General features: G+C 74.9%; 31 protein-coding genes and 2 pseudogenes (2 of these 33 running past the window's edge). 12 read left to right on the top strand and 21 right to left on the bottom strand.

Annotation, left to right across the window (positions count from 1 at the left end; all coding sequences use genetic code 11):
* Positions 1 to 195 carry the 5' end (the start) of an AfsR/SARP family transcriptional regulator gene (locus tag ACIA8O_RS04720; protein ID WP_396292064.1) on the bottom strand. It extends 3003 nt beyond the left edge of the window, so 195 of the gene's 3198 nt are visible here — the first part of the coding sequence; its start codon is at positions 193 to 195; its stop codon lies off the left edge, out of view.
* Between the two features lie 312 nt (positions 196 to 507).
* On the opposite strand from ACIA8O_RS04720, the gene ACIA8O_RS04715 reads away from it, so the two are divergent.
* The 3 genes from ACIA8O_RS04715 to ACIA8O_RS04705 all read left to right on the top strand — a co-directional run bounded on the left by ACIA8O_RS04715 (position 508) and on the right by ACIA8O_RS04705 (position 2872).
* Entirely contained in the window at positions 508 to 1593 is a 1086-nt protein-coding gene (locus ACIA8O_RS04715; protein WP_396292063.1) for an S-(hydroxymethyl)mycothiol dehydrogenase, read from the top strand.
* Entirely contained in the window at positions 1593 to 2222 is a 630-nt protein-coding gene (locus ACIA8O_RS04710; RefSeq protein ID WP_396292062.1) for an MBL fold metallo-hydrolase, read from the top strand. The genes ACIA8O_RS04715 and ACIA8O_RS04710 overlap by 1 nt, the downstream gene beginning before the upstream one ends.
* 95 nt (positions 2223 to 2317) lie before the next feature.
* A complete protein-coding gene (locus tag ACIA8O_RS04705; protein WP_396292061.1) occupies positions 2318 to 2872 on the top strand; it encodes a hypothetical protein in 555 nt (184 codons plus the stop codon).
* Positions 2873 to 2977: 105 nt separating this feature from the next.
* Here the strand turns inward: ACIA8O_RS04705 and ACIA8O_RS04700 are convergent, their stop codons facing one another.
* Positions 2978 to 3307 carry a hypothetical protein gene (locus tag ACIA8O_RS04700; RefSeq protein ID WP_396292060.1) on the bottom strand — a complete coding sequence of 110 codons (330 nt, stop codon included), beginning with the start codon at positions 3305 to 3307 and terminating at the stop codon, positions 2978 to 2980.
* Positions 3308 to 3381: 74 nt separating this feature from the next.
* On the opposite strand from ACIA8O_RS04700, the gene ACIA8O_RS04695 reads away from it, so the two are divergent.
* From ACIA8O_RS04695 to ACIA8O_RS04685, 3 genes are all read left to right on the top strand, one after another.
* Entirely contained in the window at positions 3382 to 3879 is a 498-nt protein-coding gene (locus ACIA8O_RS04695; RefSeq protein WP_396292059.1) for a YfbM family protein, read from the top strand.
* A gap of 110 nt (positions 3880 to 3989) precedes the next feature.
* Positions 3990 to 4418, top strand: a complete 429-nt coding sequence (locus ACIA8O_RS04690) for a hypothetical protein (protein WP_396292058.1) — start codon at positions 3990 to 3992, stop codon at positions 4416 to 4418.
* A 122-nt stretch (positions 4419 to 4540) separates the two neighbouring features.
* Positions 4541 to 5824, top strand: a complete 1284-nt coding sequence (locus ACIA8O_RS04685; protein WP_396292057.1) for a WD40 repeat domain-containing protein — start codon at positions 4541 to 4543, stop codon at positions 5822 to 5824.
* Between the two features lie 40 nt (positions 5825 to 5864).
* Here the strand turns inward: ACIA8O_RS04685 and ACIA8O_RS04680 are convergent, their stop codons facing one another.
* The gene (locus tag ACIA8O_RS04680) at positions 5865 to 6779 is read right to left on the bottom strand and encodes an SDR family oxidoreductase (protein WP_396292056.1); all 915 of its coding nucleotides are present in this window, start codon (positions 6777 to 6779) and stop codon (positions 5865 to 5867) included.
* Positions 6776 to 7375 (bottom strand): TetR/AcrR family transcriptional regulator, encoded by a 600-nt coding sequence (locus ACIA8O_RS04675; protein ID WP_396292055.1) that lies wholly within the window; start codon positions 7373 to 7375, stop codon positions 6776 to 6778. Before ACIA8O_RS04675 ends, ACIA8O_RS04680 begins: the two co-directional genes overlap by 4 nt.
* A gap of 91 nt (positions 7376 to 7466) precedes the next feature.
* On the opposite strand from ACIA8O_RS04675, the gene ACIA8O_RS04670 reads away from it, so the two are divergent.
* The gene (locus ACIA8O_RS04670) at positions 7467 to 7781 is read left to right on the top strand and encodes a hypothetical protein (protein WP_396292054.1); all 315 of its coding nucleotides are present in this window, start codon (positions 7467 to 7469) and stop codon (positions 7779 to 7781) included.
* 20 nt (positions 7782 to 7801) lie between these two features.
* On the opposite strand, the gene ACIA8O_RS04665 is transcribed toward ACIA8O_RS04670, so the two are convergent.
* The 3 genes from ACIA8O_RS04665 to ACIA8O_RS04655 form a co-directional block, all read right to left on the bottom strand.
* On the bottom strand, positions 7802 to 11068 hold the full coding sequence (locus tag ACIA8O_RS04665; RefSeq protein WP_396292053.1) for a hypothetical protein: 3267 nt from the start codon (positions 11066 to 11068) through the stop codon (positions 7802 to 7804).
* A 155-nt stretch (positions 11069 to 11223) separates the two neighbouring features.
* Positions 11224 to 12135 (bottom strand): GlxA family transcriptional regulator, encoded by a 912-nt coding sequence (locus ACIA8O_RS04660; RefSeq protein WP_396292052.1) that lies wholly within the window; start codon positions 12133 to 12135, stop codon positions 11224 to 11226.
* The gene (locus tag ACIA8O_RS04655; RefSeq protein ID WP_396292051.1) at positions 12132 to 12716 is read right to left on the bottom strand and encodes a cysteine hydrolase family protein; all 585 of its coding nucleotides are present in this window, start codon (positions 12714 to 12716) and stop codon (positions 12132 to 12134) included. The genes ACIA8O_RS04660 and ACIA8O_RS04655 overlap by 4 nt, the downstream gene beginning before the upstream one ends.
* Before the next feature lie 238 nt (positions 12717 to 12954).
* Between ACIA8O_RS04655 and ACIA8O_RS04650 the strand changes: the two genes are divergently transcribed.
* Entirely contained in the window at positions 12955 to 14496 is a 1542-nt protein-coding gene (locus ACIA8O_RS04650) for a putative Ig domain-containing protein (protein WP_396292050.1), read from the top strand.
* Positions 14497 to 14558: 62 nt separating this feature from the next.
* Positions 14559 to 15134 carry a DUF6245 family protein gene (locus ACIA8O_RS04645; RefSeq protein ID WP_396292049.1) on the top strand — a complete coding sequence of 192 codons (576 nt, stop codon included), beginning with the start codon at positions 14559 to 14561 and terminating at the stop codon, positions 15132 to 15134.
* Between the two features lie 14 nt (positions 15135 to 15148).
* Here the strand turns inward: ACIA8O_RS04645 and ACIA8O_RS04640 are convergent, their stop codons facing one another.
* Genes ACIA8O_RS04640 through ACIA8O_RS04615 form a run of 6 tightly spaced genes read right to left on the bottom strand, consistent with a single transcriptional unit; the run spans position 15149 to position 22031 of the window.
* Complete coding sequence (locus ACIA8O_RS04640; RefSeq protein WP_396292048.1) at positions 15149 to 15796, bottom strand: 4'-phosphopantetheinyl transferase; 648 nt, start codon at positions 15794 to 15796, stop codon at positions 15149 to 15151.
* A complete protein-coding gene (locus tag ACIA8O_RS04635; protein ID WP_396292047.1) occupies positions 15793 to 16656 on the bottom strand; it encodes a metallophosphoesterase family protein in 864 nt (287 codons plus the stop codon). The genes ACIA8O_RS04640 and ACIA8O_RS04635 overlap by 4 nt, the downstream gene beginning before the upstream one ends.
* Complete coding sequence (locus ACIA8O_RS04630) at positions 16653 to 18548, bottom strand: dipeptide ABC transporter ATP-binding protein (RefSeq protein WP_396292046.1); 1896 nt, start codon at positions 18546 to 18548, stop codon at positions 16653 to 16655. Before ACIA8O_RS04630 ends, ACIA8O_RS04635 begins: the two co-directional genes overlap by 4 nt.
* Complete coding sequence (locus ACIA8O_RS04625; RefSeq protein ID WP_396292045.1) at positions 18545 to 19369, bottom strand: ABC transporter permease; 825 nt, start codon at positions 19367 to 19369, stop codon at positions 18545 to 18547. The genes ACIA8O_RS04630 and ACIA8O_RS04625 overlap by 4 nt, the downstream gene beginning before the upstream one ends.
* Before the next feature lie 3 nt (positions 19370 to 19372).
* A complete protein-coding gene (locus ACIA8O_RS04620) occupies positions 19373 to 20359 on the bottom strand; it encodes an ABC transporter permease (RefSeq protein ID WP_396292044.1) in 987 nt (328 codons plus the stop codon).
* A 1-nt stretch (position 20360) separates the two neighbouring features.
* A complete protein-coding gene (locus ACIA8O_RS04615) occupies positions 20361 to 22031 on the bottom strand; it encodes an ABC transporter substrate-binding protein (RefSeq protein ID WP_396292043.1) in 1671 nt (556 codons plus the stop codon).
* Positions 22032 to 22282: 251 nt separating this feature from the next.
* Between ACIA8O_RS04615 and ACIA8O_RS04610 the strand changes: the two genes are divergently transcribed.
* On the top strand, positions 22283 to 22873 hold the full coding sequence (locus ACIA8O_RS04610) for a DUF6232 family protein (protein WP_396292042.1): 591 nt from the start codon (positions 22283 to 22285) through the stop codon (positions 22871 to 22873).
* On the top strand, positions 22870 to 23202 hold the full coding sequence (locus tag ACIA8O_RS04605; RefSeq protein ID WP_396292041.1) for a hypothetical protein: 333 nt from the start codon (positions 22870 to 22872) through the stop codon (positions 23200 to 23202). The genes ACIA8O_RS04610 and ACIA8O_RS04605 overlap by 4 nt, the downstream gene beginning before the upstream one ends.
* Here the strand turns inward: ACIA8O_RS04605 and ACIA8O_RS04600 are convergent.
* From ACIA8O_RS04600 to ACIA8O_RS04575, 6 genes and pseudogenes are all read right to left on the bottom strand, one after another.
* Positions 23191 to 23592 (bottom strand): nuclear transport factor 2 family protein, encoded by a 402-nt coding sequence (locus tag ACIA8O_RS04600; protein ID WP_396292040.1) that lies wholly within the window; start codon positions 23590 to 23592, stop codon positions 23191 to 23193. The genes ACIA8O_RS04605 and ACIA8O_RS04600 overlap by 12 nt on opposite strands.
* 62 nt (positions 23593 to 23654) lie before the next feature.
* Complete coding sequence (locus tag ACIA8O_RS04595) at positions 23655 to 24077, bottom strand: ester cyclase (RefSeq protein ID WP_396292039.1); 423 nt, start codon at positions 24075 to 24077, stop codon at positions 23655 to 23657.
* Between the two features lie 39 nt (positions 24078 to 24116).
* Positions 24117 to 24884, bottom strand: a complete 768-nt coding sequence (locus tag ACIA8O_RS04590; RefSeq protein WP_396292038.1) for an SDR family NAD(P)-dependent oxidoreductase — start codon at positions 24882 to 24884, stop codon at positions 24117 to 24119.
* Positions 24866 to 26797 (bottom strand): annotated as a pseudogene (locus ACIA8O_RS04585) (type I polyketide synthase); the annotation flags it as partial. The pseudogene ACIA8O_RS04585 and the gene ACIA8O_RS04590, both read right to left, overlap by 19 nt.
* A 21-nt stretch (positions 26798 to 26818) precedes the next feature.
* Positions 26819 to 43727 (bottom strand): annotated as a pseudogene (locus ACIA8O_RS04580) (type I polyketide synthase); the annotation flags it as partial.
* 15 nt (positions 43728 to 43742) lie between these two features.
* Complete coding sequence (locus tag ACIA8O_RS04575; RefSeq protein ID WP_396292037.1) at positions 43743 to 53012, bottom strand: type I polyketide synthase; 9270 nt, start codon at positions 53010 to 53012, stop codon at positions 43743 to 43745.
* A gap of 247 nt (positions 53013 to 53259) precedes the next feature.
* Here ACIA8O_RS04575 and ACIA8O_RS04570 point away from each other — a divergent pair, with 247 nt between their 5' ends.
* Positions 53260 to 53763 carry a hypothetical protein gene (locus ACIA8O_RS04570; protein WP_396292036.1) on the top strand — a complete coding sequence of 168 codons (504 nt, stop codon included), beginning with the start codon at positions 53260 to 53262 and terminating at the stop codon, positions 53761 to 53763.
* 97 nt (positions 53764 to 53860) lie between these two features.
* On the opposite strand, the gene ACIA8O_RS04565 is transcribed toward ACIA8O_RS04570, so the two are convergent.
* A complete protein-coding gene (locus tag ACIA8O_RS04565) occupies positions 53861 to 56803 on the bottom strand; it encodes an AAA family ATPase (RefSeq protein WP_396292035.1) in 2943 nt (980 codons plus the stop codon).
* A 587-nt stretch (positions 56804 to 57390) separates the two neighbouring features.
* Positions 57391 to 57671 carry the end of a hypothetical protein gene (locus tag ACIA8O_RS04560; protein WP_396292034.1) on the bottom strand. The gene runs 3094 nt beyond the window's last position, so the window shows 281 of its 3375 coding nt (coding positions 3095–3375); the start codon falls outside the window, past its right edge; its stop codon occupies positions 57391 to 57393.

Genomic DNA, 57671 nt, shown 5'->3' with positions numbered 1-57671 from the left:
CTGGTGCGCGGCGGTCGCGGGCGGGGCCTCCTCCCAGGCGGCCGCGACCAGCCGGCTGACGGGGACCATCCGGCCCGGCGACAGCAGCAGCATCGTCAGCACCCGCGCCGGGATCGGCCCGCCGACCCGCAGCCCGGCACCGCCGAACCGGACCTCCAAGGGCCCCAGCACTCCGAAAGCCGGTCGCTCACCCATCGGGCTCCGTCCCTCCCGGTACGCTCCGCTCCGGTTCGCCCTGCCAAACCCGCATCGTGACACCCCGTCGGCGGACGGTGCGAACAGCCGGGCCGGACTTTCCGGAGTCGCGGCACGCCGCGGGCGCCGTCCGCCGACGGCACACCGCACCGGCCGGTGCGACCTTCCGGGGCACGGACGCGCTGGTGGCGCACCTCACGCCCCCGCGCCGCCCCCGGTGGCCGACGCGCCCTCGGATACGGGGCGCCGGGCGGCCGGAGCTGCGTAGGCTGACGGGTGTCGTCACTCGTCCGTCGTAAGGAGACACAGAGCATGCCGCAGCAGGTGCAGGGCGTCATCGCACGCGCCAAGGGTGAGCCGGTCCGGCTGGAGACCATCGTGGTGCCGGACCCGGGGCCGGGCGAGGCGGTGGTGAAGATCCAGGCCTGCGGGGTCTGCCACACCGACCTGCACTACCGGGAGGGCGGGATCGGCGACGAGTTCCCGTACCTGCTCGGCCACGAGGCGGCGGGCGTCGTCGAGTCGGTCGGCGAGGGCGTCACCGAGGTGGCCCCGGGGGACTTCGTGGTGCTCAACTGGCGTGCGGTCTGCGGCCAGTGTCGCGCCTGCAAGCGCGGCCGGCCGTGGTACTGCTTCGCCACCCACAACGCCAAGCAGCGGATGACCCTGCTGGACGGCACCGAGCTCTCCCCCGCCCTGGGCATCGGCGCCTTCGCCGAGAAGACCCTGGTCGCCGCCGGCCAGTGCACCAAGGTCGACCCGGCCGCTTCCCCGGCCGCCGCCGGCCTGCTCGGCTGCGGCGTGATGGCCGGGCTCGGCGCGGCGGTCAACACCGGCGCGGTCGGCCGCGGCGACACCGTCGCGGTGATCGGCTGCGGCGGGGTGGGCGGCGCGGCCGTCGCCGGCTCCCGGCTGGCCGGCGCGTCCCGGATCATCGCGGTGGACATCGACGACCACAAGCTGGAGCTGGCCAAGGGCCTGGGCGCCACCCACACCGTCAACTCCCGTTCGACGGACGCCGTGGAGGCGATCCGCGAGCTGACCGGCGGCTTCGGCGCGGACGTGGTGATCGACGCGGTCGGCCGCCCCGAGACCTACCAGCAGGCCTTCTACGCCCGTGACCTGGCGGGCACCGTGGTCCTGGTCGGCGTGCCGACGCCGGAGATGCGGCTCGAACTGCCGCTGCTCGACGTGTTCGGCCGGGGCGGCGCGCTCAAGTCCAGCTGGTACGGCGACTGCCTGCCGGAGCGGGACTTCCCGCTGCTGGTCGACCTCTACCTCCAGGGGCGCCTGGACCTGGACGCCTTCGTCAGCGAGACCATCCCGCTGGACGGCGTCGAGGGCGCCTTCGACCGGATGCACCGCGGTGAGGTGCTGCGTTCGGTGGTGGTCTTCTGATGACCGCGCGCATCGAACGCCTCGTCACCTCCGGCACCTTCTCCCTCGACGGCGGCACCTGGGAGGTCGACAACAACGTCTGGCTGGTCGGTGACGACCAGGAGGTGCTGGTCATCGACGCCGCCCACGACGCCGAGGCCATCGCCGCCGCGGTCGGCGACCGCCGCCTGGTGGCCATCGTCTGCACCCACGCCCACGACGACCACGTCGGCGCCGCCCCCGCCCTGGCCGACCGGACCGGCGCCCCGGTCCTCCTCCACCCGGCCGACCTCCCGCTCTGGCGGCTCACCCACCCCGACCGCACCCCCGACGGCGACCTCGCCGACGGCCAGGTCCTCTCCGTCGCGGGCACCGAACTGACGGTCCTTCACACCCCGGGCCACGCCCCGGGCGCGGTCTGCCTCCACGCGCCGGAGCTGGACACCGTCTTCACCGGCGACACCCTCTTCGCCGGCGGCCCCGGCGCCACCGGCCGGTCCTTCTCGGACTTCCCGACCATCATCGACTCCATCACGGACAACCTCCTCAAGCTGCCCCCGGAGACGGTGGTGCGCACCGGCCACGGCGACACCAGCACCATCGGCGCCGAGGCCCCGCACCGCGCGGAGTGGATCGCCCGGGGCCACTGACGACCCCCGACACATGGTCAGGAGGGCGGCCCGGCCGCCCTCCTGACCGGTCAGCGGGCTGAACGGCACCCGGCCCGGAAACTAGAGTGCGGGGCATGGACTACAGCGAGCTCGATGCGGAGATACGTCGGCTGGTCGGTGCGGCCACCGAGAGCGGCGTCCGTGCCTTCGGGGAGGAAACGGTCGTCCGCCTGGTGCGCCCCGAACGGTTCCGGGACGCCGATGAGGGTGAACTCACCGCTGACGCCTGGGCAGCACTCGCCAACGCCTGCGCGAACGTGCTGACGCTCGGCGCCGCCGGGCTGGGCCGCGAGCTCGCGACGATCGACGACGGCATCCTGGCCGACGACGACCTGGACACCGGAGTCCTGGCCGTCGTCCAGGCGTTGGAGCACTGGCAGGGCTACCTGGAGCAGAACGGGCGCGAGGAGGTCTACGAACTCGCCATCCGTTCGATCGAGGACGTGGACCACGAAGTCTCCGCCGCCCTCGGTGACTTCCTCGCCACACCCGAGATGGCCGCCGAGTACGAGCGCATCCGCCGGCTCCTGGACCCCGACCCGAACGGGAAGCATCACGGACCAACGAGGAGCGCACGAGCCTCGGTCCCTTCGGAGTGCGACGTACCTGACGATCACTCACCCGCATGACCTCACCGGCCTCTCACCGGTTCTTGCCCACCCCCGCCGACCTGCCCGTCCGGCAGCCGCGGAGGAACAGGGCGCATCCGACGGACCGCGCCGACCTGCCCGGACTCAGCAGTGGTCCTCGATGTAGAGCAGGCGGCGTCCCGGCTCTGCACGGAATTCGTGGGCCAGGTAGCGGCCGGTCGAGGGCGTTCCGCCGGGGCCCTTGTACGCGCCCTTCACCCGGCTCCAGAGCGTGGCGCGCTCGTCCTCGGCGACCTGCCGGGGACGGATGCCGCCCATCTCGCCCCACACGACGGGCGTCGCCGCGTCCTTGACCATCCGACGGACGACGCGGAAGTCCAGGCGCTTGCGGTGGAGCGCCCAGAGCTTGCCCTGCTCGTCGAGGAGCGTGACCGGGCCCTTCAGGGAGTCGGGGTTCGCGGGAAACGGCTGCATGTCCCCAGTCTTCCGAACCCGACAGGAATGACCAGCGGGTTTTCCTGTCGGACCTTTTCCATAGGCTGCCGTGCATGAGCATGAACGGCGCTTACCTGCGCGTGACCCCTGGGGAACTGGCCCAGGTCCTGGAGGACCCCGAGTGGGCCTGGGGCTTCGCCAACGACATCCAGGAGCACGAGGAGGAAGCGGTGTTGGAGCCGGACAGTGCGCGGTACTTCAGCACGGAGCGGGCCTGGGACCTGCTCGGTTTCCTGTTGCGGAGGTCGGGCTTCCCGGTCGACGTCGTGCAGGGCGAGGAGCCCGTGCCCGGGGCCGGGGACTGGGGCTACGGGCCGCCGCAGTACCTGACGGTCGAGCAGGTGCGGGAAGCCTCCGACGGGCTGGGCCGGCTGACCTACGACGAGCTGATCGCGGATGTCGCCCGGGTCGAGCTCGCCGCAGCCGAGATCTACCCGCAGATCACGGACACCGCGGCACTGGACTGGGCCCGCGAGGCGTTCGCCCCTCTGGTGGAGTTCTTCCGGTCCGCCGCCTACGCAGGCCACGCCGTCGTGGTCTGGATCGACTGACGGGCAGCCCACCAAGTGCCTTGACCAGCAAGGCCGTAGATCATATTTGAATTCGCGAGCACGCGGGTGATGATGGGCAAGTGACAATTCACAGCAGGGTGTTGGCCCGAGTGGCGGCGGTCGTCGGTGCGCTGGCGGCGACGGTCTTGTTGGTGGTCGCGGTCGCCGTGGACCTGGACACCGCCGACCGTGTGGCATCGGTGCTGGGAGCACTCGCAGGGGTCGCGGCGCTGGGTGCGTCGCTGTACGCCCTCCGGCAGCCGCCCGTGCCAACGGCATCGGCACCGCTGACGGTGACGATCACGAACGAACGGTCCGTCAGCGCGGGGGGAAACATCTCGGCCCGGGTGTCGACGGGTGACCGGCTGGTCGACCCGCCCGGGCGGGCTCCCACCACCTCGGCGGGCGAGAAGGCCTCCCCTGCGACCCCGTCCGCGCCCGGCTCGTTCACCATCAACACGTCGCGGTCCGTCTCGGCCGGCGGGGACATCACCGGAGTGGTGAGCACCGGCGACACCACCGTCGGCGGCACTGAGTGACGCGTCCGCCTGGAGACGACGGGGAGAAGCCCGGCGATCCGCCGCCCGCGTCCCCACCGCCGTCCGTCACGGTCGACATCGAGCGGACGGTCTCGGTCGGCGGGGGCGTCAGCGGGATCGTCATGACCGGGGATCACGCGCAGGTCGTCAACGAACAGCACTTCCACCTCCCGCCCGAGGCCTCCGCCGACCAGGCGAAGGACGCGAAGCTGCCGCCGCAGCGCTCGGCGCAACGGGCGGACGGCAACCGGAGCGCGACCGAGGAGAGCAACGAGGCGCCAGATGCCGGGCGCAAGAACTCGGGGACCGGTGCCGTCGTACTGGTGGTGCTGCTCATCATCGGCAGCATCGTCTACAACCTCGACCGGACCACGCCGGACGGCGCGGTGCCGGCCTCCACGGCCGTTCTCGACGACCTCGAATCGGCCGAGGCAGTGGCCTTCGGCCCCGACGGCACGAATCTCACCGTCAGCGGCCACACTGGCATCACCCGCCTCTGGGACACCACGACCCTCAAGGCCACACCGGTGATCCCGGACCCCGTGTCCGGTAGTGCGCGCGGTGTACTGCTGAGCAACGACGGGAGGGTGCTCGCCACCGCCGGGGCCGAGAAGGTCCGGCTGACCGAGGTGGCGACCGGCAGGACCCTCGCGACGATCACCGCCGCGGGGTTCCTCCAGTCGATCTCCGCGATGGCCTTCAGCCGGGACGCGAGGACCCTCGTCACCGTGGCTGCCGGCGACAGAATCCGCGGTTGGGAGGTGGCGACCGGAAATCCCTCCTTCGCCATCGGACGGAACGTGCACGCGTCCGCGATCGCCTTCAGCCCTGACGGGACGAGCGTTGCCACGGTCGGCACCGAAGGCGAGGACGGCGCCGTACGCCTCTGGAACATCGCCACCGGCGCCACCGTCACCGGCCTCGCCCTCCGCGAGGACAACTACGGCACGTCCTTCTCCGCCACGGCGTTCAGCCCCGACGGATTGACGTTGGCAGTCGCAGCCGGTCGCCGGGTCCGCTTCGTGGACACCCGCATGGGCAGGCTCACCGACAGCAGCCTCACCGGCCACGGAGCCGACATCACCGACCTGGCGTTCAGCCCCGACGGGAAGACCCTGGCCACGGCCAGCGCGGACCGGACCGCGCGCCTCTGGGACCTGACCGGTGGCAAGACCTTCGCCACTCTCACCGACCATCAGGAACCCGTGCTCGACCTCGCCTTCAGCCCGGACGGGCGCCGGCTCGCCACGGCAGGCGCCGACCGGACCGCCCGTCTCTGGACCGTCCCCTGCTTCTCCCCCGATCTGCTCGTCACCGCCTCCCCTCCGTCCGGCCGACCGAGCACGACGGCAGGCCCCACGCCGACGCCTTGCCCGCCCGTCCCGACCCACCGGATCGACCCTTGACGGTCCGGCGGTAGACCTCACCTTGCCGGGCCGTCAGGTGCTAGAGCGGGTCGCCCAGCGGGCCGAACTCCGGCTCCAGTTCGGCGGCCCAGTGGGCGGCGAAGTCCGGTTGGGAGCCGTCCGCGTCGGTGAAGCCGTACTCCCGGTACAGGCCCCAAGTGGCCAGCGCCCGGCCGGACTTCTCCATGACCTTCGGGTCGGCGGCGAGGGCCGCGACTGCCCGGCCGAGGTAGGCCGGGGTCTCGGAGTGGGCGAAGTTCGGGTCCTTGGCGGCGGCGTCGCGCCAGTTCTCCTCGGTGACGCCGAAGTGCTCCAGCAGGGCCTCCGAGCGCAGGAAGCCCGGGGTGAGTGCCACCGCCGCGACGCCGTGCGGCTTGAGCTCGGCGGCCTGGGCGACGGCGAGGCGGATGACCGAGGACTTGGCGAGGTCGTAGAAGAACGAACCCCGGTAGCGGGCGGTGTTGCCGTCGGTGACCTCGACCACCAGGCCGCTGCGCCGCGCGACCATCAGCGGGAGGGCGTAGCGGCTGGTGATCACATGGGTCTCCACCGCCTGCCGCAGCAGGCGCAGCCCGGTGTCCAGGTCCTGCTCCCAGAGCGGGTGCTCCCAGTCGGTGAGCGGGTCGCCGCCCCAGACCGAGTTGACCAGCACGTCCAGTCGGCCGTCCTGCTCGGCGGCGATCCGCTCCACCAGCGCCCGGACCTCGGCGGCGTCGGCGTGGTCGACCCGGACGGGGATGCCCAACCCGCCCGCCTTGGTGACCAGTTCGGCCGTCGCCTCGATCGTCTCCGGACGGTCCAGCTCAGAGCGGCCGCCCGCCGCGCTGCTCCGCCCGGTGACGTACACCGTCGCCCCGGCCGCGCCGAGCTCGACCGCGATGCCGCGGCCGCCCCCTCGGGTCCCGCCCGCCACCAGGGCCACCTTGCCCGCCAGTGGGCGCTGTCCGTTGCTCATGTCTGCTCCTGGGTGAGATACGGGGTGATCAAGATGCTCAACTCGCGTGCCAACCGCTCGGCCAACGGGCCGTACCGCTCGACCGCCCACACCAGCCCGGCACCGGCCGTCACGGCCTGCACCGATCCGGCCAGCGCTCGGGCGTCGGCGCTCTCCCGCAGCTCACCGGCCAGCTGAGCCTCGGTCAGCAGGGACTTCACGGCAGCGAGTTGGGCCTCGTGGGCGGTACGGGCGTGCGCGTGCAGCTCGGGGTCGGCGAGGTCGGCGCAGAGCATCGCCAGATGGTTGGCGAACCGCTCCGGGGTGTCCATCGGTGCCATCCAGTCGGCCACCAGGGCGGTCAACGCGGCCAGCAGGTCGTCGTGCTCGGCCCGCACCCGCTCCGGCAGCGCGGCCGCCTCCGCCGCCGAGTGCCGCGCCAACGCCGCCAGCAACCCGGCCTTCGACCCGAACCGCTGCACCAACGTCGCCGGCGCCAACCCGACCTCCCGCGCCACGGCCGCGAGCGTCAGCCCGGACGGACCGCCGCGCCCGATCACCTCGGTGGCGGCCCGCAGGATCACTTCATCGGGGACGCTCCTCGGCCGGCCCGCCATCCTCGCTCCTCATTAGTAAATGAACGTTCGTTTATTAAAGCAGGCAGTACGGTCCCCAGCAATCCGGAGGCGAGGCCCTAGGATGCCGTTCATGGCCAACTTCCGTTCGCTGTGCTCCCGCAACTCCGCCCTCTCGATCGGCTCGGTGGGCTCCTTCCTGTCGATCGGGTCGGTGGGATCCGCGCTCTCGATCGGCTCCGTCGGCAGCTTCCTCTCGATCGGCTCGGCCGGCTCCTCGATGTCCGCCTTCTCCGCCGCCTCCTGGCTGAGCGTCGGCTCGGTGCTCTCAGCCCACTCCCGGGGCTCAGTGCTCTCCTGGCGCTCCGACCGGGCGGCCCTCGCCGCAGGAGCGGTGGCGGTCACGGCGGTCGGCACTGTCCTGGCTGCTCGGGCCCGCCGGTCCTGACGCTCCGCCCGGCGCAAAAGCTAGTCCTCCTGCAGGACGAGCTCGACAAGGAGCGGAAGGCAATCAGGCGTCACGACGGCCACGTCCGAGACCAGTTGGTCCCACTGGCCGAGTGACAGTGCCTCGACCAACACGACCCGTCCGCGAGGGCCGGCACCGAAGGATGCGGCGATGGAGCCCAACGCCTGACCCCGGTTCTCGGGTTCCGTGACGGTCTCGGTCAAGGCTCGCGCCTCGTCCGGCACACCGGCCCGGGCCAACGCTCGGACGACCGCCGGTGTCGCCCTGTCGCACAGGACCGGACTCTCCATCTCGTTGAGCAGGCGCAGGGCACGCACGAAGTCGCCGGCCACCGCGCTTCCCGCCGCCAGGTACCCCATGCTCCGGTCGAACTCCCACCAGCCCTCGAGCGCGCGGGCCACACGCTCGGCCAGGCCCAGGTCACCGGCGTCCGCCAGTGCTTTCACGGCCTCGGACCGGGACTCGATGGTCAACTCCCATGGCAGGGTGTCGAGAAGTTCGAGCGCCCTGACGAAGTCCTTGGCGGCGATGAACGCGTGCACCGCACTCAAGGTGTCCCACGCCCGACGGGAAGAACTGCTCCGGGTCTCTGCCAGCTCCAGGATCTCCGATGCCAGCTCTCCTGCCCGGCCCTGGTGTCCCGCGCTCGCGAACGCATCGGCCACCCGCCACATCGCCTCGGCCTGCTCCGATCCACCGACGTACTCCTCGATGTAGTCCAGCAGGACGCGGAGCAGTTCCAGCGCTTCCACCTCGTGCCCCGTGTGGTGCAGAGCCTCCGCCACACGTACGAGGTCCAGCACGTACCCGAAGCCTCCGCCCGGTCCCTCCACACTGTCCCGGGCCACGCGGACCACCCTGGCACCCAGCTCCTTGACACCCGAGGTCCCGAGCACGTGGGCGAACTCCACGAGCTCACGGAACCTTCTCCGGTGCGGGGCACCGTCCCGCACCACTGCGGTAGCGGCCGTCGCCAGCGAACGGGCCGCCTCCACCAGGCCCGCCCGGTGCAGGAAGTCGGCGGCGCCGACCAGCAGTTTGGCCTGCCGGCCGGCTCCGTCCTCCTTTGCGGCCGCGTCCACGATCCTCGCCGCAACCGCTGCGCACCGGTCCGACTCACCACGCCGAGCCGACGTCAGGCCGACCGCGATGAGCACCTCCGCCAGGCCGTGGGAATCCGCCAGACGTTCCGCCCACCGCAAGGCCGAAGCCACGTCACCGGCCTCCGCCACAGCTTGACCGACGGATGCCACGGCTGCGGCCCGCTCCGGGCCGTCGTCGAAGAAACCGTCGATCAGTGCCACCGCCCGCCCCTCCTGCCCGGTCGCCCCCAGGGCCGCGGCGACTCCGGAGAGGACCCATGCCACGTCTTCGGGGTCTTCGAGGTTCTCGGTCAGTCGCGCGGCTCCGCGAGCAAGCTCCCAAGCCTTCGGGGCAAGACGGGGATCCGTCGCAATGTCCTTGCTCACCATGGCCAGGAGCTGCGGCCGTCGGAAGGGCTCGTGGTCCCGCGAGGCGGTCTCGACCGCCCGGTCGATCAGCTCCGCTGCCCGTCGGGTGTGGCCCAGCGCAGCGAGCGAGAGTGCCAGGGAGGACCGGAGTTCGGTCTGGGTGACGATATTGGTCACCCTCTCCGCCGCCGCGACGGCCTCGGCCGCACAGAGGTCGGCCGGCCCGTCCTCCTTGGCAGCCATTGCTTTCAGTGCTGCGGTGAGGGCCGCCGCCCTGGCCTCCACGTCCGTGATGCTCGACGCGATCCGCCATGCCTCGGCACCACGACCCGCCTCCGCGAGCCCTTCGGCGATCCCCCTGAGGAGCTTGGAGCTCTCCTTGGCGGACCATCCTCCGTCGAGCAGTCGCAGCGCCTGTGTCGGCTGCCCCTCGGCGGCAAGCACCTCGGCCACCGCCGCCAGAGCCGCGACCCGTTCGTACGCCTCTGGTTGCGACCTGGCCAGGCTGACCGCGCGGTCCGTGTCCCCGAGCTTGGCCCACAGCGCGATCAGCTCGGGCGCGATGACCGTCCGGCCTTCAAGACGCTTCCGTGACACCGCGAGTCGCAGGGCGGAGGAGACGTCCTGGTCTCCGGTCCGCCGGCCGTCGGACAACAGCTGCTCCATGGCGGCCGACATCTCGTACAGCCCGTGCAGGTCCGAGCCGGTGGTCTGCCAGAGTCGCTCGTGCCGCGCGGAGTCACTGACCAGGTACACCAACTGACCTGTCTCTCCGGCCTCTTGGAGGAGTTGGGCGTAGCCGCGCAACAGGTACTCAGGGGTCGTGTCCGGCCAGCCGCCGTCCCGGTACCTCCGGGCCCACGTGTACAGGCGTGTCCGGTAGCCGACCAGTTCCTCGGCAGTGATGAGCTCCGCCGCGCTCTGCTGGATCTCTTCGTGGGCCAGCAGGTACGCCTCGGGAGCGTCGGCGCGCCAAGTGGCGGCCCGTCGCTGGAAACTCCGACCACCCACCGCCGAGAGCTCACGCTCGATCAGGCGCGTCCGACTGCCGGTCAGTTCAGCCAGGTCGGACGCGCTCAGACCGCCGCCCGCCGCCACGGTCAGCCCGATGAGCTCGCGACCGAGGCCACCGCCGTCCAGCAGGCGCATCAGGTCCTGCTCGGCGAACCACCTCGCCGCACGCGCATGAGGTGACGGTTCGAGCCGGTGGTCGATCTCCGTCGAACGCAGCGGATGGTCCGGGGCGACGTCCTCCGGGACCGGCGGGTGCGGGCGGCCGGCCAGGACGATCCGCATGCCGTGCGGGGGGACGCGCGGCAACAGCGCGGCGATGCTGTGGGACTCCGGCCCCGCGGTCACGCCGCGGTCCTCGTCCAGGCCGTCCACCACCAGGACCAGGCGCCGTCCGCGCTCCGCGCAGCGCTGCGCCACGCGGTCGATCGCGAGCCGCAGTTGCTCGTCGCGCGTACACGGGGTGCTGAGCGGCTCCTCCTCGTTCAGCATCGCGTACAGCTGACGCTGCACCACCTCGCAGAAGGCGGCCACGTCGTTCTGCCGGGCCAGGCGGGAGGTGATGAAGAACGAGACGATGTCGACGCCCTCCGGCGGCTCCAGCACCAGGCGGGCCAGCAGCGCCGACTTCCCGGCCCAGGCGGGCGCCAGCCACCTCCAGTAGGAGGGGCCCGCCGCCCCGTCCGTGCAGAAGGCCGCCAGCTCGGCGAGCTCACTCTCCCGTTCCCGGAGCTCGGTGGCCGCGATGGCCTCGACCTGGAGGAGGTAGCCGGACCGGGCCCGGGGCCGGGTGCCGATGTGCACGCCGCCGTTGATGACCCCGGTGTTGGCGAGGGAGCCCGCGCTCGATGCGCACGCGTCGCCTGAGCTCCTGACCGACGCCCCACCACGGTCGCGCATCCCCGAGCGTCCCCTCCCTCGCCGCCCCCGGACGGTCCATCGTAGTGGGGGCGCCGCGCCTACCCCGGCGTCCGGGCGCGGAGGCGCCGGAGCATGCGCGCGTCCTGGAACCCGACCTCCCGGGCCGCCGCCTCCACGGTGGTGCCGTGGGTGATGAGGTGTTCGGCGCGTTCCACCCGGAGCTCCTGCTGGTAGCGGAGCGGGGTGAGGCCGGTGGCTTCGGTGAAGCGGCGGGTGAGGGTGCGTTCGCTGAGGCCGGCGGTGGTGGCGAGGTCGGTGAGGGTGAGGCGGTCGGCGAAGGCGGCGTCGATGCGGTCCTGGACGCGGTGGACGGAGTCGCTGAGGTGGGAGCGGTGCCGGAGGACGGCGCTGGCCTGGGGTTCGTCGCCGTTGCGGCGGGCGTAGACGACCATGTCGCGGGCGACCCGGGCCGCGGCGGCGGGGCCGTGGCGGACGGCGAGGAGGTGGAGGGCGAGGTCGATGCCGCTGGCGATGCCGGCCGAGGTGATCACCCGGTCGTCCTGGACGTAGAGGACGTCGCGGACGACGGTGGCGGCCGGGTAGCGGTGGGCGAGCTCCTCCTGGAGGTCGTGGTGGGTGGTGCAGCGGCGGCCGTCCAGGAGGCCGGCCCGGCCGAGGGCGTCGGCGCCCGCGCAGACGCTGGCGACGGTGCCGCCCGCCGCGTGGTGGGCCGTCAGGCGGTCCAGGGTGGAGCGGTGCAGCGGTACCTCGACGGAGAGCGAGGTGGAGCGCCAGCCGGGGACCACCACCAGGTCGCCCGCCCCGAGGGCGGGCCAGGAGGTGGAGGCACGCAGGGTGAGGCCCTGGGCGCTGGACACGTCTTCCCGCTCGGCCACGTAGCCGGTCCGGTAGCCGAGGCCGAAGTCGGCCGCGGTGGAGAACACCTGGGCCGGACCGGCGAGGTCCAGCAGGTGCAGGCCGGGGACGAGCAGGAAGACCACCCGGGTCACGATCCGGTCAGCTCCTTCACGGTGGTGACCCGCGCGAAGCGGCCGGCGAGGGCGTACTCGGTGCGGGCGATGATCTCGTCGGTGGACAGGGTACGCGGGTCGGCCAGCACCTCGGCGAGGGTGCGGCCGGCGGGGGCGTCGCGGTGGGCGATCGGGTGGGTCGCGGTCGCGTCGACGACGAAGGTGACCTGGTAGCCGAGGTCGGCGGCGACCCTGGTGGTGGTCTCGCAGCACTGCTCGGTGCGGATGCCGCAGACCGTCAGGTCCCGGATGCCCGCGAGGGTGAGGAGCTGCTGGAGGTTGGTGGTGGTGAAGGCGTTGTGGCTGGTCTTCACGAGCGTGGGCTCGCCGGAGGCCGGGGTGAGGCCGTCCATCAGGCGGACGAGGCCGTTGGCCGGGTCGAAGACGGTGCCGGTGTCCGGGTCGCTGTGCAGGACCCAGACCACCAGGTCGCCCTGCCCGCGGGCGTGGTCCACCAGCCGCGCCACCTTGGAGACGATCTCCGGGTCGGAGACGGCGGCCCAGTCCTCCCGCTGCCGGAAGGACTCCTGGACGTCGATGACGATCAGTGCGTTGGTCATGGCTCCATCCTGGCCGACGGGGGGCGGCCGCTGAAGGCACCATCGGGGCCGGATGCGGAACGATCCGGTCAGCGGGGAGGGGCACAACGGGTCGGATTCGGAAGGGATCGCTCCGGATCGGGGCGCCAACGACCGGTCCTGTCGGGGGTGTTGACGTGTTGAGGCGGGCATGGCATTTTTCAGCGGCCTGAGTGTGCGCATCCGTTCGTGCGCTCGGCGTTCCCCCACAAGGAGACCCATGTTCAAGGGACTTACCGCCGGGCTCGGCACGGCCGCGATCGTCGCGGGCCTGCTGACCTCGGCCGTCACGCCGGCGCAGGCCGTCCAGGCGGGCGATCTGACCTCCACCATCGCCCTGAGCAACTGCTCGGCCTCACTGGTGCGTTACCCCTCCTCGGTGTCCACCGACCGCGCGCTGATGCTGACCAACGGCCACTGCCTGCCGACCATGCCGTCGGCCGGCCAGGTCGTCCAGAACCAGACCGCCAGCCGCTCCGGCACCCTGCTCAACGCCTCCGGCGGCTCCCTCGGCACCGTGAACGCCGACAAGATCCTGTACGCGACCATGACCGGCACCGACGTGGCGCTCTACCAGCTGACCGACACCTTCGCGTCGATCACCTCCAAGTTCGGCGCCACCGCGCTGACCATCGCCGACACCCACCCGGTCAACGGCTCGTCGATGTTCATACCCTCCAGCTACTGGAAGCAGACTTGGAACTGCTCCATCAACGGCTTCGTGGGCACCCTCCGCGAGGACCAGTGGACCTGGCAGGACTCGATCCGCTACAGCAGCGGCTGCAACACCACCCACGGCACCTCCGGTTCGCCGATCGTCGACGCCACCAGCAAGCAGGTGGTCGGCATCAACAACACCGGCAACGACGACGGCGCCATGTGCACCATGAACAACCCCTGCGAGGTGAACGCGGACGGCACCACCACCGCCACCAAGGGGCAGAGCTACGGCCAGCAGGTGTACTGGTTCACCACCTGCCTGGGCACCAACCGCGCCATCGACCTGAGCGTCGCCGGCTGCCTGCTCACCAAGCCGGCCGGGACCGCCCCGACCGTCACCAACCCGGGCAACCAGACCACCGCCCTGAACGGTGCCGTGGACCTCCAGATCGGCGCGACCGGCGGCACCGCCCCGCTGACCTTCTCGGCCACCGGCCTGCCGGCCGGCCTGTCGATCTCCTCCTCCGGCCGCATCACCGGCACCGTCACCACGGCCGGCAGCTCCACGGTCACCGTGACGGCCAAGGACGCGGGCAACCGCACCGGCTCCACCAGCTTCTCCTGGACCGTCAACGGCGGTGGCGGCGGCACCTGCACCCCGGCCCAGCTGCTCGCCAACGCGGGCTTCGAGTCCGGCAACAGCGCCTGGACCATCACCTCGGGCGTGATCGACAACGGCACCAGCAAGCCCGCCCGCACCGGCTCGTACAAGGCCTGGCTGAACGGTTACGGCTCCGCCCACACCGACAGCGCCACCCAGACCGTCTCCATCCCGGCCGGCTGCAAGGCCACCCTCGGGTTCTACCTGCGCATCGACACCGCCGAGACCGGCTCCACCGTCTACGACAAGCTCACCGTGACGGTGAACGGCACCGCGCTGAAGACCTACTCGAACGTGGACAAGACCGCCACGTACGACCTGCGCACCTTCGACCTCTCGGCCTACGCCGGCCAGAGCGTCACCCTGAAGTTCAACGGTGTCGAGGACTCCTCGCTCGCGACCAGCTTCCTGATCGACGACACCTCCATCACCACCAGCTGACGCACCGACAGTTCCCGGCCCCGGCAGATGATTTCGTCAGTCGGGGCCGGTAGCGTGCCCGCATGACGAACGTGGAGAACGACGGCCCGCCCCTGACGGTCGAGCAGATGGCCGGGGCCCTGGTCGCCCTGGGCTACTTCCAGGGCGAGAACACCCCGGAGGCGCACGCCTACTACGCGGCCCGCCACAAGAACCTCGAGCTCTACCGGATGGGCCTGCTCAACTCCCTCCTGGGCGCGGTGCAGGCGGAGGCGATGACCGCCGACTTCGCCTACCCGGACGACGAGGAGATGCAGGAGGTCTGGCCCGGCCAGCTGATCTCCGCGGGTGTCGCCGAGAACGACCTGCTGCAGGCGAACTTCATCGCCTGGCAGCTCTGGCGGGCGTCCTTCCCGCTCTCCGTCTTCGCCCGCTCCGGCGCCGCCGGGCCGGTCGCCGTCGCCGCGGCCTACTCCGCCGAGTCCTCGAACCTGCTCACCACCGCGATGGCGGCCGGCTTCGACGCCGTCCAGAGCGGCGACGTCGACAGCGTGCTCACCGCCCAGCAGCAGATGCTGACCCTGGCCCGTGAGCGGCTGACGACCGCACTGGAGAACGTCGACGCGTACCTGGTGGAGATCGAGCAGCGACAGGGCTGACCGCCGACGCCGCGTCAGAAGCCGGGCCGGGCCGTCGCGGTGAGCACGTGGGTGTCCGTGGCGGCCCAGCGGCCGGCGAAGGAACGGGGGGCCCGGGGGGCCGCGGGCAGCCGCAGGTGGGCGTGCCAGGTGCCGTCCGGGACGAGGGTGACGTCCGCCTCCTCGAAGCCGAGCGGGCGGTGGGTGAGCGGGTACCAGGCCTTGAAGACGCTCTCCTTGACGGAGAACAGCAGCCGGTCCCACGGGAGTTCGGGGGCGCGGCGGTGCAGCGTGGCCAGCCTGGTCCGTTCGGCGGGGAGCGACACGGCGTCCAGCAGGCCGGGGCCCAGCGGGGCGCGCGGTTCGGCGTCGATCCCGAGGGTGGGCAGGTCGGTGCGGCGGGCCACCACGGCGGCCCGGTAGCCGGCGCAGTGGGTCATCGAGCCCACCAGCCCGGCGGGCCAGCGCGGTTCGCCCCGGGGGCCGGGCAGGATCGGGGCGGGCGGCTCGCCGAGCCCGGCCAGGGCGCGGCGGGCACAGGCCCGGACGGCGGTGAACTCGCGCAGCCGTCCGGGGGCCATCCGCCCCGTCAGGGCGGCCTCCTCGGGCAGGAGTTCCGCGTCCTCCCCGTCCGCGGTGGACTCGGCCCAGGCCGCGGCGGCCGGCAGCAGGCCGCCGATCACCGGAACCCTCCGCCGCCCGGCGGGGCCTCCCCGGCCGCCGGGAAGACCCGGCGCAGGCCGCTCGGGCCGCCGCGCGGCTTCCACTCGCGGGGGTAGCCGAGCGAGACCTCCTCGAAGCGGACGCCGTCGTGGACGGTGGTGCGCGGGATGTGCAGGTGGCCGTAGACGACCACGGCGGCGTCGTACCGCAGGTGCCAGTCGGCGGTGTGCTCGGTGCCGCACCAGAGGGCGAACTCGGGGTGGCGCAGCACCAGGGTGGGCTCCCGGCGGAGCGGGAAGTGGTTGACCAGGACGGTGGGCAGGGCCCGGTCCCGGGCGGCGAGCAGGCGGTCGGTCTCGGTGAGGCGGGCCGCGCACCAGGCGTCCAGGCCCGGGTACGGGTCGGGGTGCAGGACGATCTCGTCGGTGCCGACCACCCCGGCCGCGCGGGCGACGGCGAGGGCCTGCTCCTTGGTGGTGGTGCCGCTCGGGCGGAAGGTGTAGTCGTAGAGCACGAAGAGCGGGGCGACGGTGACCGGCCCGCCCTCGCCGTGCCAGACGGCGTACGGGTCCTCGGGGGTCAACACGTCCAGTTCGCGGCAGAGTTCGACCAGGGCGCGGTAACGGGCCTCGCCGCGCAGTTGGACCGGGTCGTCGGGGGTGGTCCAGAGCTCGTGGTTGCCGGGGGCCCAGACGACCTTGGCGAAGCGTTCGCGCAGCAGGCCCAGGGTGCGGCCGATGTCCTCGAAGCTCTCGGAGACGTCCCCGGCCACGATCAGCCAGTCCTCGGGTGAGGTGGGGAGCAGTTCCTCGGCCACCTTGCGGTTCTCGGGGTGGCCGACGTGCAGGTCGCTGACGGCGTACAGGGTGCCCCCGGTCATGCCGGTACCTCCAGGGTGGTGACGGCCGCGAGCAGGCGACGGGTGTAGGCGGCGGCCGGGCGGGCGAAGACCTCGGTGACCTCGCCGGTCTCCACCAGCCTCCCGTCCGTCATCACCGCGACGCGGTCGGCCAGGTGGTGGACCACCCCGAGGTCGTGCGAGATGAAGAGCATCGCGAGGCCGAGGTGCTCGCGCAAGTCCGCCAGCAGGTCGAGGATCTGGGCCTGCACCGAGACGTCGAGGGCGGAGACCGGTTCGTCGCAGACCAGCACCTCGGGGGCGGGTGCCAGCGCGCGGGCGATGGCGACGCGCTGGCGCTGGCCGCCGGAGAGCTCGGCCGGGCGGCGGGGCAGCAGGGCGGCGGACAGGCCCACCTGGTCGAGGAGTTCGGCGACCCGGGCCCGGCGGGCCGCCCCGCCCCGGGCGGTACCGGTGCGGGCCACGGCGGCGCCGACCACCCGCTCCACGGTGTGGCGGGGGTCGAAGGAGCCGAGCGGGTCCTGGGGCACGGACTGCAGGCGCAGCCGCCGGGCGCGGCGGCGGCGCTCGGGCAGCTCGCTCCAGGGGGCGCCGCCGAGGCGGACGGTCCCGGAGTCCGGCCGCTCCAGCCCGAGCACCATCCGGGCCACGGTGGTCTTGCCGGAGCCGGACTCGCCGACCAGGCCGAGCACCTCTCCGGCGGCCAGGCGCAGCGAGACGCCGCGGACCACGGGGCGGCCGCCGAACGCCTTGGTCACCCGGTCGACCTCGACGACGGGGGCGGTGGCACGGGCGGACGGGGCGGGGGCGGTGGCACGGGCGGACGGGGCGGGGGTGGTGGCACGGGCGGACGGGGCGGCGGTGCGGGCGGACACGACGGGGGCGGTGGCACGGGCGGACGGGGCGGGGGTGGTGGCACGGGCGGACGGGGCGTCAGGGGCCTTGACGGGACGGGTGGTTGCGGCGGAGACCTCCAGGACCGGGTTCCAGCAGCGGGTGCCGTGGTGGTCGATGGCCGGGATCGCCTCCAGGCAGGTGCGGTCGGCGCGGGCGCAGCGGGGCGCGTAGGCGCAGCCGTCCGGGGTGGGGCGCGGGCGGTCCAGGACGGGGGCGGAGAGCCGGTGGCCGCGGGTGGCGGGGCCGGGGACGGCGGCGAGCAGGGCGCGGGTGTAGGGATGGCGGGGTTCGGCGAGCAGGCGGTCGGTGGGGCCGGTCTCGACGATGCGGCCGCCGTACATGACCGCGACCCGGTCGGCGGTGCGGGCCACCACCGAGAGGTCGTGGCTGATCAGCAGCAACGCCGTTCCGCCGTGCCGTAGTTCGGCCAGCAGGTCGAGCACCTGGGCCTGCACGGTGACGTCCAGCGCGGTGGTCGGCTCGTCGGCGATCAGCAGGTCCGGGGAGCCGGCCAGCGCGGAGGCGATCAGGGCGCGCTGGCGCAGCCCGCCGGAGAGCTGGTGCGGGTACTGCGCGGCCCGCCGCTCCGGTTCGGGCACGCCCGCGCGGCCGAGCAGGGCGGCGGCCAGGGAGGGGCGTTCGGCGCGCGGGGCGAGCCCGTGGACCCGCAGCGGTTCGGCCACCTCCGCGCCGACGGTGTGCAGCGGGTCGAGGGAGGTGAGGGCGTCCTGGAGCACCAGGCCGATCCGCCGTCCGCGCACCCCGCGCCAGCCGGACTCGCCGAGGGCGGTCAGGTCGGTGCCGTCGAACTCCAGCCGACGGGCCGTCACCGTGGAGCCGCGGCCGGTGAGTCCGACCAGGCTGCGGGCGGTGACGCTCTTGCCGGAGCCGGACTCGCCGACCACGGCCAGGCACTCCCCCCGGTCCAGGGTGAAGGACACCTCCCGGACGGCGCGGACCGCACGCTCGGCGGCGCCGAAGCGCACGTCCAGTCCTTCGACGGTGAGCAGCGTCATGCGGGGGTCCTCCGGGTGAAGCGGCGCTGCGCGCGGCGGCCGACGGCGTTGACCGCGAGCGCGGTGAGGGTGATGGCGGCGCCCGGGAAGACGCCGATCCACCAGGCGGTCTGGAGGAAGCTGCGGCCCTGGGAGAGCATCGCGCCCCACTCCGGGGAGGGCGGCTGCGGCCCGAGGCCGAGGAAGCTCAGCCCGGAGGCGGCGATCAGGGCGGCGCCGAAGCCGACGGTGGCCAGCACCAGCATCGGGCCGACGGCGTTGGGCAGCACGTGACGCAGGATCAGCTCCCAGGTGCGCACGCCCAGCAGCCGGGCGGCCTCCACGTAGCCGGAGCGCTGCACCACCTTGGTCTCGGCCCGGACGATCCTGGCGTAGCCGGGGACGAAGGCGATGGCGATGGCGGCCATCACGTTGCCCGAGCCGGTGCCGAGCACGGTGACGGCCAGCAGGGCGAGCAGGATGGGCGGCAGCGAGAGCAGGACGTCGGCGGCCCGCATCAGCACCTGGTCGGTGGCCCGGCCGCCGAGGGCGGAGGCCAGGCCGAGGGCGGCGCCGCCGGCCACCGCGAGGGCGGTGGCACCGAGGCCGAGCAGCACCGAGGGGCGGGCGCCGTACAGCACCCGGGAGAACAGGTCGCGGCCCAACTGGTCGGTGCCGAACCAGTGTTGGGCACTGGGTGCGGCCAGGGCGTGGATCGGGTCGGTCTCCACCGGGGAGGCCGAGGTGAACAGGCCGGGGGCGACGGCGACGGCCGCGATCAGCGCCAGCAGGGCGGAGGCCAGGACCAGGGTGGTCCGGCCGGGGACGGTGGTCCGGGCCATGGGTCAGCGGCTCCTCAGGCGGGGGTCGGCGGCGAGGTGGAGCAGGTCCACCAGGGTGGAGATGAGCACGAAGACCAGCGCGGAGAGCAGCACCAGGCCGATCACCAGCGGCATGTCCTTGTTGACGGCGCCCTGGAGGCTGAGCGCCCCGATGCCGGGGCGGCCGAAGACCGTCTCGACCAGCACCGCGCCGCCCAGCAGCGAGCCGGTCAGCCAGCCGGTCAGGGTGGCCACCGGCCCGGCGGTGTGCCGCAGGGCGTGCCGCAGCAGGACGGCGGCGGGTGCCAGGCCCCGGGAGCGGGCGGTGAGCACGAAGGGCTGGCCGAGGGTGCTCTCCAGGCCCTCGCGGAGCACCTGGGTGAGCACCCCGGTGAGCGGCAGGGCGAGGGTGAGCGCGGGCAGCACCAGGGCGGAGAGGTCCTGGTCACCGGCGACCGGGAAGATCCGCAGCTGGAAGGAGAAGGCGGTGAGCAGCAGGATGCCGATCCAGTAGGAGGGGCTGGAGACCGCCAGCAGTTCCAGCAGGGAGCTCAGGCCCCGCAGGGCGGGCCGGCGGCCGGCCGTCGCCGTGGCGGTGAGCAGCGCCAGGGCGACGGCCAGCACCAGGGCCGCCAGAGCGAGCTGGACGGTGGGGCCGAGCTGATCGGCGATCAGCCCGGCCACCGGCCGCTGGAGTTGGTAGGACTCCCCCAGGTCGCCGCCGAGCAGGCGGCCCAGGTAGTGCAGGTACTGCACCGCGACCGGCTGGTCCAGGCCGTAGGCGGCCCGGATCTCCGCCTTCACCTCGGGGGTGGCGGCGGTGCCGGGGCCGAGCATCACGGTGACCGGGTCACCGGGGACCAGCTGGAGCGCGGCGAAGGCGACCGTGGCGGCCCCGATCAGGACCGCGAGGGCGCCCAGCAGGCGGACCAGCAGCCGCCGCAGCAGCGCGGGCACCGCCGTCCGGAGCCCCTGGGGTGACGGAGGGGCCGTCAGGTCGTCGTGGGTCATGTCACTTGCCCAGCCAGGCGTCGTGGAAGCGCAGCCAGGTGTTCGGGTCGGCGGCGAGGCCGTGCACCTGGGCGGACTGGCCGACGGTGGCGGTGCGCACGTACAGCGGGACGATCAGGCCCAGCTCGATGGCGCGCTGCTGGGTCTTGCCGTAGACCTCCTGACGGATTGTCTTGTCGAAGGTCTCCTTGCCCTTGGTGGTCCACTCGTCCAGCTGGGCGTCCTTGTGGAAGGTCGCGTTCTGGCCGCCCTTGGCGGGCTGGCTGGCGCTGTGGAAGTACAGCCGCAGCACGTCCGGGTCGAACCGGGCCCAGCTGTAGTCGGCGATGTGCACCTTGCCGCCGTAGACCTGGGCGATGTAGGTGCCGATGTCGAGGCGGGGGCGGGTGACCTCGATGCCGATCTTCTTCAGGTCGGCCTGGATCGCCTGGCCGAGGGTGTCGCGCTGCTCGCGGACGAACTCGGTGGGCGGCAGCGGCCACTCGATGGTGAGCCGCCGGCCGTCCTTGGTGCGGTAGCCGTCGGCGTCCTTGGTGGTCCAGCCCGCCTCGTCGAGGGACTTCTCGGCGAGCGCCTTGTCGTAGGCCCAGCTGTTCTCCAGGGACTTGTCGTAGAAGGGGGTGGTGGGCGCGACGGGGCTCCAGGCCCGCTTGTTGACGCCGAAGTAGACGCTCTTGACGTCGGTCTCGACGTCGATGCCGCGCTGCACCGCCTTGCGCACCAGCGGGTCGTCCAGCGGGGCCTTGGAGGTGTTGAGGACGAGGGAGTAGACGGCGCCGGGGGCGTCCGTGGAGACGGTCTTCAGCTTGGGGTCGGCCTGGACGGTCTTCACGCCGGACGGCGGGATCGGGTCGGCGACCTGGACCTGGCCGCTGTTGAGCGCGCCGAGCCGGACGGAGTCCTCGGTGAGGAAACGGACCGTCAGCTTGTCGAGGTAGGCCGGGCCCTGGTGGGCGGCGCCGGCCGGGGCCCAGTTGTAGTCCGGGTTCTTGGTGAAGACGGCGCTCTGGCCCTTGGTGTAGGCGGAGAACACGAACGGGCCGGTGCCGACGTCGGCGGGGCCGCCGGCGCCGAGCTTGGAGCCGTTCTCCTTGATGGTCTTCGGCGAGTAGAAGCCGAGGTAGGGGGTGGAGGCGGCCTGCAGGAAGGGGGCGAAGGGCTCGTTGAAGTTCACCTTCACGGTCTTCGGGTCGATCACCTCGGTCCCGGCGTACGGGCCGAGCAGGCTGGCCGCGTACTGGGACTTGGTCTCCTTCGCGACGATCCGGTCGAAGTTGGTCTTCACCGCCTCTGCGTCGAAGGGGGTGCCGTCGGTGAACTTCACGCCCTCGCGCAGGTGGAAGGTGAAGCTCTTCAGGTCCGGCGCGGCCTCCCACTTGGTGGCCAGCCAGGGCTGGAACTCGCCCTTGGCGTCCTGCTGGACCAGGGAGTCGAAGACGTTGCGCTGGATGGCGCCGGTGACGTCCTGCTGGCTGACGTGGATGTCGAAGGAGATCGGCTCCACGTCGGTGGCGTAGGTGAGCGAGCCGCCCTGGACGGGGGTGCCCTGGGCGCCGCCGTCCTTGGCCGGGGCCGCCGAACCGGTGGCGCCGGAGCCGCAGCCGGTGAGCAGCAGGGTGCCCGCGGCGAGTGCGGCGAGCAGCGGGACGGGACGGGGCCCGGTTCTGGGCATCGGTGTGCTCCGTTTGTTGCGAGAGGAAAGTAAGAGGTGCTGAGCTGCTGGGAAGTCTGCCGAGGCGGTGCTGCTCGCGGACCCCTACGCAACCCCTAGCCCACCCCTGGGCAGCCCCTCCGGGCGACGGGTTCCGCCACCGGACCGGGCCGGGTGATCCCGACCGCACCCTCGTCAACTCCGGCCGTCTGATGCATGCTTGGTTGCCCGCCGATCGCCATCGGGGCGATCCGAGGCGGAGGGGGAATTGCATGTCGTCCACCGGAACACCGGCGATCCCACCGCGGCCGACCGCACCGCCGTCGGCCGGCGGCGTGCCGTACGGCGACGTCGTGGTGCGGGTCGACAAGCGGCTGCTGTGGGTCGGGAGCGCCGCCTATCCGCTGAGCAACGTCACCAGGGTCTGTGCGACGGAGCTGGAACCCGACCGCCGGGCCGCGCTGCACCGGGTCTGGATGCGGTTCCTGGCGTTCGCCGCCTTCGGCCTGATCATCGTCATCGCCACGACCGGTCCCTACGGCCGCATCGACGAGGACGTCGCCTTGACCGTGGCCGGACTGCTCACGGCCTTCCTGCTCTGCGACGCACTGCGCGCGGTAGCCGGCCGCTCGGTGCCCGTCCTGCTGGTGGACACCGCCGGGGGCCCGACCGCGGTGGTGACCTCCTCGGAACGGCGCAGGATCATCGAACTGCTCGACATCCTGACCCACACCCTGGAGAACCCCGACCACGAATTCCGGTACACGATGCAGAGGGTGACGGTGAATCCGAGGTACTACCAGATCGGCGACAACATCAATCTGTACGGCGGCAGCGGCAACACGGGGAAGGTGCTCACGTGAACCAGCACTACGGGGACAACATCCACCTGCACGGCGGGACCAACAACACCGGCAAGGTGGTCCACCACCATCCGCCCGCCGCCGACCCGCCGCAGCTGGCCGCGGCGCTCCTGGCACTCGCCGTACAGCTGCGCGAACTCCAGGCGGCCCTGGCTCCGTTGAACGCACAGGTCGTGGCGGAGAGCCTGGCGGTCATCGAGGCGCCGGCGCCGCCCGCGCAGGAGCGGCGCCGGGCGCTGCTGGCGGTGGCGGGCATCGCCGCCACCGTCGGCGCGGTCGGGGCCCCCGTGGCGGAGGCCGTGCAGCGGGTGCTGGCGCTACTGGGCTGACCCGGGCAGCGGGTAGCGGGGGACGGAGCGGCGGGAGGCGATCCGCCAGCCGGCAGGGGTGCGGACGTAGACGTCGAGGTACTCGCCGTTGTGCACCTTGCCGTCGGCCAGCAGGACCAGGTAGCGGCTGCGGCCGCGCACCGCCCCGTCCTCGTCGAGGGCGAAGGTGCTGTCCAGGGTCTGGTGGTCGGGGGATTCGGGGCCGAGGTCGCGGCTGAAGGCGCGGATCGCCTCCAGGCCCTTGAACACGGCACCGGTGCGGGCGAGTTCGATGACGCCGTCCTCGGCGAAGACGGTGCCGAGGGCCTCGGCGTCGGCGTTGTCGAAGGCGTGCGAGAAGCGGGCCAGCAGCTGGCGCAGCTGCTCGGCGTCCTCGAGGGTGAGGGTCATGGCGGCCTCCAAGGGACGGGCCCGGCCGGACGAGTCCGGCCGGGCCCGTAAGGGGTAGGGGGTCAGACGGCGACGGGGGCGAGCTGCTGGATGATGCCGAGGCGGTCGGGCAGCACGCTGTAGCGGACCACCCTGCCGTCGCGCACCGTCAGGCGGCTGACGCTGTGTCCGACGAAGGGCCGGCCGGTGGCCGGGATGCCGAAGATCGGGCCGACGTGGACGCCCTCGATCCGCCAGTAGGCGATCACCAGGTCGCCCTCGGCGACCAGGTCCTCGACGGTGGCCTTGACGTCCTGGACGTTGCTCCAGAGCCAGCGCAGGTGCTCGCGGAAGTCCTCCTGGCTGCCCGGTCCGTCGGGGCCGACCCGGCTCTCGTCGACGGCGTCCTCGGCGATCAGCTCCTCGACCAGGTCGATCCGCTGGCCGCTGACCAGCTCGTGGTAGTAGCGCAGGACGACGGCCTTGTTGTCCTCGAGCGTGCTCACTGTTCGTTCTCTCCTCGGTGGTTGACGGAAAAAGGGTGGTCAGCGGGTGGCGGCCGGCGGCAGCAGGATGCCGCCGTTGGCGCTCAGGCCGCCGTCGACCGGCACGGTGACGCCGGTGACGTAGGAGGCGGCCGGGGAGGTCAGGAACCAGACCACCTCGGCCTGTTCCCTCGCCTCGGCCCAGCGCTGGGCCGGGATGCGGCGGGTGATGAAGGCGGAGAACTCCGGGTCGGCGACCTGGGCCGCCGTCAGGGCGGTGACGGTGCCGCCGGGGGCGATGGCGTTGATCCGGATGCCCTCGGCCGCGTAGTCGATGGCGGTGGCCCGCACCAGGTTGATGACGGCGGCCTTGGTGGCGTTGTAGGCCCAGGTGCCGGGGTCGCCGCGCAGGCCGGAGACCGAGGAGGTGGCGACGATCGCGCCGCCCCCGGCGGCCCGCAGGGCCGGGACGGCCGAGCGGATGCCGAGCACCACGCTGCGCACGTTCACCGCGAACAGCCGGTCGAAGCGCTCCACCGCGCCCGCCGACTCCAGCGGACCGCCGCCGCCCGTACCGGCGTTGAGCACGGCGGCGTCCAACCGGCCGAACCGTTCGACGGCCAGCTCCACCGCCCGCTCGTTGGTCGCCTCCTCCGAGACGTCCCCGACCAGGGTGGCCACCCCGTCCAGCTCGGCGAACGCGTCCAGGCCGTACTTGTCCACGTCCACCGCGACCACCCGGTGGCCGCGTTCGGCGTACAGCCGCACCACTGCCTCGCCGATCCCGGAGGCCGCTCCGGTCACCAGTACTACCGGGCTGCTGCCCATGCCCGCTCCTTCGTCTCGATCCACTGCCGGACGGCGTCCGCCGTCGTCGGGGTGTGCTGCTCCAGCACGGTGAAGTGGTCACCGGTGATGTCCCGCACCTCGTGCGGCACCGGCCAGTAGGCGCGCCAGTCGTGACGGCCCGTCGGGTCGATCACCGTGCCGCGCAGGGGGGTGTCGGCGCGCAGCGCCAGCACCGGCGCCTGCACCGGGCCGGGCTGCCAGCCGACGAAGACGGAGTTGTAGCCGCCCATCGCGGTCAGGCTGGCGTCGCTCCAGACCATGTCGTACTGCTGGATCCGGTCGACCATGCCGGTGAGCATCGCGGTCAGCCACCACTCGCCCATGCCCTCACGGACGGCGCTGTCGATCGGGTACGAGTCCACCAGGCCGAGCCCGGCCACCCGCCGTCCGGCCGCTTCCAGCCGCTCGGTGACGGCGTGCGCGACGCAGCCGCCCATCGAGCGGCCCAGCACCACGAACGGCCGGTCGGGGCCGACCAGTCGGAGCACCGCCTCGGTGTGCAGGGTGAGGAAGGTGTCCAGGGTGTCGGGCAGCAGGTCGGTCGGGGTCCAGCCGGGCGAGGGGAGCACGAAGAAGTCGCGCTCGCCCTGGAAGGCGTGGCCCAGGCGGGCGTACTCGTGCGGGCCGGAGATGGCGCTCAGGGCCGGGAAGGCGACCACGGCCGTCTCCCCCTCACCGGAGGCCAACTGCAGCGGCTCCAGGGCGTGTTCGGCCCGCTCGGCGACGGTGAAGCGGGAGCGCAGCGCGGAGGCCACGCCGATCAGCGCGGAGGCCTCGCCGAAACTGCCCTGGGCGGCCAGCCGGCGGTAGAGGGTGGAGAGCGGGTGGCGCGGGTCCTCACCGTCGGGGGCGGTGGCCACCGCGACGGCGCCCGGGGCGGGTGCTTCCGCCACCAACTCGGCCAGGTGGGAAGCGAGTTGCACCGGGTCCGGGTGGTCGAAGGTGAGCGTCGGGGCCAGCCGCAGGCCGGTGACGGCGGTGAGGCGGTTGCGCAGTTCGACGGCGGTCAGCGAGTCCAGCCCGAGGTCGTTGAACGGGCGCTCCTCGCCGACGGCCGCGGCCTCGGTGCCGAGCACGCCCGCGACCTCGGTGCGCACCAGCTCCAGCAGGACGGCGGTGCGCTCCGGGCCGGTCAGCGCGAGCAGCTTCGGCAGCAGGGCCGGGCCGGTGGCGGCCGTGGCCCGGGCGGCGGCCCGGCGGGCGGGCGGGACCAGGGCGGTGAGCAGGACGGGCAGGGTGGGCTGGGCGCGCAGGGCGGCCAGGTCGAGCGGGGCCGCGACCAGGTGGGGATCCTCGGCCCGGGCCGCCGCCTCGAACAGCCGGGCCCCCTGCGCGGCGCCGATCGCCCGCAGGCCCGCCCGGGCGGCCCGGCGGCGGTCGGCCTCGGTGAGGTGCGCCGTCACGGCGCTGGCCTCGGCCCACTGGCCCCAGGCCAGCGACTGGGCCGGCAGGCCGATCGAGCGCCGGTGGGCGGCGAGCGCGTCCAGGTAGGTGTTGGCCGCCGAGTAGCTCGCCTGACCGGGACCGCCGAGCACGGCGGCGACGGAGGAGTAGAGCACGAAGGCGGCCAGGTCGTGACCCCTGGTCAGCTCGTGCAGGTGGCGGGCGCCGTCGGCCTTGGGGGCCCAGACGGTCCGCAGCCGCTCGGGGGTGAGGGCGGCGAGCACGCCGTCGTCCACCACGCCGGCGGTGTGCACCACGGCGGTGAGCGGGTGCCGCTTCGGTATCGCGGCGATCGCGGCGGCCAGCGCCTCGCGGTCGGCCGCGTCGGCGGCCGCGATGGTCACCTCGGCACCCAACTCCACGAGTTCGTCCTGGAGTTCCTCGGCACCGGGGGCCTGGGCACCACTCCGGGAGAGCAGCAGCAGGTGCTTCACGCCCCGCTCGGCCACCAGGTGCCGGGCCAGCAGCCCGCCCAGCACACCGGTGCCACCGGTGATCAGCACCGTGCCGTCCGGGTCCCAGGGACGGGCGGAGCCGACCTCCGGGGCCGTGGCCCGGGCCAGCCGGGGCACGTGCACCCGGCCCGCCCGCAGGGCGAGTTGGGGCTCCTCGGTGGCCAGCGCGGCCGGGATCAGGTGCTCGGAGTCGTGGTCGGTGTCCAGCAGGACGATCCGGCCGGGGTGCTCGGACTGCGCGGACCGCAGCAGCCCCCAAACCGGGGCGAGCACCGGGTCCGGTGCCTCCCCGGAGACCGGGACGGCTCCGCTGGTGACCACGGCCAGCCGGGTGCCCTCGTTCGCCCCGTCCGCCAGCCAGTCCTGGACCGCCGTCAGCGCCTCGGCGAGGACGCCCTCGTGACCGGTGACCCGCAGCTCGCTCCAGCTGTCGGTGTCCGTCGGCTCGGCCACCGGGATCTCCGGCCACTCCAGCCGGAACAGCGCGTCGCGGTCGGCGCCGCCCGCCGGGGCCAGCTGCTCGGCGGAGACCAGCCGGGCCCGTAGGGCGTCGACGGAGGCGACCGGGGCGCCGGTCTCGTCGGCGACGTCGACCGAGATGGCCTCGGGCTCCGTGTAGCGCAGACGGACCCGCAGGGCGCTCGCGCCCGCGGCGTGCAGCCGGACGCCCGTGTAGGCGAAGGGCAGCCGGCTGGTGCCGGGCGGGGTGTCGGTCAGGCCGTGGTGGGCGGTGACGTGGACGGCGGCGTCCAGCAGGGCGGGGTGGAGGCCGAACTCCCCGGCACTCTCCCGGACTTCCTCCGGCAGCGCGACCTCCGCGTAGAAGGTGTCGCCGTCCCGCCAGGCCGCCCGCAGCCCGCGGAAGGCCGGGCCGTAGGCGAGGCCGGCGGCGGCCAGCTCCTGGTAGACCTCCTCGGTGGCCAGCGCGGCGGCGCCCGCCGGGGGCCAGTCGCGCAGTGGCTCGCCGGGCGCTCCGGGGCCGGCCAGCAGCAGGCCGGAGGCGTGCCGGCTCCACTCCTCCGTCCCGGCCGGTCGGGAGTGCACGGTGACCTCGCGGGCCCCGGTCCCGTCCGCGCCGCCGACGGCGACCTGGACGTGCACGGCGCCCTGCTCGGGCAGCACCAGCGGGGCCTCCACCACCAGCTCGTCCAGGGTGCCGGCGCCCAGCTCGTCGCCGGCCCGGACCGCGAGCTCCAGCAACGCGGTACCCGGGACGATCACCGTGCCCTGGACGGCGTGGTCGGCGAGCCAGGGGTGGGTGCGCAGCGAGAGGCTGCCGGTGAGCAGCACCCCCTCCCCGTCCGGGAGCCGGACGGTGGCGCCGAGCAGCGGGTGGGCCGCCTCGGCGAGGCCGAGCCCGGTGGCGTCGGTGGCGCGGTGGGCGGGCTCCAGCCAGTAGCGGCGGCGCTGGAACGGGTAGGTGGGCAGGGTCAGTCCGGCCGGGCGGGACGGGCGGCCGAGCAGGGCGGTCCAGTCGACCCGGTGGCCCTGGACGTGGATCCGGGCCAGCGCGGTCAGGGCGGTCTCGGTCTCGTCGCGGTCGCGGCGCAGCGCGGCGGCCGTGACGGGTGCGTCGAGGGCGGCGCCGACCAGGCCGGTGAGCGTGCCGTCCGGGCCGAGCTCGACGAAGGTGGTGACGCCCTCGGCCGCCAACTCCCCGATGACGTCGGCGAAGCGGACCGCCTCACGGACCTGCCGCGCCCAGTAGTGCGGGTCGGCGAGCTCGGCGGCAGTGGCGATCCGGCCGGTGAGGTTGGAGACCACCGGGATCTGCGGGGCGTGGAAGGTCAGACCCGCGGCGATCCGCTCGAACTCGGCGAGCATGCCGTCCAGGTGGGCGGAGTGGAAGGCGTGACTGACCTTCAGCTGCTTGGTCCGCCGGTCGGCGAAGACCTCGCGGACGGCGGCCACGGCTTCGGCGTCACCGGAGACCACGATCGAGCGCGGACCGTTCACGGCCGCGATCTCGGCACCGGGCAGCAGGGCTTCGCGGACCTCCTCCTCCGTGGCCTCGATCGCCACCATGGCACCGCCGCCCGGCAGTTCCTGCATCAGCCGGGCCCGGGCCGCCACCAGCGCGGCGGCGTCGGCCAGCGAGAGCACCCCCGCCACGTGGGCGGCGGCCAGCTCGCCGATCGAGTGCCCGGTGACGTAGTCGGGCCGCACGCCCCAGGACTCGTACAACCGGTAGAGCGCGACCTCGACCGCGAACAGCGCCGGCTGGGTCCAGCCCGTCTCGTCCAGGCCCTCGCCGCTCGCGATCACCCCCGCCACCGGCAGCCCGAGGGCAGCCTGGACGGCGTCGAAGGCCTCCGCGAAGACCGGGAAGGCGGCGGCCAACTCCCGCCCCATGCCCACGCGCTGACTGCCCTGCCCGGAGAACAGGAACGCCAGGCCGCCCGAGCGCGCCGTCCCGCGCACCACCCCGGGACCGTCCAGCGCGCGCAGCGCCTCGGCACCGCCGCCGAGCACCACGGCCCGCTCCTCGAAGACGGCCCGGTCGGCCACCAAGGCCCGGGCCAGCTCCAAGGGCTCCTCGGTGGCCAGCAGTTCGGCCACCTGGGCGGCCCGCGCCGCCAGCGCCTCCGGCGAGCGGCCGGAGACCACGAAGGGCAGCGCCGCGGGAGCGTCGGCGAGCTCCACCTCGGCCTCGGACTCCTCCGGTGCCTGCTCGATGATGACGTGCGCGTTGGTCCCGCTGGCCCCGAAGGCGGAGACGCCGACCCGGCGCGGGCCCTCGACCTCCGGCCAGGCGCGCTGCTCGGTGAGCAGCTCGACCGCCCCGGCGTCCCAGTCGACGTAGGGGGTGCGCTGCTCGGCGTGCAGGGTGCGCGGCAGCACGCCGTTGCGGATCGCCAGCACCGACTTGATGACACCGGCGACGCCGGCCGCGGCCTGGGTGTGGCCGATGTTGGACTTCAACGAGCCGAGCAGCAGCGGCTGTTCGCGGTCCTGGCCGTAGGTGGCGAGGATCGCCTGGGCCTCGATCGGGTCGCCGAGCCGGGTGCCGGTGCCGTGCGCCTCGACCGCGTGCACGTCGGCGGCGGCCAGCCGGGCGCCGGCCAGCGCCTGGCGGATGACGCGCTGCTGGGCGGGGCCGTTGGGTGCGGTCAGCCCGTTGGAGGCACCGTCCTGGTTGACGGCGCTGCCGCGCAGCACGGCGAGCACGGGGTGGCCGTTGCGGCGCGCGTCGGAGAGCCGCTCGACCAGCAGCAGGCCCACGCCCTCGCCCCAGCCGGTGCCGTCCGCCTCGGCCGCGAAGGCCTTGCACCGGCCGTCGGCGGACAGGCCGCGCTGGCGGGAGAACTCCACGAAGCCCTGGGCGGTGGCCATCACGCTCACCCCGCCGGCCAGGGCGAGGTCGGACTCGCCGGAGCGCAGCGACTGGGCGGCCAGGTGGAGCGCCACCAGCGAGGAGGAGCAGGCGGTGTCCACCGTGACGGCCGGGCCCTCGAAGCCGAAGGTGTAGGAGATCCGGCCGGAGGCGACGCTGTCCAGTCCGCCGATCCCGAGGAAGCCCTCCAACTCGCCCGGGGCGTCGTGCAGTCGGGGCGTGTAGTCGCTGCCGGCGATCCCGGCGAAGACCGCCGTCCGGCTGCCGCGCAGCCCGGCCGGGTCGATGCCGGCCCGCTCGAAGGCCTCCCAGGCGGTCTCCAGCAGCAGGCGGTGCTGGGGGTCGGTGGCCAGGGCCTCGCGCGGCGAGATGCCGAAGAACTCGGCGTCGAACTCGGGCGTGGTGTCGAGGAATCCGCCGTGCCGGGTGTAGGAGGTGCCGGGGTGGTCCGGGTCGGGGTGGTAGAGCGCCTCCAGGTCCCAGCCGCGGTCGGCGGGGAACTCGCCGATGGCGTCCACGCCCTCGCTGACGACCCGCCAGAGGTCGTCCGGCGAGGTGATCCCGCCGGGCAGGCGGCAGGCCATGCCGACGATGGCGATCGGCTCGTGCTTGGCCCGCTCCACTTCCTGGAGCCGCTTGTTGGCCTTCTGGGCGTCGGCCAGGGCCCGCTTCAGGTAGTCCCTGAGCTTCTGGTCGTTGGACATCGTTGCCTCTCGGATCACGTGCGGGTGGTTGCGGTGCGGGCGCTCAGTCGGAGTTGCCGTCGATCAGGGCGAAGAGCTCCTCGTCGGTGGCGCTGTCCAGGTCGAGGTCGAACTCGTCCTCGGCGGACGGGTCCTGGCCCCAGCGGTCGACCAGCGCCCGCAGCCGGGCCAGCACCTGGTCGCGGTCCTGGTCGGCCGGGCCGTCCAGCAGCCGCTCCAGCGCGGCCACCGACTCCAGCGCGCCGAGCTCCACCGCCCGCTCCCCGAGCGGCAGCTCGGCCAACAGGTGGGCGGCCAGCGCGGCCGGGTTCGGGTGGTCGAAGACCAGGGTGGCGGGCAGCTCCAGGCCCGTCCCAGCGCCGATCCGGTTGCGCAGCTCGACGGCGGTCAGCGAGCTGAGGCCCAGGTCCCGGAAGGCCCGGTCGGCACCGACCTCCCCGGTGTCGGGGTGGCCGAGCACCGCCGCCGCCTCCCGGCGGACCAGGTCGAGCAGCAGCGCCTCGCGCGCTGACGGGTCGTCGAGGACCGCGAGCCGGGCGACCCACGGGGCGGTCTCCCCGGCCTCGGCGGCCTGGAACGCCGGTGCCGTCACGGTGGAGTTGGTGACCGTGGCGTCCAGCCAGTACCGCTGGCGCTGGAAGGCGTAGCCGGGCAGCGCCACCCGGCGCGGGCGGGCTCCGGCCAGCACGGCCGGCCAGTCCACCGCCGCGCCGCGCACCCAGAGTTCGGCGGCGGAGAGCAGGAAGCGGTCCAGGCCGCCGTGGTCCCGGCGAAGGGTCCCGGTGACGACCGAACCCCGTCCGGCCCCGGCCGACTCCAGGGTCTCCTGGAGCGGGACGGTGAGCACGGGGTGCGGGCTGACCTCGACGAAGACCGTGTGCCCCTCGGCGGCCAGCGCCCGGGCCGCCTCCTCGAAGCGGACCGTCTCGCGCAGGTTGGTCACCCAGTACTCGGCGTCCAGCCCCGCGGTGTCCTGCCAGTCCCCGGTGACGGTGGAGAGCAGCGGGACCTCGCCGGTGCGCGGGCGGACCGGGGCGAGCAGCTCCAGCAGTTCCTCGCGCAGGCCCTCGACCTGGGCGGAGTGCGAGGCGTAGTCCACCGGGATCAGCCGGGCCCGGACCTCCTCGGCCCGGTAGCCCTCGACCAGTTCGGCGAGCGCCTGCGGCTCGCCGGAGACCACGGTGGCGGAGGGGCCATTGACCACCGCGACCGAGAGCCTGCCGCCCCAGGCGGCGATCCGCTCGGTGACCTCGGCGGCGGGCAGCGCCACCGAGGCCATGCCGCCCCGGCCGGACAGGGCCAGGATGGCCCGGCTGCGCAGGGCCACCACCCGGGCGCCGTCGGCCAGGCTCAGGCCGCCGGCCACCACGGCGGCGGCGATCTCGCCCTGGCTGTGGCCGACCACCGCGTCCGGGCGGACGCCGTGGGCCTGCCAGAGCTCGGCCAGCGAGACCATCACGGCCCACAGCACCGGCTGCACCACGTCCACCCGGTCCAGGCCGGGCGCGCCCGGCTCGCCGCGCAGCACGTCCAGCAGCGACCAGTCGGTGTGCGGGGCGAGGGCCGCCGCGCACTCCGCGATCCGTGCCGCGAACGCCGGTGCGGTGTCGAGGAGTTCGACCGCCATGCCGGCCCACTGGGAGCCCTGGCCGGGGAAGACGAAGACGGTCCGGCCGTCCACGTCGGCCCGTCCGGTCACCAGCGCGGGCGAGGGGTCACCGGCGGCGAGCAGCTTCAGCCCGGCCGGGTCGCCGACCACCACGGCCCGCTCCTCCAGCGCGCCCCGGGTGGTGACCAGGGCGTGCGCCACGTCGACCGGCTCGGCGCCCTCCAGTGCCTCCGCCACCCGTCCGGCCTGCTCGCGCAGGGCCTGCGGGGTGCGGGCCGAGACCGCGAAGGGCAGCACCGGCGGGGCGGCGCCGCGCTCGGGCGCGGGAGCCTCCTGCGGGGCCTGCTCGATGATGACGTGGGCGTTGGTGCCGGAGACCCCGAAGGAAGAGATCCCGGCCCGGCGCGGACGGTCCACCCCGGGCCAGTCCTGACGCTCGGTCAGCAGCTCGACCGCACCGGCCGACCAGTCCACGTACGGGGACGGCTCGTCCACGTGCAGGGTCTGCGGCAGCACGCCGTGGCGGATGGCCTGCACCATCTTGATCACCCCGGCGGCGCCGGCGGCGGCCTGGGTGTGGCCGATGTTGGACTTCAACGAGCCGAGCAGCAGGGGCTGTTCGCGCTCCTGACCGTAGGTGGCGAGCAGCGCCTGGGCCTCGATCGGGTCACCCAGTCGGGTGCCGGTGCCGTGGCCCTCGACGGCGTCCACCTCGTGCGCCGCCAGCCCGGCCTGGGCGAGCGCCTGCCGGATGACGCGCTGCTGGGACGGACCGCTCGGCGCGGTCAGGCCGTTGGAGGCACCGTCCTGGTTGACGGCGCTGCCGCGCAGCACCGCCAGCACCTGGTGCCCGTTGCGGCGCGCGTCGGAGAGCCGCTCGACCAGCAGCAGGCCCACGCCCTCGCCCCAGCCGGTGCCGTCCGCCGCACCCGCGTAGGCCTTGCACCGGCCGTCCTCGGAGAGCGCCCGCTGACGGGAGAACTCCACGAAGGTGGTCGGGGTGGACATCACCGCGACGCCGCCGGCCAGGGCGAGGTCGCACTCCCCCGCCCGCAGCGACTGCGCGGCCAGGTGCAGTGCCACCAGCGAGGAGGAGCAGGCGGTGTCCACCGTGACCGCCGGGCCCTCGAACCCGAAGGTGTAGGAGATCCGGCCCGAGGCCACACTGCCCGCGCTGCCGTTGCCGAGCCAGCCCTCCAGCTCCGCCGGGACCTCGCGGACCCTGGGCGCGTAGTCGTGGTACATCATCCCGGCGAAGACGCCGGTCCGGCTGCCGCGCAGCGTCGCCGGGTCGATGCCGGCGCTCTCCAGCGCCTCCCAGCCGGTCTCCAGCAGCAGCCGCTGCTGGGGGTCGGTGGCCAGTGCCTCGCGCGGCGAGATCCCGAAGAACGCGGCGTCGAACTCGGCGGCCCGGTCCAGGAACCCGCCGTGCCGGGTGTACGAGGTGCCGGGCCGCTCCGGGTCCGGGTCGTAGAGGTTCTCCAGGTCCCAGCCGCGGTCCGTCGGGAACTCCCCGACGGCGTCCCGGCCCTCGGCCACCAGCTGCCAGAGCTCGTCCGGAGTGGTCACCCCGCCGGGCAGGCGGCAGGCCATGCCGACGATGGCGATCAGCTCGTCGGCCGGCCGGGTGGCCGCGGCCGTGCTGCGGACGGCCGGGGCCTTGGCCGCGCCCAGCAGCTCGGTGAGCAGGTGCTCGGCGAGGGCGGCCGGGTTGGGGTGGTCGAAGACCAGGGTGGCCGACAGGCGCAGACCGGTGGCCGCGCCGATCCGGTTGCGCAGCTCGACGGCGGTGAGCGAGTCCAGCCCGAGGCTGGTGAACGGCCGTTGGGCGCCGACCGAGCCGGCGTCCGTGCCGAGCACGGCGCCCACCTCGGTGCGGACCAGGCGCAGCACCGTGGCGAGGCGCTCGGCCTGGTCCGGCAGCGCGGCCAGCCGCTCCGTGAGCGGGGCCTCCCCCGCTGCCGTGCCACCGCTGCCCGCCGCCCGGCGGACCGGGCGGACCAGGCCGCGCAGCAGCGCGGGCACCGGACGGCCGCGCAGGGCGGCCAGGTCGAGCGGGGCGGGGACCAGTACCGGACGGTCCGTCAGCAGACCGGCCGCGTCGAAGAGCGCGGCGCCCTCGGCCGAGCCGATCGGACGGATGCCGAGCCGGGCCAGCCGGGCGTGGTCGGTGGCGCTCAGGTGGCCGGTGATGCCGCTGGCCTCGGCCCACTGGCCCCAGGCCAGCGACTGGGCCGGCAGGCCGATCGAGCGGCGGTGGGCTGCCAGGGCGTCCAGGTAGGTGTTGGCCGCCGAGTAGCTGGCCTGCCCCGGCGAACCGAGGACGGCGGCGACCGAGGAGTAGAGCACGAAGGCCGCCAGCTCATGACCTCTGGTCAGCTCGTGCAGGTGGCGGGCGCCGTCGGCCTTCGGGGCCCAGACGGTCTCCAGCCGGGACGGAGTCAGCGCGCCGAAGACCCCGTCGTCGACCACGCCGGCGGTGTGCACCACGGCGGTCAGCGGGTGCTGCTTCGGCACTCCGGCGATGGCGGCGGCCAGCGCCTCGCGGTCGGCCGCGTCGGCGGCCGCGACGGTCACCCGTGCGCCCAACCCGGCCAGTTCCTCGCGGAGTTCGGCCGCACCGGGGGCCGCCTCACCGCTGCGGGAGAGCAGCAGCAGGTGCCGCACGCCGCGCTCGGCCACCAAGTGCCGGGCCAGCAGCCCGCCCAGCACACCGGTGCCACCGGTGATCAGCACCGTGCCCTCGGGGTTCCACCGGGGCGCGTCACCGCCCTCCGGCAGGGTCACCCGGGTCAGCCGGGGGACGTGCACCCGGCCGTCGCGGACGGCCAGTTGGGGCTCGCCGGAGGCCAGCACGGCCGGCAGCAGCCCGGCGGCGTCGCCGTCCACCAGGACGATCCGCTCCGGGTGCTCGGACTGCGCGGAGCGCAGCAGCCCCCAGACCGGGGCCACCACCGGATCCGGTGCCTCACCGGCGACGGAGACGGCACCGCTGGTCAGGACGACCAGCCGGGCTCCTTCGTTCGCCTCGTCCGCGAGCCACTCCTGCGTGGCGGTCAGCACCTCGGCGAGCACGCCCTCCCGGGCCTCGGCCCGCAGGAGGGTGTGGGCGGGGAGCCCGTCGGCCTCCTCCGCCTCGGGCAGCGTGAGCTCCGGCCACTCGACCGCGAACAGCGCGTCCCGGTCGATCGTCGGGGCGGTGCCCAGCGCGCCGTCCTGCACCGGCCGGGTGACCAGGGAGGCGAGCGAGATCACCGGGCGCCCCTCGGTGTCGGTGGCCTCGATGGCGTAGTCGTCCGCGCCGCTGACGGTGAGCCGGACCCGGATCCGGGCGGCACCCGCCGCGTGCAGCGAGACGCCCCGGTAGGCGAAGGGCAGGCGCCGCACCCCGGCGGCGCTGCCGTGCAGGGCCGGGAGTTGGGCGGCGGCGTCAAGCAGGGCCGGGTGGATGCCGAAGCGGGCGGCGTCCTGGGCGAGTTGCTCGGGCAGCGCGGCCTCGGCGTACAGGGTGTCGCCGTCGCGCCAGACCGTCTCCAGGCCGCGGAAGGCCGGTCCGTAGTCCAGCCCGACGCCAGCCAGCAGCTCGTATACCTCCTCGACCGGGAGCTGCTCGGCCCCCTGCGGCGGCCAGGCGAAGGACTCGGCGGCCTGGGCGGTGCGCTCGGAGAGCAGACCACTGGCGTGCCGGGTCCACTCGCCCGCCGTGCCCGTCCGGGAGTGGACGGCGACGGAGCGCGTTCCGTCCTGCGCCGACTCCCCCACGGTGACCTGGAGTTGCAGCGCGCCCTCGGCCGGGAGCAGCAGCGGCGATTCCACCACCAGTTCCTCCAGGGTGGCCGCGCCGACCTCGTCACCGGCCCGGACAGCCAGTTCGACCAGGGCCGCGCCGGGCGCCAGCACGGTGCCGAGCGCGACGTGGTCGGCCAGCCAGGGGTGGGTGCGCAGCGAGAGGCTGCCGGTCAGCACCACGCCCGAGGAACCGGCCGGGGTCAGGGCCGCGCCGAGCACCGGGTGCTCGACCGCACCGAGGCCCAGGCCGCCGGCGTCGGCGGTCCGACGGGCGGGCTCCAGCCAGTAACGGCGGCGCTGGAACGGGTAGGTGGGCAGGTCGAGCTGCGGGCGGCGGGCGCCGCCGAACAGCACGGCCCAGTCGACCGGGTGGCCCTGGACGTGGATCCGGGCCAGCGCGGTCAGGGCGGTCTCGGTCTCGTCGCGGTCGCGGCGCAGCGCGGCGGCCGTGACGGGTGCGTCGAGGGCGGCGCCGACCAGGCCGGTGAGCGTGCCGTCCGGGCCGAGCTCGACGAAGGTGGTGACGCCTTCGGCCGCCAACTCCCGCACCACGTCGGCGAAGCGGACCGCCTCGCGGACCTGGCGGACCCAGTACTGCGGGTCGGTGAGCTCGGCGGCGGTGGCGATCCGGCCGGTGAGGTTGGAGACCACCGGGATCTGCGGGGCGTGGTAGGTGAGGTGGGCGGCGACCCGGCCGAAGTCGGCGAGCATGCCGTCCATGTGGGCGGAGTGGAAGGCGTGACTGACCTTCAGCCGCTTGGTCCGCCGGTCGGCGAACCGTTGCCGCACCGCCTCGGCCGCCTCGGCGTCGCCGGAGACGACGACCGAGCGCGGGCCGTTGACGGCCGCGATGTCGACGCCGGGGACGAGGGCCTCGCGGACCTCCTCCTCGGTGGCCTCGATCGCCACCATGGCGCCGCCGCCCGGCTGTTCCTGCATCAGCCGGGCCCGGGCCGCCACCAGCGCGGCCGCGTCGGCGAGCGAGAGCACGCCGGCCACGTGGGCGGCGGCCAGCTCGCCGATCGAGTGGCCGGCCAGCAGGTCCGGCCGTACGCCCCAGGACTCGTACAGGCGGAACAGCGCGACCTCGACCGCGAACAGGGCCGGCTGGGTCCAGCCCGTCTCGTCCAGTCCCTCACCGCTCTCGATCACCTCCGCCAGCGGCAGCCCGAGGGCCTCGGCCACCGCGTCGAAGGCCTCCGCGAAGACCGGGAAGGACGCGTACAACTCCCGCCCCATGCCGACCCGCTGGCTGCCCTGCCCGGAGAACAGGAAGGCCAGACCGCCGGACCCGGCCGTCCCGCGCACCACACCCGGCCCGTCCAGCGCGCGCAGCGCCTCGACACCGCCGAGCACCACCGCACGCTCCTCCAGCGCGGCCCGTGCGGTCACCAGGGACTGCGCCACCGCCAACGGGTCGGCGGTACCGGCCAGTTCGGCCACCTGGGCGGCCTGGGCGGCCAGTGCCTCGGGCGAGCGGGCGGAGAGCACGAAGGGCACCAGCGCGGGTGCTTCGGCGGCCTCCGCCGCCCCGAGCTCCTCCGGGGCCTGCTCGATGATCACGTGCGCGTTGGTGCCGGAGACCCCGAAGGCGGAGACGCCGACCCGGCGCGGGCGGTCCACCGAGGGCCAGGGCTGGTCCTCCGTCAGCACCCGCACCGTGCCCGCCGACCAGTCGACGTGCGGGGAGGGCTCGTCCACGTGCAGGGTGCGCGGCAGCACGCCGTGCCGGATCGCCAGGACCGACTTGATGACGCCCGCGACGCCCGCCGCGGCCTGGCTGTGGCCGATGTTGGACTTCACCGAGCCCAGCCAGAGCGGGTGTTCACGCTCCTGCCCGTAGGTGGCGATCAGGGCCTGCGCCTCGATCGGGTCACCGAGGGTGGTGCCGGTGCCGTGCGCCTCGACGGCGTCCACCTCGTGCGGGGCCAGCCCGGCCTGGGCCAGTGCCTGGCGGATGACGCGCTGCTGGGACGGACCGCTCGGCGCGGTCAGGCCGTTGGACGCGCCGTCCTGGTTGACGGCGCTGCCGCGCAGCACCGCCAGCACCTGGTGCCCGTTGCGCCGGGCGTCGGAGAGCCGCTCGACCAGCAGCAGGCCCACGCCCTCGGCCCAGCCGGTGCCGTCGGCGGCGGCCGCGAAGGCCTTGCACCGGCCGTCGGGCGACATGGCCCGCTGGCGGGAGAACTCCACGAAGGTGGTCGGGGTGGTCATCAGCAGCACGCCGCCCGCCACCGCGAGGTCGGACTCCCCGGCGCGCAGCGACTGCGCGGCCAGGTGGAGCGCGACCAGCGAGGAGGAGCAGGCGGTGTCCACCGTGACGGCCGGGCCCTCGAAGCCGAAGGTGTAGGAGATCCGGCCCGAGGCCACACTGCCGGCGTTGCCGATCCCCAGGTACGCCTCCAGCTCGTCCGGCACCTGCTGCCCGGCGCCCGCGTAGTCGCGGCCGGAGATGCCGGCGAACACGCCGGTGCGGCTGCCACGCAGCGCGGTCGGGTCGATCCCGGCCCGCTCGAAGGCCTCCCAGGTGGTCTCCAGCAGCAGCCGCTGCTGGGGGTCGATCGCGGGCGCCTCGCGCGGCGGGATGCCGAAGAAATCGGCGTCGAACTCGCCGATGCCGTCCAGGAATCCGCCGTGCTTGGAGTACGAGGTGCCGGGCCGGTCCGGGTCGGGGCTGTAGAGCGACTCCAGGTCCCAGCCACGGTCGGCCGGGAACTCGGTGAGCGCGTCCACGCCCTCGCTGACCAGGCGCCAGAGGTCCTCGGGCGAGGCGACCCCGCCGGGGTAGCGGCAGGCCATGCCGACGATCGCGATCGGGTCCTCGTCCAGGTCCGCGAGCCGGACGGCGGGCGCGTCGGCGAGCTCCTCGGCGCCCCACAGCTCGGCGGCCAGCCAGTCGGCCAGCGCGGCCGGGGTGGGGTGGTCGAAGACCACGGTGGCGGGCAGGCGGCGGCCGGTGGCCGTGCCCAGGCGGTTGCGGAACTCGACCGCGGTGAGCGAGTCGAAGCCCTGCTGGCGGAAGGCCTTGGCCGGGTCGATCGCCTCGGCCGAACCGTGCCGCTGCACGGCGGCGGCCTCGGCCCGGACCAGGGCCAGCAGGCTCCGGCGCCGCTCGGCGGCGGGCAGGGCGGCCAGCCGGGCCGTCAGCTCACCCTCGGCGGCCGGTGCGGCGGCGCCCGCCGGCTCGGCCGCGCGGCGGACCAGCTCGGCGGCGATCGGGTGGCGGCGGCCGTGGAACAGCACCGGCCAGTCGGCGTCCACCACCACCAGGGTGGTGTCACCGTGGTCCAGCGCCTGGCCGAGCAGCTCGACGGCCTGGACGGGCGGCAGCGAGACCAGGCCGTGCCGCAGCAGCTGCTCCTCGGCCCCGTCGGCAGCGATGCCGTCCCCCGCCCAGTGGCCCCAGGCGATCGAGGTGGCCGGCCGGCCGGCGGCGCGGCGGCGCTCGGCGAGGGCGTCCAGGTAGGCGTTGCCGGGCGCGTAGTTGCCCTGGCCGGGAATGCCGCACAGACCGGCCACCGAGGAGAACAGCACGAAGGCGGAGAGGTCCAGCCCGGCGGTCAGCTCGTCCAGCAGCTGGGCGGCGCCCGCCTTGGCGCGCAGCGCCAGCTCCAGCTGAGGCGCCGTCAGGGCGGGGATCAGCCCGTCGTGCAGGGCCGCGGCGGTGTGCACCACGGCGGTCAGCGGGCGCTCGGCAGGGATGCCCGCCAGCACGGCGGTGAGCGCCTCGCGGTCGGCAACGTCGGCGGCGGCGAAGCTCACCGCCGTGCCCAGGGCGGCGAGTTCGGCGGCCAGCTCGGCCGCGCCGGGGGCCTCGGCGCCCCGGCGGCTGACCAGCAGCAGGTGCTCGGCGCCGCGGCCGGCCAGCCAGCGGGCCACGTGGCCGCCCAGCGCTCCGGTGCCGCCGGTGATCAGCGTGGTGCCGCTCGGCTGCCACGGCTGCTCGGCGGCTCCGGCCGGGGCGACGGTGACGAGGCGGCGGGCGAAGACCCCCGAGGGGCGCAGCGCGAGCTCCACCTCGCGGTCGGCGGAGGTGTCGGCCAGCAGCGCGGCCAGCTGCTGCCAGGTACGGGCGTCCGGCTCGGCCGGCAGGTCGGCCAACCCGCCGTGCAGGCCGGGCAGTTCGGCGGCCAGGATGGCGCCGAAGCCCCAGACCAGGGCCTGCTGCGGGTCGGTCACGGGATCGGCCGGCCCGGTGGAGACCGCGCCCCGGGTCAGGTACCAGAGCGGGGCGTGCGCACCGGCGTCCTCCAGGGCCTGGGCGAGGGTGACCTCGGCGGCGTAGGCCCACGGCACCGCGGGGTGCTCGGGGTGGGCGCCGCCGCGCAGCTGGAGCAGGGAGACCACGCCGTCGAACGGCCCGGCGGCGGTCAGCGTCTCGGCCAGCGCGGCCCGGTCGGTGCCGCCGAGCACCACGACGGGCACGGCGCCGTGCGCCGCCAGCGTCTCGGCGAGCGCGGCGGCCCACGGGTGGCCGGTCTGCTCCTCGGGGGTGACGATCAGCCAGGTGCCGTGCAGCGTCCCGGCGGTGGCCGGGGTGACGGGGCGCCAGGTGACCCGGTGGCGCCAGCCGTCGGCGGCGGTGGCCGCCCGCTGCCGGTCCCACCAGGAGGCCAGGGCCGGCAGCACGGGGGCCACCCGCTCGCCGTCCAGGCCGATGGCCTCGCCGAGCCGCCCGGCGTCGCCCTCGGCGACCAGGTCCCAGAACGCCTCGTCGGGGGCGCCGCCGGTGGCGGTGAGCTGCTCGGGCGAGCGGCTGGCGTCCAGCCAGTACCGCTGCCGCCGGAACGGGTAGGTGGGCAGGTCGGCGTGGTGCGGGCGGGTGCCGGCGAAGGCGGCCGTCCAGTCCACCAGGACGCCGTGGACGTGGAGTTCGGCCACTGAGGTGAGCCAGCGCTCCCGGCCGCCGTGGTCGCGGCGCAGCGACCCGGCCACCACGGGAGCGGTCACCCCGGCCGCGTCGAGGGTGTCCTCGATCGCGCCGGTGAGCACCGGGTGCGGGCTGACCTCGACGAAGACGGTGTGCCCGTCCTCGGCGAGGCGGCGGGTGGCCTGCTCGAAGCGGACGGTGGAGCGCAGGTTGCGGTACCAGTACTCGGCGTCCAGCGCGGCGGTGTCCTGCCAGTCCCCGGTGACGGTGGAGAGCAGCGGCACCTGTCCGGCGCGCGGGGCGACCGGGGCGAGCAGCTCCAGCAGCTCCTCGCGCAGTGCCTCGGTCTGCACCGAGTGGGAGGCGTAGTCGATGTTCACCGGGCGGGTGCGGACGCCCTCCGCCTCGTAGGCGGCGGCCAGTTCGGCCAGCGCGTCCAGGTCGCCGGAGACCACGGTGGAGAGCGGGCCGTTGACCACGCCGATGGAGAGACGGCCGGGCCAAGTGGCGATCCGGGCCTCCACCTCGGCGAGGGGCCGGGCCACCGAGAGCATGCCGCCCTTGCCGGAGAGGGTGGCCAGCGCCTGGGCGCGGCGGGCCACGATCCGGGCGGCGTCGGCCAGGGTGAGGCCGCCGGCCACGTACGCGGCGGCCACCTCGCCCTGGCTGTGGCCGACCACGGCGTCGGGGCGCACCCCGTAGGACTTCCAGAGCGCGGCGAGGGCCACCATGACGGCCCAGAGGGTGGGTTGGACCACGTCGACCCGGTCCGGGTCGGGGCCGCCGGGCACGCCGCGCACCACGTCCAGCAGCGACCAGTCGGTGTGCGGGGCGAGTGCCTCAGCAGCTTCGGTGAGCGCGGCGGCGAACACCGGCTCGGCCTCCAGCAGTCCGGCGGCCATGCCGGTCCACTGGGAGCCCTGGCCGGGGAAGACGAAGACCACCTTGCCGGGGGTGCCGGCCCGGCCGCGCACCACCTGGGGGGCGGTCAGGTCGGCGAGGGCCTGCGGTCCGCCGACGGCGACGGCGCGCTCCTCCAGGTGGGCCCGGCCGGTGGCCAGGGTGTGGGCGAGGTCCAGCGGCGCGACCCGGTCGAGGGTGGCCGCGAGCCGGGCGGCCTGGGCGTCCAGCGCCTCGGGGGTGCGGGCGGAGAGCAGGTAGGGCAGCACCTCGGGGGCCTGTCCGGCCGCCTCGGCCGGAGCCTCGTCGGGAGCCTGCTCCACGATCACGTGGGCGTTGGTGCCGGAGACGCCGAAGGCGGAGACGGCGGCACGGCGCGGGCGGTCCAGGGCGGGCCAGTCCTGACGCTCGGTCAGCAGCCGGACGGTGCCCTCGGACCAGTCGACGTGCGGGGAGGGCTCGTCCACGTGCAGGGTGCGCGGCAGCACGCCGTGCCGGATCGCCTGCACCGCCTTGATGACGCCCGCGACACCCGCCGCGGCCTGGGTGTGGCCGATGTTGGACTTCAACGAGCCGAGCCAGAGCGGGCGTTCGGCGTCGTGGGCCTGGCCGTAGGTGGAGATCAGGGCCTGCGCCTCGATCGGGTCGCCCAGCCGGGTGCCGGTGCCGTGCGCCTCGACCAGGTCGACGTCGGCCGCGGTGATCCCGGCCGAGGCGAGGGCCTGGCGGATGACGCGCTGCTGGGAGGTGCCGCTCGGGGCGGTGAGCTGGCTGCTGCGGCCGTCCTGGTTGACGGCGGAGCCGCTGAGCACGGCCAGCACCCGGTGGCCGTTGCGCCGGGCGTCGGAGAGCTTCTCCAGCACCAGCAGCCCGGCGCCCTCGCCCCAGCCGGTGCCGTCGGCGGCAGCGGCGAAGGGCTTGCAGCGGCCGTCGGGGGCCAGGCCGCGCTGACGGCTGAACTCGATGAACATGCCGGGCGCCGAGAGCACGGTGGCGCCGCCGGCCAGGGCCAGCTCGCACTCGCCGGAGCGCAGCGCGCTCGCGGCCAGGTGGAGCGCGACCAGCGAGGAGGAGCAGGCGGTGTCGACGGTGACGGCCGGTCCCTCCAGACCGAGGGTGTAGGCGATCCGCCCGGAGGCGACCGAGGTGGTGGTGCCGGTGAGCACGTAGCCGTCGGTCTGCTCGGCGGGCAGGTGGTGCATGGAGGGGCCGTACTCCTGCGCGATGACGCCGGCGAAGACGCCGGTACGGCTGCCGCGCAGCGACTCCGGGTCGATCGCGGCGTGCTCCAGCGCCTCCCAGGCGGTCTCCAGCAGCAGGCGCTGCTGGGGCTCGGCGGCCAGCGCCTCGCGCGGCGAGACGCCGAAGAACGCGGCGTCGAACTCGCCCGCCTCGTAGAGGAATCCGCCCTCGCGGGCGTAGCTGCGGCCGGGCACGTCCGGGTCCGGGTCGTACAGGTGGTCCAGGTCCCAGCCCCGGTCGGAGGGGAAGGGGCCGACCACGTCGCGCTCCTCGGCGACCAGCTGCCAGAGGGCGTCCGGGGTGTCGGCTCCGCCGGGGAAGCGGCAGGCCATGCCGACGATGGCGATCGGCTCCTCCGAGCCGTCGTCGGACGCGGCCGCGCGGGCCTCGGCGTCCTTCAGCCGCTGGCGGGTCTGGTGCAGCTCGGTGGCCACCTTGTTGAGGTAGTCGCGGAGCTTCTGCTCGTTGCTGCTCATCTCTGCGTTCGCCTCTCAGGAAATTCCGAGCTCGTTGTCGATGAAGTCGAAGATGTCGTCGTTGCTGACTTCGCTGATCCGGTCCGCGATGCCGTCGTCCGACCCGGCCACCGGCGCGCCGCCGAGGCCGGCCAGCAGGGCGGCCAACCGGGCCGCCGCATCGGCCCGGCCGCCCTCGCCGAGGGCTCCCAGCGAGCGCTCCAGGCGGTCGAACTCGACGTCCAGGTCGAGCGGTTCGGGCTTGGTGGCCGGTTCGGCGGGGGCCAGCCGTTCCCGTAGGTGGGCGGCCAGGGCGACCGGGGTCGGGTGGTCGAAGACGGCGGTGGTGGGCAGGCGCAGGCCGGTGGCGGCGTTGATCCGGTTCCGCAGCTCGATCACGCCGAGCGAGTCGAAGCCGATGTCCATGAAGCCGCCGACGGGTCCGACCGCCTCCGGGCCCGGGTGGCCGAGCACGGCGGCCGCGGTGGAGCGGACCAGGGCGAGCAGGATCCGCTCCTGCTCACCGGTCGCCTTGCCCGCCAACTGCTGGGCCAGTGCCGCCGGTTCGCCGCTCGCGGCCGGGCGGGGACGGTGCCGGACCAGGCCGCGCAGCACCGGCGACAGCCGGTCCGCAGGCACGGCGGCGGTGTCCAGCCGGGCCGCTGCGAGGGCGGCGTACGGGGTGCCGAGGCCGCCGAGCGCGGCGTCGAACAGGGCCAGGCCCTGCTCGTCCGTCATCGGCGCCAGGCCGGTCGCGGCCAGCCGCTCGCTCTCCGCCGCGCCGAGCCCGGCCGCCATGCCGCCGGCCTCGGCCCAGACGCCCCAGGCCAGTGAGGCCGCGGGCAGGCCACGTACCCGGCGGTGCTGGGCCAGCGCGTCCAACTGGGCGTTGGCAGCGGCATAGTTGGCCTGGCCCGGGTTGCCGAGGAGGGCGACGGCGGAGGAGAAGAGCACGAAGGCGGCCAGCTCCAGGTGTTCGGTGGCGCGGTGCAGGTGCCAGGCGCCGTCCGCCTTGGGCCGGGCCACCGAGCGCAACCGCTCGGGGGTGAGCGAGGTGAGCACCGTGTCGTCCAGGACCCCGGCGGTGTGCACCACCGCGGTCAGCGGGTGCTCCGCCGGGACGGCCGCCACCAGGGTCGCGACCGCCGCCGGGTCACCGATGTCGGCGGACGTGGCGGTGGCGGTGGCCCCGAGCCGGGCCAGCTCCGCCAGCAGCTCCGGCGCACCGGGGGCGTGGACGCCCTGACGGCTCGCCAGCAGCAGGTGCCGGACGCCGTGGTGGGTGACCAGCCGCCGGGCCACCAGGGCGCCGAGCGCTCCGGTGCCGCCGGTGACCAGTACCGTGCCCTCCTCGGCGAGCGACCGGGGCAGGGTGAGGGCCAGCTTGCCGGTGTGCTTGGCCTGGCTGAGCCGCCGCAGTGCCTGCGGCGCCTGCCGGACGTCCTGGGCGAGCACCGGGAGCGGGGTCAACTCGCCTGCGGCGAACAGCCCTTCCAGCTCGGCGAAGATCTCGGCGATCCGGTCCGGGGGCACGTCGAACAGGTCGAAGGCCAGGTACGCGGCCCCGCCGTGCTCGGCGGCCACGGTGGCCGGGTCGCGCTGGTCGGTCTTGCCCATCTCGACGAACCGGCCGCCCGGGGCGAGCAGCCGCAGCGAGGCGTCGGTGTACTCCCCCGCGAGGGCGTTCAGCACCACGTCCACGCCGCGGCCATCGGTGGCGGAGCGGAAGGCCGCCTCGAAGTCGAGCGTGCGGCTGGAGGCGATCCGCTCGTCCTCGACGCCGAGGCCGCGCAGCACGTCCCACTTGGCCGGGCTCGCCGTGCCGTGGACCACCGAGCCGCCCTGGCGGGCGAGTTGAACCGCCGCCTGGCCGACGCCGCCGGTGGCGGCGTGCACCAGCACGCTCTCGCCGGGGCGCAGCCCGGCCAGGCCGTAGAGGCCGTGGTGCGCGGTGAGGAAGGCGACCGGGACGGTGGCCGCCTCGGCGTCGCTCCACCGCTCCGGCACCCTGACCAGCAGGCGGTGGTCGGTGACGGCCACCGGGCCGAGGGTGCCCTGCACCAGGCCGGTCACCCGGTCGCCGACGGCCAGCCGGGTCACGCCCGGGCCGGTCTCCAGGACGGTGCCGGCCGCCTCGGCGCCGATCCGGGCGCCGCCCGGGTACATGCCGAGGGTGATCAGCACGTCCCGGAAGTTCAGCCCGGCGGCGCGGACGGCGAGGCGCACCTCGCCCTCGGCGAGCGGGCGCTCCGCCTCGGGGGCGGGCAGCAGGGCCAGGCTCTCCAGGCTGCCGGGGTTGGCGGTGTCCAGCCGCCAGGGGCCGTCCGGCACCGCCAGGGTGTCGGCAGGGCGGACCCTGGCGAGCCGGGGCACCAGGATCTCCCCGGCCCGCAGGGCCAGTTGGGGTTCCTCGGTGGCGAGGGCCGCGGGGATCGCCCCGGCCGAGGCCGGGGCTCCGTCCAGGTCCAGCAGGACGAGGCGGCCGGGCTGCTCGGTCTGCGCGGTGCGGACCAGGCCCCAGACGGCGGCCGCTGCCGGGCTCGGCACGTCCTCGCCGGGGTGGGTGGCCACGGCCCGCTCGGTGGCCAGGGCCAGCGTGCCGCCCTCGCCCGCGAGCCAGGCACGGATCAGCTCCAGCGCCCGCTCCGCGTCCTCCACGGGGGCCAGCGCGTGCTGCCCGGGCGCCACCTCGGCGGCCGAGGCCGGCACCGGCCACCCGGGAGTCAGGCGTCCGCTGTCCAGCGCCACCCAGGGCTGACCTGCCGTCAGGGGACCGGAGGGAGAGGTGGAACCGCTCGCCGCAGTGGTGGTGCCGGTCCCGCCCTCGGCTCCGGCGGCCGCGAGCGGCTGCCAGTCCAGGCGGTACAGCGAGTCCGCGGCCGCCGTCGTGGCGGCGGCCCGCAGGGTCAGGGCGCCGACGGTGGCGACCGGCAGGCCGGCCGGGTCCGCCACCGCGAGGGCGACGGTGTCCGGGCCGGTCGGGGTGATCCGGGCCCGCAGGGCGGTGGGGCCGGGGCGGCGGACCGTCAGCTCGCGCCAGGCGAACGGCAGGACGGTGCGCTCGGCGTCCTGGACGACGGCGTGCAGCACCGCGTCCAGCAGGGCCGGGTGCAGCGCGTAGTCCGCGCCGTCCGCCGCCGGGGCGATCTCGGCGTACAGCTCCTCACCGACCCGCCAGGCGGCCGTCAGCCCCTGGAAGGCGGGCCCGTAGCGGTAGCCCTGCTCGGCCAGCCGGCCGTACAGGCCGTCGAGGTCCACCGGCTGCGCGCCCTGCGGCGGCCACTCGGCGGCCTCGAAGGACGCCCCCGCCGAGGAGGAGGCGAGCGTGCCGGCGGCGTGCCGGGTCCACTCCTGCGTGCCGTCCTCAGCCTGGGAGCGGATCCGTACCGGGCGCCGGCCCTCCCCGTCCTCCGGGCCGACCAGCACCTGGAGCCGCACCCCGCCGCGCTCGGGCAGGGTCAGCGGCGCCTCCAGGTCCAGTGACTCCACCGAACCCGCGCCCGCCCGCAGGGCCGCTTGCGCGGCCAACTCCAGGAAGGCCGTGCCGGGCAGCAGCACCGAGCCGCCGACGGCGTGCCCGGCCAGCCACGGGTGGGTCCGCAGCGAGATCCGTCCGCCGAGCAACCAGCCCTCGCCGTCCGGGAGTTCCGTGATGCCGGAGAGCAGCGGGTGCCCGGTGGCGGTCAGTCCGCCCGCCGCCGCACCGGCGGTCCCCGCCGGCTGCTCCAGCCAGTACCGCCGCCGCTCGAAGGGGTAGGTCGGGAGCTCGACCCGGGGCGCCGGGGCGGAGAAGGCCCTCTGCCAGTCGACGGCCACGCCGTGCACGTGCAGCCGGGCCAGCGCCTCGGTCAGCGTCTCCTCCTCGGACCGGCCGGGCCGCAGCACCGCCGCCAGGGCGCGCGGCGCCTCCCCCGCCCCCTCCAGGCTCTCCTCGGCCAGTGCGGTGAGCACCGGGCCGGGCCCGAGCTCCAGGTAGGCGGTCACACCGAGTCCGTCCAGGGCCAGCACCCCGTCGTGGAAACGGACCGCCTCGCGAACGTGCCGCACCCAGTACTCGGGGTCGGTCAACTCCCCGTCCACCACCGGTGCTCCGGTCAGGTTGGAGATCACCGACAGCCGCGGCTCGGCGTAGCCCAGCTTCTCCGCCACCTCCCGGAAGTCCGCCAGCACGGCGTCCATCTGCGGGGAGTGGAAGGCCCGGCCGACGGTGAGCAGCTTGGTCCGCCGCCCCTCGGCCCGCCAGCGGTCCGCCAGCCGCCGCACCTCGTCACCGTCGCCCGAGATCACCACCGAGCGCGGCCCGTTGACGGCCGCGACCGAGACCCCGTGCCCCAGTTCGGGCAGCACCTCCGCCTCGGTGGCCTGCACGGCGGCCATCGCGCCGCCCGCCGGGAGGGCCTCCATCAGCCGTCCGCGCGCGGCGACCAGTTGCACCGCGTCCGCCAGCGAGAACACCCCGGCGAGGTGGGCCGCGCTCAACTCGCCGACCGAGTGGCCGATCAGGTGGTCCGGCCGCACCCCGCGCGCCTCGGCGAGGCGGTGCAGCGCGACGTGCAGGGTGAAGAGCGCCGGCTGGGTGTAGGCGGTGGTGTCCAGCAGCCCGGCCTCCGCGCTGCCCGGCTCGGCGAACAGCACCCGCTTGAGCGGCACCTCGAGCTCGGCGTCGAAGAGCGCCGCGATCTCGTCCACCGCGTCCCTGAACTCCGGTTCACGCTCGTACAGTTCGCGCCCGGCCCCGGCCCGCTGGCTGCCCTGGCCGGAGAACAGGAAGGCCGTCCTGGCTCCCCGCACGGCGCTGCCGCGCAGCACCTCGGGGGCCTCCCGGCCCTCGGCCAGGGCGCGCAGGCCCTCGGCCCGGTCGCCGAGCACGGCGGCCCGGTGCTCGAAGTGGGTCCGTCCGGTGGCCAGCGCCCGGGCCAGGCCCGACTCCCCTGCCACGTCTGCCAGTTGACCGGCCTGCGCCCGCAGCGCGGTCTCGCTCCGCGCCGAGAGCAGCAGCGGCCCGCGCTCCCGCTCCAGGGAAGCCGCCGGCTCCTCCACCGGCGGCGCCTCCAGGATCAGGTGGGCGTTGGTGCCGCTGATGCCGAAGGAGGAGACGGCGGCCCGCCGCGGGCGGCCGGTCTCCGGCCAGGCGGTGGTGGTGCCGGGCACCCGCACCGAGCCCGCGCTCCAGTCCACGTGCGGGGTGGGCGCGTCCAGGTGCAGGGTGCCGGGCAGCTCGCCGTGCTGGAAGGCCTGCACCAGCTTGATGACGCCGGTGACCCCGGCGGCGGCCTGGGTGTGGCCGATGTTGGACTTCAACGAGCCGAGCAGCAGCGGCTCCTGGCGCTCCCGTCCGTAGGTGGCGATCAGCGCCTGCGCCTCGATCGGGTCGCCCAGCGCGGTGCCGGTGCCGTGCGCCTCCACCGCGTCCACCTCGTGCGCGGCCAGCCCGGCCTGGGCCAGCGCCTGACGGATCACCCGCTCCTGGGCCGGGCCGTTGGGCGCGGTCAGGCCGTTGGACGCGCCGTCCTGGTTGACCGCGCTGCCGCGCAGCACGGCCAGCACCCGGTGCCCGTTGCGCCGCGCGTCCGAGAGCCGCTCCAGCAGCACCAGTCCGACGCCCTCGGCCCAGGCGGTGCCGTCGGCCCCGGCCGCGAAGGGCTTGCAGCGGCCGTCGGCGGCCAGTCCGCGCTGGCGGCTGAACTCGGTGAACATGCCCGGCGTGGACATCACCGTGACGCCGCCGGCCAGCGCGAGGTCGCTCTCGCCGGAGCGCAGCGACTGGGCCGCCAGGTGGATCGCCACCAGGGAGGAGGAGCAGGCGGTGTCCACGGTGATGGCCGGGCCCTCCAGGCCCAGCGCGTACGCCAGCCGCCCGCTGGCGACCGAGCCGAGCGTGCCGGTCAGCGCGTGGCCCTCGTAGCCGCTGGGGGTCTCGTGCAGACGCGGCCCGTACTCCTGCTGCATGGCGCCGACGAAGACGCCGGTGCGGCTGCCGCGCAGGGTGGCCGGGACGATCCCGGCCCGCTCGGTCAGCTCCCAGGCGGACTCCAGCAGCAGGCGCTGCTGCGGGTCCATCGCGGCGGCCTCGCGCGGGGCCAGGCCGAAGAAGGCGCCGTCGAAGGTGTCGGCGTCGTGCAGGAAGCCGCCCTGCCGGGTGTACGAGGTACCGGGGCGCTCGCCCTCCGGGTCGTAGAGCGCCTCCAGGTCCCAGCCCCGGTTCTCCGGGAACGGGCCGATGGCGTCCCGGCCCTCGCGCAGCAGCTCCCAGAGCCGCTCGGGGGTGTCCGCCCCACCGGGCCAACGGCCGCTGAAGGCGACCACGACCACCGGGTCGTCACCGGCCGTTCCGTGGAAGGTTTCTGGCGCCTGCTCGGACTTGCCCGCGCCCGCGAGGTAGGCGGCGACGGCGCCCGGGGTCGGGCGGTCGTAGGTGAGGGTGGCGGGCAGGCTCCGGCCGGTGGCCCCCGCCAGCCGGTCGCGGAACTCCACGGCGGCGACGGAGTCGAAGCCCAGTTCCTTGAAGGTGTGCGCCGGGTCGACCGCCTCGGGGCCGCTCTGGCCGAGCACCAGCGCGGCGGCCGAGCGGACGGCGGCCAGCGCCTCGGCCTCGGTCAGCCCGTCCGTCGCCCGCTCCGCCCCGGGCTCGACGGCCGCCCGTTCGGGCAGCGGTGCGGCGGTGCCGTCCAGCCAGAGGTGCCGGCGCTGAAAGGCGTAGGTGGGCAGCTCCACGTGGCCGCCGCCCGGCCCGTACAGCGCGGCCCAGTCCACCGTGCCGCCCCGGACGTGGAGTTCGGCCAGCGAGCCGCGGAACTGCTCCAGCCCGCCGTGGTCGCGGCGCAGGGTGCCGGTGACGGCGGCGCCGGTGCCCTCGGTGGTCTGGCCGAGGCCGAGGGTCAGCACGGGGTGGGCGCTGCTCTCGACGAAGCTGCGGTGGCCGTCGGCCAGGGCGGCCCGGACGGCCTGCTCCAGCTGCACGGTGGAGCGCAGGTTGCGGTACCAGTACGCGGCGGTCAGCCCGGTGGTGTCCAACGGACCACCGGTGACGGTGGAGTAGAAGACGGTGTCGGTGGCGCGCGGGCGGATCGCGGCCAGCAGTTGCGGCAGGAGCTCGCTCAGCGGCTCGACCTGCGGGGAGTGCGAGGCGTAGTCCACCGGCACCAGCCGGGCCCGCACCTCCCGCTCCCGGTAGCGCTCGACCAGCTCGGCCACCGCCGGGCGGTCGCCCGAAACCACCGTCGAGGACGGTCCGTTGACGGCCGCGACGCTGATCCGTCCCTCCCACCGGGCCAGTTCGGCGGACACCTCGGCGGCCGGCAGCGGCACCGCCGCCATCGCGCCCCGCCCACTGGTGCCGAGACCGGCGATGGCCCGGGCCCGCAGGGCGACCACGGCGGCGGCGTCCTCCAGCGAGAGCGCGCCGGCGACGTAGGCGGCGGCGATCTCGCCCTGAGAGTGGCCGATCACCGCGTCCGGCCGCACGCCCGAGGCGCGCCACAGGGCGGCCAGCGCGACGTTGACGGCGAACAGCGCGGGCTGCACCACGTCGACCCGCTCCGGGTCGGCCGCGCCGGGTTCCCCGCGCAGCACGTCCGTCAGCCTCCAGTCCACGTGCGGGGCCAGCGCCCGCTCCACGGCCTCGATCTCGGCGGCGAACGCCGGTGCGGTGTCCAGCAGTTCGCGGGCCATCCCGTCCCACTGCGAACCCTGCCCCGGGAAGACCAGCACGGTGCCGCCGCCCCGGTGGGCCCGGCCCTGCACCAGCCCGGCGGCCTGGCCGCCGTCCTCCAACGCCCCGAGGGCCTCCAGCAGTTCGACCCGGTCCGCGCCGCTGACCACGGCACGGTGCTCGAAGTGGCTGCGGGTGGTGGCCAGCGCGCGGCCGACGGCGGCCGGGTGCGGCCCGCCCTCCTGCCGCGTGAACTCCCGTAGCCGGGCGGCCTGCTGACGCAGCGCCGGGGCGGAGCGGGCGGACAGCGGCCAGAAGCCCCGGCCGTCCCCGGCCTCGGCCCCCGTCACCGGGACGGGCGCGGCGCCGAGCACCACGTGCGCGTTGGTGCCGCCGACGCCGAACGAGCTGACCCCGGCCAGCGGGGCCTCCTCGGGCCAGGGGCGGGCCTCGGCGGCCACCGCGATGCCCAGCCGCTCGAAGGGGATGTCCGGGTTCGGGGTCTCGAAGCCGAGGCTGGCGGGCACCGTCCGGTGGTGCACCGCGAGGACGGTCTTGAGCAGGCCGACGATCCCGGCCGCGCCCTCCAGGTGGCCGACGTTGGTCTTGGCCGAGCCGACCAGCAGCGGGGCCCGCGCGGGCCGTCCGGCGCCGAGCGCCTCGCCGAGCCCGGCCGCCTCGATCGGGTCGCCGACCCGGGTGCCGGTGCCGTGCAGCTCGACGTACCCGATCCGCCCGGGCTCGACTCCCGCACGCCGCACGGCCTTCCGGACCACCTCGGCCTGGGCGGCCGCGCTCGGGACCGTCAGGCCGTCGGTGGCGCCGTCGCTGTTCACCGCGCTGCCGTGCAGCACCGCGTAGACCCGGTTGCCGTCCGCGAGCGCCCGCACCAGGGGCTTGAGCACCAGCAGCACGCCGCCCTCGCCGCGCGCGTAACCGTTGGCCCGGGCGTCGAAGGTGAAGCAGCGGTCGTCCGGCGAGAGGGCGCCGAAGCGCTCGACGACGAGGGTGGAGTCGGGCGCCAGGTTGAGGTTCACCCCGGCGGCGAGGGCGTACTCCGACTCTCCCGACCGCAGGCTCTCCACCGCCAGGTGGACCGCCACCAGGGAGGAGGACTGCGCACTGTCCACGGTCAGGCTCGGGCCGCGCAGGTCGAGCGCGTAGGAGACCCGGTTGGCGATGACGCCCTTGTTGAGGCCGGTCAGGGTGTGCCGGGAGACGCTGCCGGTACGGGCCGCCAGGGACGCGTAGTCGGCGCCGATCGCGCCGACGAAGACCCCGGTGCGCGATCCGCCGAGCGCGGCGGGCAGCACACCGGCGTCCTCCAGCGCCTCCCAGGCGAGTTCGAGCACCAGCCGCTGCTGCGGGTCGGCGGCGGCCGCCTCGGCGGGCGAGATCCCGAAGAACTCCGGGTCGAAGGCCCCGACTTCGTCCAGGTACCCGCCCGCCCGGGGCCGCTCGCCCTCCGCGAACCGCCCCGGCGGGAACACCCCGACGGCACTGCCGCCCTCCGCCAGCAGGCGCCAGAACGCCGCCGGGCTCGCCGCCCCCGGCAGCCGGCACGCGGCACCCACCACGGCCACCGCGTCCGGCGAGGCGGTGTCGGGCACTGCGCCGTCGGGCGCGGAGGGGTCGAACGGGTCCAGGCGAGGCATGGTCGGTCACTCCTGTGGGGAGGCTGTTTCCTTGCCCCACACCCTTCCGCGCGCCCCGCGCCGAAGGGCCCCTAGTCAACCCCTGTCGGACCCCTAGTGCCGGGCGCGGCACTAGCTCGCACGCCGTGGCCCCGGCAGCACCAATCCTGCGGCCCGGAAGGCGAATTGATCCACGTTCCGCACCCCTGCCCCGCCCTGCGGCGGTACCCTGGCACACCTGCGGCTGGCGCGGAACAGGGGGGGTCGTATGAGCTTCGGGAAGCCGACGGTCGAGGAGCAGTTCTCGATCGAGTTGGGCTGTCGCGTGAACGTGGAGGCCGGGGTCGGCTACACGAGGGTCGACTGGAGCGTCGCGCACCTCTCCGGCGAGGACCGCCGACGACCCCGGCAGGGCACCTCCGTCGAGTCGTTCACCTGCCCGCGCTGCCGGCAGGAGTTCTGCGTCACCGTCGAGAACAGCGCCACGGCACGCCGCAAGCGCGTGGTCTACCAGGTGCTGGGGGCGCTGCTGCTGCTCTCGCTGCTCTTCACCGTCCCGATGCTCGTCCAGCTCGGCGGGCAGACCGTCGACGAGAACGATCCGAACGCGACGGACGGGATCGGCCTCCTGTTGCTGTCCGCCGCCGTCGGGTTCGTCGCCGGGCTGACCTTCTTCCGCCTCGGCCGGGCCCACCTCGGCATCACCAAGTTCCGCCGGGTGGGCACGGACGGCGGGAGCTCGGTCCGGGTGAAGGGCCACCGGCTGTTCTGACCACCGCTCCGGAGCGACGTGCCTGCGGCCGCCCGGTCCGTGGACCGGGCGGCCGCAGGTCAGGCCGGGAATCAGGGCCGGGGATCAGGGCCGGGGATCAGGCCGGGCGGGCGGCCCTCGTGGCGGTCGGCTCCCCCGGGTCGGCGACCACCGCGGCGGCCGGGACCACCCGGGCCAGGTCGGCGCGGCGGCGGACGCCGAGCTTGCGGTAGACCCGGGTCAGGTGCTGCTCCACGGTGCTGACGGTGATGTAGAGCCTGCGGGCCACCTCCCGGTTCGACAGCCCCCGGGCGGCCAGCTCGGCCACCCGGCGCTCGGCCTCCGAGAGGCCGTCCAGCGGGGCGGTGTCCTGCACCACCGATAGCGTCGGCGTGGCCCGCAGCCGCCGATCGGTCTCCCGGGCCCGGCCGGGGTCTCCGTCCGTCCCGTGCGCCCGGCTCAACTCGGCCAGTGCCTGGGCGAGTTCGTGCTCCGCCCCGGCCTCCTCCAGCAGGCCGACGGCCCGCTCCAGCAGCGGGGTGCGCTCGGCCCGCTCACCGGCGGCCGCCCTGGTGAGCAGCGCGAGACCGCGGATGCGGGCGTGCCCGGCGGGGCCGAGGCGGTCCAGCTGCTGCTCGGCCAGGTGGACGGCCGCGTGCGGGCGGCCGAGGGCCAGCTGCGCCCGGGCCGCGCCGATCCGCCACGGCGCCAGGGCCGGCAGGTGGTCCAGCCCCCACCGCGCCATCAGGTCACCGCAACCGCGGTAGTCCGCCAGCGCCTCCTCGGCCCGGCCGGTCGCCAGCAGGTGCCCGGCCCGGGCGTGCCGGAGGTGCAGCCAGGCCGGGGTCAGCTCCGCCCCCTCGGGGACGGCCAGCCCCAGGTAGTGCGCGGCGTCCTCGTGCCGGCCCAGGGCCGTGCGGGCGGCGGCCAGGGTGGAGAGCGGCAGGCCCACCGCCACGCCCCAGGCCTCCGGCCGGACCTGGGCGAAGGCCGCCCGGGCCTGCTCGTCGGCCGTGCGCGGGTCACCCAGCCGGAGCGCGGTCTCGGCCCGCAGCGCCGAGAACAGCGCCTGCCAGGTCGGGTTCCCCCGGGCGCCCGACCGCTCGGCCACCGGGCCGCACCAGCGGGCCGCGCGGTCGGCCCGGTCGGTGTAGAGGAGCACGGTCAGCGCGGAGGTCAGCGAGTCCATCGGCACGCCGCCCAGACCGCCGGCCCGCAGCACCGCCTCCGCCCGCAGCACCGCCTCGGCGGGCTCGACCGTACCGGCGAGCAGCGCCTCCAACAGCCGCAGCCCGTCGGCCCGGTAGGCCGTCCGGTCCGGGCCGGCGGCGGCGCCGTCCCGCTGCCCCGGGTACCAGTACGCCAGCCAGGAGCGCAGCCGGGCCGCGCCCTGCGGGTCGGCCCCGTCCCGCTCGAAGCGGGCCAGCGCCTCCTGGCCCTCCGTCAGGCGGCCGTGCCAGTAGGAGTAGCGGATCGAGCGCAGCTCGTGCCGCACGGTGGAGGCGCGGTCGGTGACGGTGCCGGGGAGGGAGGGCACGCACTCGATCCGGTCCTCGCAGACCGGGGGGTCCGGGAGCTCCACGGGCTCGCCGTCCTCCGGCCGGGCCGGGGGCGGCGTCCCGAGCGGGTCCGGGGCCGGTTCGGGGGCGAGGTCGTGCCCTGCCCCGGGGGAGCAGGCCGGGCCCGCGACGTCCTTCGGGGAAACGGCCGGTACCGGAGCCGCCGGGGCCGTGACCGTGTACGGGTCCCGGGCCGCGTCCGGAGCATGCTCCGGCTCCGGGGCGCGAGCCGCGGAAGCCGCCGGGAAGGCGGGCGGCTCGGTCGCCGGAACGGGCACCGCCCACGGGCTGCGCAGGTGCCCCTCGGCGGCGCGGAACTGCTCGGCCACCGCGCCCTCCGCCGCCCCGCGCCGCCGCAGCAGCTCGCCCGCCCGCCGGTGCAGGGCGGCCAGTTCGGTGGGTCGGACGGCGGCCAGCAGGTCGCCCCCGGCCGTCGGGTGGCGGAAGCCGTCGCCGCGGAACAGGCCGGCCGCGTTCAGCAGGTAGAGCGCCCGGGTGACGGAGTCCGGTACCAGCAGCAGGAGTTCGGCCAGCAGCTCGGGCCCGGCGCCGGGGCCGAGCACCGCCACGCCGCGTGCGCAGCGCAGTGCCAGCGGGTCGATCCGGTGCAGGCAGTGCATCAGCCCGCGCCGGTAGCCCTCGCCGACCACCAGCCCACCAGCCGGGCGGCCCGAACCGCCGACGCCACCCGGGCCACCCAGGGCACCCGGACCACCCGCCCGCTCCTGATCGTCCATCAGCGCGTGCACCAGCAGCGGGTTCCCGCCCGTCAGCGCGTGCGCCTCGGCCGCCAGCCGGTCGGCCGCGCCACTGCCCAGGCGTTCGCGGAACAGCTCGGCGACCACCTCGACGGGCAGCAGCTCCAGCCGGACCTGGCGGTGGTGCGGCTGGCGGGCCAGCTCGACCTCGAAGAAGGGGTTGGGCGGGGTCATGGTCTCGCGCGAGCCGAGCACGGTGAGCACCGGCGCGTTCCTGGTCCGGCGCACCAGGTAGAGCAGGAACTCCAGCGACTGCGGGTCCGCGTCCTGCCGGTCGTCCACCGCCACCAGGACGGGGCCGCGGTCCGCCAGGCGCCGGACCAGGCCGAACAGGCCCTCCAGGGTCCGTTGGGTGAGCCGGGCGGGCCCGCCGTCGGCGGCCGCCGGGCCGGAGCCCTCCGCCACGCCCTGGGCCAGCAGCCGCTCGGCGCTCTCGGCCTCCGCGTGGTCCAGGTCGGCGCTCTGGAACAGCTGCCGGGCCAGGCCGAGCGGGAACTCCCGCTCCAGCGGCGAGCCGGTGCCCAGCAGCACCTGCACGCCCTGACGGGTCGCCAGGTCGGTGAAGGAGTAGAGCAGTTCGGTACGGCCGCTGCCGACCGAACCGTGCAGCGCCGTCACCCCGCCGGCCCCGGCCGTGCAGCGCTCCAGGCCCTGGACGAGGCGGCCGAACTCGGTCCCGCGGCCGGTCGGCCGGGCTCTGGGCGGATCCAGCGGGGCGGGCGGGAGGGAGAGGTGCGTGGGCATCGGGTACTCCTGGAGCAGGCGGCGCGCCGGGCGGGCAGGCGGATTGCCCTCCGCGCACGCGGGGTTTCAGACGGGTTCGGGGAGGGGTGGGGTCAGCGCTCTCCGTCGGTCCGCCGCGCGTGTCTGCTGCACCGCGCGGGGCCGACCGCCCTCAGCGACAGAGCGAACTGGCGCGGCGGTGCAGGTCCACGTCGAGCCTGGCCACCAGACGCAGGCGCGCGGCACCACGGCCGGCCGTCACCTGCTCCACTGCCATCCCCGCTTCCGTTCCCCCGGTCCACCACGCCGGGGCGTGGGGTGTGACGCCGTGTCACCGGAGATCCCCGGGACACCTGCTCCGGCGGCCCTCCCGGCCCGGTCGTCCCCGGCCCACGGCCGCGGACCGACACCTGACGGAGTCCACCTGCGATCGAGTCTATGAACCCCCGAGTGACGGAGTCAATCGGCGTCCACGACGGCGGGCCGCGGACCTCCGCTCCTCCGTGACCGCACCATCCGGCCCGGCCGAGCTGCGCAACCGCCCCGCAGGACCCCCGCGGGCCCGTGGCGGACTGACGGGCCGTCAGCCTGCCACGGGCCCGCGGCGCTCACTCCCGTTCGATCATCAGCTCCGTGATGTCCGGGTCCGGATGGCGCAGCCAGTGGACGAGTTCCGCCTCCCACCAGTCCGGGGGCCGGACACGGTCGGTGATCCACCGGGCCAGCCGCGCCGCCAGCAGGACGCCCTCCACCGTCTCCCGGGTCCGCAGCTGGTCGAAGACCGCCCGCACCGCGTGCTCGGGCGGCTCGTCGTCCCACCGGAGTCCGGCGTCCTCCGGCATCGCGGTCCAGCGCAGCGGGTGGCCTTCGAGCAGGTCCAGGACCCGGC

The organism is Kitasatospora sp. NPDC051853, from assembly GCF_044452665.1.
Classification (GTDB): Bacteria; Actinomycetota; Actinomycetes; order Streptomycetales; family Streptomycetaceae; genus Kitasatospora.
Note: the sequence above shows the minus strand (reverse complement) of the source record. Positions and strands in the feature narration are given on the sequence as shown.

Bases quoted from the DNA above. Each gene is read 5' to 3' on its own strand.
- ACIA8O_RS04695 (WP_396292059.1), top strand. From the start codon at position 3,382: ATGAGCATGAACGGCGCTTACCTGCGCGTGACCCCTGGGGAACTGGCC.
- ACIA8O_RS04615 (WP_396292043.1), bottom strand. From the start codon at position 22,031: ATGCCCAGAACCGGGCCCCGTCCCGTCCCGCTGCTCGCCGCACTCGCC.
- ACIA8O_RS04655 (WP_396292051.1), bottom strand. From the start codon at position 12,716: ATGACCAACGCACTGATCGTCATCGACGTCCAGGAGTCCTTCCGGCAG.
- ACIA8O_RS04700 (WP_396292060.1), bottom strand. From the start codon at position 3,307: ATGCAGCCGTTTCCCGCGAACCCCGACTCCCTGAAGGGCCCGGTCACG.
- ACIA8O_RS04670 (WP_396292054.1), top strand. From the start codon at position 7,467: ATGGCCAACTTCCGTTCGCTGTGCTCCCGCAACTCCGCCCTCTCGATC.
- ACIA8O_RS04705 (WP_396292061.1), top strand. From the start codon at position 2,318: ATGGACTACAGCGAGCTCGATGCGGAGATACGTCGGCTGGTCGGTGCG.
- ACIA8O_RS04715 (WP_396292063.1), top strand. From the start codon at position 508: ATGCCGCAGCAGGTGCAGGGCGTCATCGCACGCGCCAAGGGTGAGCCG.
- ACIA8O_RS04650 (WP_396292050.1), top strand. From the start codon at position 12,955: ATGTTCAAGGGACTTACCGCCGGGCTCGGCACGGCCGCGATCGTCGCG.
- ACIA8O_RS04610 (WP_396292042.1), top strand. From the start codon at position 22,283: ATGTCGTCCACCGGAACACCGGCGATCCCACCGCGGCCGACCGCACCG.
- ACIA8O_RS04675 (WP_396292055.1), bottom strand. From the start codon at position 7,375: ATGGCGGGCCGGCCGAGGAGCGTCCCCGATGAAGTGATCCTGCGGGCC.
- ACIA8O_RS04590 (WP_396292038.1), bottom strand. From the start codon at position 24,884: ATGGGCAGCAGCCCGGTAGTACTGGTGACCGGAGCGGCCTCCGGGATC.
- ACIA8O_RS04625 (WP_396292045.1), bottom strand. From the start codon at position 19,369: ATGGCCCGGACCACCGTCCCCGGCCGGACCACCCTGGTCCTGGCCTCC.
- ACIA8O_RS04575 (WP_396292037.1), bottom strand. From the start codon at position 53,012: ATGCCTCGCCTGGACCCGTTCGACCCCTCCGCGCCCGACGGCGCAGTG.
- ACIA8O_RS04635 (WP_396292047.1), bottom strand. From the start codon at position 16,656: ATGACCGGGGGCACCCTGTACGCCGTCAGCGACCTGCACGTCGGCCAC.
- ACIA8O_RS04680 (WP_396292056.1), bottom strand. From the start codon at position 6,779: ATGAGCAACGGACAGCGCCCACTGGCGGGCAAGGTGGCCCTGGTGGCG.
- ACIA8O_RS04570 (WP_396292036.1), top strand. From the start codon at position 53,260: ATGAGCTTCGGGAAGCCGACGGTCGAGGAGCAGTTCTCGATCGAGTTG.
- ACIA8O_RS04620 (WP_396292044.1), bottom strand. From the start codon at position 20,359: ATGACCCACGACGACCTGACGGCCCCTCCGTCACCCCAGGGGCTCCGG.
- ACIA8O_RS04710 (WP_396292062.1), top strand. From the start codon at position 1,593: ATGACCGCGCGCATCGAACGCCTCGTCACCTCCGGCACCTTCTCCCTC.
- ACIA8O_RS04630 (WP_396292046.1), bottom strand. From the start codon at position 18,548: ATGACGCTGCTCACCGTCGAAGGACTGGACGTGCGCTTCGGCGCCGCC.
- ACIA8O_RS04565 (WP_396292035.1), bottom strand. From the start codon at position 56,803: ATGCCCACGCACCTCTCCCTCCCGCCCGCCCCGCTGGATCCGCCCAGA.
- ACIA8O_RS04645 (WP_396292049.1), top strand. From the start codon at position 14,559: ATGACGAACGTGGAGAACGACGGCCCGCCCCTGACGGTCGAGCAGATG.
- ACIA8O_RS04600 (WP_396292040.1), bottom strand. From the start codon at position 23,592: ATGACCCTCACCCTCGAGGACGCCGAGCAGCTGCGCCAGCTGCTGGCC.
- ACIA8O_RS04685 (WP_396292057.1), top strand. From the start codon at position 4,541: ATGACCGGGGATCACGCGCAGGTCGTCAACGAACAGCACTTCCACCTC.